Source organism: Tsuneonella litorea (assembly GCF_025154015.1).
Lineage (GTDB): Bacteria > Pseudomonadota > Alphaproteobacteria > Sphingomonadales > Sphingomonadaceae > Tsuneonella > Tsuneonella litorea.
Genome location: NZ_JAOAMV010000008.1, coordinates 1 through 54109 on the forward strand (window position 1 = coordinate 1; position 54109 = coordinate 54109).

Annotated in this window: 59 protein-coding genes and 1 tRNA gene (1 of these 60 cut by a window edge); 41 read left to right on the top strand and 19 right to left on the bottom strand. The window is 66.2% G+C overall.

Translation table 11 applies throughout. From position 1 onward, the window contains the following. Positions 1–16 precede the first annotated feature (16 nt). On the bottom strand, positions 17–316 hold the full coding sequence (locus tag N0B51_RS13510) for a hypothetical protein (RefSeq protein WP_259963105.1): 300 nt from the start codon (positions 314–316) through the stop codon (positions 17–19). A gap of 88 nt (positions 317–404) precedes the next feature. On the opposite strand from N0B51_RS13510, the gene nadB reads away from it, so the two are divergent. The 4 genes from nadB (at position 405) to N0B51_RS13530 (ending at position 6261) form a co-directional block, all read left to right on the top strand. Next, complete coding sequence (nadB, locus tag N0B51_RS13515) at positions 405–1985, top strand: L-aspartate oxidase (protein ID WP_259963106.1); 1581 nt, start codon at positions 405–407, stop codon at positions 1983–1985. A 117-nt stretch (positions 1986–2102) separates the two neighbouring features. After that, complete coding sequence (locus N0B51_RS13520) at positions 2103–2708, top strand: hypothetical protein (RefSeq protein ID WP_259963107.1); 606 nt, start codon at positions 2103–2105, stop codon at positions 2706–2708. 121 nt (positions 2709–2829) lie between these two features. Next, positions 2830–3741, top strand: coding sequence for an alpha/beta fold hydrolase (locus N0B51_RS13525; protein ID WP_259963108.1), 912 nt, complete (start codon positions 2830–2832; stop codon positions 3739–3741). A 507-nt stretch (positions 3742–4248) separates the two neighbouring features. After that, positions 4249–6261, top strand: coding sequence for a ribonucleoside-diphosphate reductase subunit alpha (locus N0B51_RS13530; protein WP_259963109.1), 2013 nt, complete (start codon positions 4249–4251; stop codon positions 6259–6261). A gap of 98 nt (positions 6262–6359) precedes the next feature. On the opposite strand, the gene N0B51_RS13535 is transcribed toward N0B51_RS13530, so the two are convergent. Together N0B51_RS13535 and N0B51_RS13540 are read right to left on the bottom strand one after the other, a co-directional pair. Then, positions 6360–6626 (bottom strand): DUF2171 domain-containing protein, encoded by a 267-nt coding sequence (locus N0B51_RS13535; protein ID WP_259963110.1) that lies wholly within the window; start codon positions 6624–6626, stop codon positions 6360–6362. 153 nt (positions 6627–6779) lie between these two features. Then, entirely contained in the window at positions 6780–6986 is a 207-nt protein-coding gene (locus N0B51_RS13540; RefSeq protein ID WP_375545962.1) for a DUF2171 domain-containing protein, read from the bottom strand. 202 nt (positions 6987–7188) lie between these two features. Here N0B51_RS13540 and N0B51_RS13545 point away from each other — a divergent pair, with 202 nt between their 5' ends. The 5 genes from N0B51_RS13545 (at position 7189) to N0B51_RS13565 (ending at position 10496) form a co-directional block, all read left to right on the top strand. After that, positions 7189–7578 (top strand): PepSY domain-containing protein, encoded by a 390-nt coding sequence (locus tag N0B51_RS13545; RefSeq protein ID WP_259963112.1) that lies wholly within the window; start codon positions 7189–7191, stop codon positions 7576–7578. Positions 7579–7968: 390 nt separating this feature from the next. After that, entirely contained in the window at positions 7969–9036 is a 1068-nt protein-coding gene (locus tag N0B51_RS13550) for a ribonucleotide-diphosphate reductase subunit beta (RefSeq protein ID WP_259963113.1), read from the top strand. Between the two features lie 7 nt (positions 9037–9043). Beyond that, positions 9044–9451 carry a hypothetical protein gene (locus N0B51_RS13555; protein WP_259963114.1) on the top strand — a complete coding sequence of 136 codons (408 nt, stop codon included), beginning with the start codon at positions 9044–9046 and terminating at the stop codon, positions 9449–9451. Further along, the gene (locus N0B51_RS13560; protein WP_259963115.1) at positions 9444–10109 is read left to right on the top strand and encodes a hypothetical protein; all 666 of its coding nucleotides are present in this window, start codon (positions 9444–9446) and stop codon (positions 10107–10109) included. Before N0B51_RS13555 ends, N0B51_RS13560 begins: the two co-directional genes overlap by 8 nt. A gap of 87 nt (positions 10110–10196) precedes the next feature. Continuing rightward, positions 10197–10496 carry a DUF1294 domain-containing protein gene (locus N0B51_RS13565; protein WP_259963116.1) on the top strand — a complete coding sequence of 100 codons (300 nt, stop codon included), beginning with the start codon at positions 10197–10199 and terminating at the stop codon, positions 10494–10496. Positions 10497–10503: 7 nt separating this feature from the next. Here the strand turns inward: N0B51_RS13565 and N0B51_RS13570 are convergent, their stop codons facing one another. Then, a complete protein-coding gene (locus N0B51_RS13570) occupies positions 10504–11112 on the bottom strand; it encodes a thermonuclease family protein (protein ID WP_259963117.1) in 609 nt (202 codons plus the stop codon). Positions 11113–11308: 196 nt separating this feature from the next. Here N0B51_RS13570 and N0B51_RS13575 point away from each other — a divergent pair, with 196 nt between their 5' ends. Further along, positions 11309–11773 carry a hypothetical protein gene (locus tag N0B51_RS13575; protein ID WP_259963122.1) on the top strand — a complete coding sequence of 155 codons (465 nt, stop codon included), beginning with the start codon at positions 11309–11311 and terminating at the stop codon, positions 11771–11773. Positions 11774–11809: 36 nt separating this feature from the next. On the opposite strand, the gene N0B51_RS13580 is transcribed toward N0B51_RS13575, so the two are convergent. Further along, a complete protein-coding gene (locus tag N0B51_RS13580) occupies positions 11810–12469 on the bottom strand; it encodes a hypothetical protein (protein WP_259963123.1) in 660 nt (219 codons plus the stop codon). A gap of 170 nt (positions 12470–12639) precedes the next feature. Here N0B51_RS13580 and N0B51_RS13585 point away from each other — a divergent pair, with 170 nt between their 5' ends. After that, entirely contained in the window at positions 12640–13128 is a 489-nt protein-coding gene (locus tag N0B51_RS13585; RefSeq protein WP_259963124.1) for a ferritin-like domain-containing protein, read from the top strand. Positions 13129–13207: 79 nt separating this feature from the next. Here N0B51_RS13585 and N0B51_RS13590 read toward each other — a convergent pair whose 3' ends face one another. Together N0B51_RS13590 and N0B51_RS13595 are read right to left on the bottom strand one after the other, a co-directional pair. After that, positions 13208–13366, bottom strand: a complete 159-nt coding sequence (locus N0B51_RS13590; protein WP_259963125.1) for a hypothetical protein — start codon at positions 13364–13366, stop codon at positions 13208–13210. A 79-nt stretch (positions 13367–13445) separates the two neighbouring features. Further along, positions 13446–13895 (bottom strand): nuclear transport factor 2 family protein, encoded by a 450-nt coding sequence (locus N0B51_RS13595; RefSeq protein ID WP_259963126.1) that lies wholly within the window; start codon positions 13893–13895, stop codon positions 13446–13448. 242 nt (positions 13896–14137) lie between these two features. On the opposite strand from N0B51_RS13595, the gene argB reads away from it, so the two are divergent. The 5 genes from argB to N0B51_RS13620 all read left to right on the top strand — a co-directional run bounded on the left by argB (position 14138) and on the right by N0B51_RS13620 (position 17662). Then, a complete protein-coding gene (gene argB / locus N0B51_RS13600; RefSeq protein WP_259963127.1) occupies positions 14138–15034 on the top strand; it encodes an acetylglutamate kinase in 897 nt (298 codons plus the stop codon). Positions 15035–15118: 84 nt separating this feature from the next. Next, positions 15119–15400 carry a YggT family protein gene (locus N0B51_RS13605; RefSeq protein ID WP_259963128.1) on the top strand — a complete coding sequence of 94 codons (282 nt, stop codon included), beginning with the start codon at positions 15119–15121 and terminating at the stop codon, positions 15398–15400. Beyond that, positions 15400–16296 (top strand): bifunctional methylenetetrahydrofolate dehydrogenase/methenyltetrahydrofolate cyclohydrolase FolD, encoded by an 897-nt coding sequence (folD, locus tag N0B51_RS13610; protein WP_259963129.1) that lies wholly within the window; start codon positions 15400–15402, stop codon positions 16294–16296. The genes N0B51_RS13605 and folD overlap by 1 nt, the downstream gene beginning before the upstream one ends. Next, the gene (locus N0B51_RS13615) at positions 16293–17030 is read left to right on the top strand and encodes a hypothetical protein (RefSeq protein ID WP_259963130.1); all 738 of its coding nucleotides are present in this window, start codon (positions 16293–16295) and stop codon (positions 17028–17030) included. Before folD ends, N0B51_RS13615 begins: the two co-directional genes overlap by 4 nt. 8 nt (positions 17031–17038) lie before the next feature. Further along, on the top strand, positions 17039–17662 hold the full coding sequence (locus N0B51_RS13620) for a MarC family protein (protein ID WP_259963131.1): 624 nt from the start codon (positions 17039–17041) through the stop codon (positions 17660–17662). Between the two features lie 15 nt (positions 17663–17677). Here N0B51_RS13620 and pyk read toward each other — a convergent pair whose 3' ends face one another. Further along, positions 17678–19132, bottom strand: coding sequence for a pyruvate kinase (gene pyk, locus N0B51_RS13625; RefSeq protein WP_259963132.1), 1455 nt, complete (start codon positions 19130–19132; stop codon positions 17678–17680). Positions 19133–19194: 62 nt separating this feature from the next. On the opposite strand from pyk, the gene N0B51_RS13630 reads away from it, so the two are divergent. From N0B51_RS13630 to N0B51_RS13645, 4 genes are all read left to right on the top strand, one after another. Then, positions 19195–19506, top strand: coding sequence for a DUF1244 domain-containing protein (locus tag N0B51_RS13630; RefSeq protein ID WP_259963134.1), 312 nt, complete (start codon positions 19195–19197; stop codon positions 19504–19506). Positions 19507–19601: 95 nt separating this feature from the next. Further along, the gene (locus N0B51_RS13635; protein WP_203111360.1) at positions 19602–19838 is read left to right on the top strand and encodes a DUF2312 domain-containing protein; all 237 of its coding nucleotides are present in this window, start codon (positions 19602–19604) and stop codon (positions 19836–19838) included. A gap of 153 nt (positions 19839–19991) precedes the next feature. Then, on the top strand, positions 19992–20807 hold the full coding sequence (locus tag N0B51_RS13640) for an SDR family oxidoreductase (protein WP_259963218.1): 816 nt from the start codon (positions 19992–19994) through the stop codon (positions 20805–20807). 64 nt (positions 20808–20871) lie between these two features. Next, on the top strand, positions 20872–21189 hold the full coding sequence (locus N0B51_RS13645; RefSeq protein WP_259963219.1) for a heavy metal-binding domain-containing protein: 318 nt from the start codon (positions 20872–20874) through the stop codon (positions 21187–21189). A 3-nt stretch (positions 21190–21192) separates the two neighbouring features. Here N0B51_RS13645 and N0B51_RS13650 read toward each other — a convergent pair whose 3' ends face one another. Beyond that, positions 21193–21867: a CPBP family glutamic-type intramembrane protease gene (locus N0B51_RS13650; RefSeq protein WP_259963136.1), complete on the bottom strand. Its 675-nt coding sequence runs from the start codon at positions 21865–21867 to the stop codon at positions 21193–21195. Positions 21868–21989: 122 nt separating this feature from the next. On the opposite strand from N0B51_RS13650, the gene N0B51_RS13655 reads away from it, so the two are divergent. The 8 genes from N0B51_RS13655 to N0B51_RS13690 are packed head-to-tail and all read left to right on the top strand — an operon-like array spanning position 21990 to position 26362. Continuing rightward, positions 21990–22736: a YebC/PmpR family DNA-binding transcriptional regulator gene (locus N0B51_RS13655; protein WP_259963137.1), complete on the top strand. Its 747-nt coding sequence runs from the start codon at positions 21990–21992 to the stop codon at positions 22734–22736. Beyond that, complete coding sequence (locus N0B51_RS13660; RefSeq protein WP_259963139.1) at positions 22733–23086, top strand: DUF3147 family protein; 354 nt, start codon at positions 22733–22735, stop codon at positions 23084–23086. The genes N0B51_RS13655 and N0B51_RS13660 overlap by 4 nt, the downstream gene beginning before the upstream one ends. 13 nt (positions 23087–23099) lie before the next feature. Continuing rightward, a complete protein-coding gene (gene ruvC, locus N0B51_RS13665; protein ID WP_259963140.1) occupies positions 23100–23567 on the top strand; it encodes a crossover junction endodeoxyribonuclease RuvC in 468 nt (155 codons plus the stop codon). Between the two features lie 16 nt (positions 23568–23583). Continuing rightward, positions 23584–23895, top strand: coding sequence for an antibiotic biosynthesis monooxygenase family protein (locus N0B51_RS13670; protein ID WP_259963220.1), 312 nt, complete (start codon positions 23584–23586; stop codon positions 23893–23895). Then, the gene (locus N0B51_RS13675; RefSeq protein ID WP_259963141.1) at positions 23892–24239 is read left to right on the top strand and encodes an ArsC family reductase; all 348 of its coding nucleotides are present in this window, start codon (positions 23892–23894) and stop codon (positions 24237–24239) included. Before N0B51_RS13670 ends, N0B51_RS13675 begins: the two co-directional genes overlap by 4 nt. Beyond that, positions 24236–24802 (top strand): nicotinamide riboside transporter PnuC, encoded by a 567-nt coding sequence (gene pnuC / locus N0B51_RS13680; protein ID WP_259963142.1) that lies wholly within the window; start codon positions 24236–24238, stop codon positions 24800–24802. Before N0B51_RS13675 ends, pnuC begins: the two co-directional genes overlap by 4 nt. After that, on the top strand, positions 24799–25308 hold the full coding sequence (locus tag N0B51_RS13685) for an AAA family ATPase (protein WP_259963143.1): 510 nt from the start codon (positions 24799–24801) through the stop codon (positions 25306–25308). The genes pnuC and N0B51_RS13685 overlap by 4 nt, the downstream gene beginning before the upstream one ends. A 31-nt stretch (positions 25309–25339) precedes the next feature. Then, on the top strand, positions 25340–26362 hold the full coding sequence (locus tag N0B51_RS13690; protein WP_259963144.1) for a glycerophosphodiester phosphodiesterase: 1023 nt from the start codon (positions 25340–25342) through the stop codon (positions 26360–26362). Here the strand turns inward: N0B51_RS13690 and ubiG are convergent. Beyond that, positions 26340–27116 carry a bifunctional 2-polyprenyl-6-hydroxyphenol methylase/3-demethylubiquinol 3-O-methyltransferase UbiG gene (gene ubiG / locus N0B51_RS13695; protein WP_259963145.1) on the bottom strand — a complete coding sequence of 259 codons (777 nt, stop codon included), beginning with the start codon at positions 27114–27116 and terminating at the stop codon, positions 26340–26342. The two genes, N0B51_RS13690 and ubiG, sit on opposite strands and share 23 nt — an antisense overlap. A gap of 52 nt (positions 27117–27168) precedes the next feature. On the opposite strand from ubiG, the gene N0B51_RS13700 reads away from it, so the two are divergent. The 4 genes from N0B51_RS13700 (at position 27169) to N0B51_RS13715 (ending at position 33372) form a co-directional block, all read left to right on the top strand. Beyond that, positions 27169–28440: an aspartate kinase gene (locus N0B51_RS13700; RefSeq protein ID WP_259963221.1), complete on the top strand. Its 1272-nt coding sequence runs from the start codon at positions 27169–27171 to the stop codon at positions 28438–28440. A 222-nt stretch (positions 28441–28662) separates the two neighbouring features. Continuing rightward, entirely contained in the window at positions 28663–29655 is a 993-nt protein-coding gene (locus N0B51_RS13705; RefSeq protein WP_259963146.1) for a hypothetical protein, read from the top strand. A gap of 83 nt (positions 29656–29738) precedes the next feature. Continuing rightward, complete coding sequence (locus tag N0B51_RS13710; protein ID WP_259963147.1) at positions 29739–32318, top strand: TonB-dependent receptor; 2580 nt, start codon at positions 29739–29741, stop codon at positions 32316–32318. 43 nt (positions 32319–32361) lie between these two features. Beyond that, a complete protein-coding gene (locus N0B51_RS13715; RefSeq protein ID WP_259963148.1) occupies positions 32362–33372 on the top strand; it encodes an NAD(P)H-dependent flavin oxidoreductase in 1011 nt (336 codons plus the stop codon). Positions 33373–33375: 3 nt separating this feature from the next. Here the strand turns inward: N0B51_RS13715 and N0B51_RS13720 are convergent, their stop codons facing one another. The 4 genes from N0B51_RS13720 to N0B51_RS13735 form a co-directional block, all read right to left on the bottom strand. Continuing rightward, the gene (locus tag N0B51_RS13720; protein ID WP_259963149.1) at positions 33376–33759 is read right to left on the bottom strand and encodes a VOC family protein; all 384 of its coding nucleotides are present in this window, start codon (positions 33757–33759) and stop codon (positions 33376–33378) included. A 180-nt stretch (positions 33760–33939) separates the two neighbouring features. Beyond that, positions 33940–34182, bottom strand: coding sequence for a hypothetical protein (locus tag N0B51_RS13725; RefSeq protein WP_259963150.1), 243 nt, complete (start codon positions 34180–34182; stop codon positions 33940–33942). A gap of 74 nt (positions 34183–34256) precedes the next feature. Further along, positions 34257–35681, bottom strand: coding sequence for an aldehyde dehydrogenase family protein (locus N0B51_RS13730; protein ID WP_259963151.1), 1425 nt, complete (start codon positions 35679–35681; stop codon positions 34257–34259). A gap of 90 nt (positions 35682–35771) precedes the next feature. Beyond that, on the bottom strand, positions 35772–37910 hold the full coding sequence (locus N0B51_RS13735) for a PQQ-dependent dehydrogenase, methanol/ethanol family (protein ID WP_259963152.1): 2139 nt from the start codon (positions 37908–37910) through the stop codon (positions 35772–35774). 134 nt (positions 37911–38044) lie between these two features. On the opposite strand from N0B51_RS13735, the gene N0B51_RS13740 reads away from it, so the two are divergent. Beyond that, the gene (locus N0B51_RS13740) at positions 38045–38908 is read left to right on the top strand and encodes a dienelactone hydrolase family protein (protein ID WP_259963153.1); all 864 of its coding nucleotides are present in this window, start codon (positions 38045–38047) and stop codon (positions 38906–38908) included. On the opposite strand, the gene N0B51_RS13745 is transcribed toward N0B51_RS13740, so the two are convergent. Further along, positions 38905–39903 (bottom strand): aldo/keto reductase, encoded by a 999-nt coding sequence (locus N0B51_RS13745; protein ID WP_259963154.1) that lies wholly within the window; start codon positions 39901–39903, stop codon positions 38905–38907. The two genes, N0B51_RS13740 and N0B51_RS13745, sit on opposite strands and share 4 nt — an antisense overlap. 209 nt (positions 39904–40112) lie before the next feature. On the opposite strand from N0B51_RS13745, the gene N0B51_RS13750 reads away from it, so the two are divergent. Both N0B51_RS13750 and N0B51_RS13755 read left to right on the top strand, forming a co-directional pair. Beyond that, the gene (locus N0B51_RS13750; RefSeq protein ID WP_259963155.1) at positions 40113–41129 is read left to right on the top strand and encodes an SPFH domain-containing protein; all 1017 of its coding nucleotides are present in this window, start codon (positions 40113–40115) and stop codon (positions 41127–41129) included. A gap of 4 nt (positions 41130–41133) precedes the next feature. Then, the gene (locus tag N0B51_RS13755) at positions 41134–41622 is read left to right on the top strand and encodes an NfeD family protein (RefSeq protein ID WP_259963157.1); all 489 of its coding nucleotides are present in this window, start codon (positions 41134–41136) and stop codon (positions 41620–41622) included. Here the strand turns inward: N0B51_RS13755 and N0B51_RS13760 are convergent. Continuing rightward, entirely contained in the window at positions 41619–42563 is a 945-nt protein-coding gene (locus N0B51_RS13760; RefSeq protein ID WP_259963158.1) for an NAD(P)H-binding protein, read from the bottom strand. The genes N0B51_RS13755 and N0B51_RS13760 overlap by 4 nt on opposite strands. 151 nt (positions 42564–42714) lie before the next feature. Here N0B51_RS13760 and N0B51_RS13765 point away from each other — a divergent pair. Both N0B51_RS13765 and N0B51_RS13770 read left to right on the top strand, forming a co-directional pair. Then, a tRNA-Leu gene (locus tag N0B51_RS13765) sits at positions 42715–42801 on the top strand. Positions 42802–42966: 165 nt separating this feature from the next. Beyond that, a complete protein-coding gene (locus tag N0B51_RS13770) occupies positions 42967–44190 on the top strand; it encodes a tyrosine-type recombinase/integrase (protein WP_221586444.1) in 1224 nt (407 codons plus the stop codon). A 136-nt stretch (positions 44191–44326) separates the two neighbouring features. Here the strand turns inward: N0B51_RS13770 and N0B51_RS14905 are convergent, their stop codons facing one another. From N0B51_RS14905 to N0B51_RS13780, 3 genes are all read right to left on the bottom strand, one after another. Continuing rightward, a complete protein-coding gene (locus N0B51_RS14905) occupies positions 44327–44521 on the bottom strand; it encodes a DUF6961 family protein (protein ID WP_375545963.1) in 195 nt (64 codons plus the stop codon). Continuing rightward, on the bottom strand, positions 44512–45063 hold the full coding sequence (locus tag N0B51_RS13775) for a thermonuclease family protein (protein ID WP_259963159.1): 552 nt from the start codon (positions 45061–45063) through the stop codon (positions 44512–44514). The genes N0B51_RS14905 and N0B51_RS13775 overlap by 10 nt, the downstream gene beginning before the upstream one ends. A gap of 64 nt (positions 45064–45127) precedes the next feature. Further along, positions 45128–45712: a lytic transglycosylase domain-containing protein gene (locus N0B51_RS13780; protein ID WP_259963160.1), complete on the bottom strand. Its 585-nt coding sequence runs from the start codon at positions 45710–45712 to the stop codon at positions 45128–45130. A gap of 138 nt (positions 45713–45850) precedes the next feature. Here N0B51_RS13780 and N0B51_RS13785 point away from each other — a divergent pair, with 138 nt between their 5' ends. From N0B51_RS13785 to N0B51_RS13800, 4 genes are all read left to right on the top strand, one after another. Then, positions 45851–46765 (top strand): DUF7146 domain-containing protein, encoded by a 915-nt coding sequence (locus N0B51_RS13785; protein WP_259963161.1) that lies wholly within the window; start codon positions 45851–45853, stop codon positions 46763–46765. Positions 46766–46840: 75 nt separating this feature from the next. Continuing rightward, a complete protein-coding gene (locus tag N0B51_RS13790) occupies positions 46841–51088 on the top strand; it encodes a strawberry notch-like NTP hydrolase domain-containing protein (protein WP_259963162.1) in 4248 nt (1415 codons plus the stop codon). A 104-nt stretch (positions 51089–51192) separates the two neighbouring features. After that, positions 51193–53166, top strand: a complete 1974-nt coding sequence (locus N0B51_RS13795; protein WP_259963163.1) for a ParB/RepB/Spo0J family partition protein — start codon at positions 51193–51195, stop codon at positions 53164–53166. 249 nt (positions 53167–53415) lie between these two features. Then, positions 53416–54109: the 5' portion of a DUF4062 domain-containing protein gene (locus tag N0B51_RS13800; protein ID WP_259963164.1), read on the top strand. It continues 434 nt past the right edge of the window; 694 of the gene's 1128 nt are visible here — the first part of the coding sequence; its start codon is at positions 53416–53418; its stop codon lies off the right edge, out of view.

The window sequence follows — 54109 nt, forward strand, 5'->3', positions numbered from 1 at the left end:
CGGACACATGGCCGCCTCAACCAGCGGAAGGCAAAGCTCCAAATACCCTTGCCAACGGAGGGCCGTCCACACACGGCTCTAGCTTCGAATCGCGCAGCATCGCGGCCGCGGTCCCGCCGCTGCCGTGGAACAGCATCACGAGCGGCAGGCGCGCGGCCGGGGCATCGGCGGGCCGGTGCAGCAGGACCGACCGTCCGGTATCGCCGATCGCGACCTCGACAGTCTCACCCGGCGTCCCGAGCGCGCAGCCCGCCACGGCGGGTGCAGCAGCAAGCAAGGCGGCCAGGGTGGCCGCAAGGATCGTCAACAGTCGCATTCGAGCACCTCCGGTCCGCGTGCCTGCGCCCATGGCGTCGCATTCACAAGCGCTTGCCGCGTTTCGCCGCAATCGCCATGACGCTCGGATGACTGTCCCATACGACGTGATCGTCATCGGTTCGGGGGCCGCCGGCCTTACCGCCGCGCTGGCCTTGGCCGCGCATCGCCGGGTGCTTGTCCTCGCCAAGGGCACGCTCACCGGCGGTTCGACCGCCTGGGCGCAGGGCGGCATCGCCGCGGTGCTCGACGCGGGCGACACGTTCGAGGATCACATCCGCGACACGATGATCGCCGGTGCCGGCCTCAACCGGCTCGAAACGGTCGAGTTCGTGATCGAGAATGCCCCCGCCGCGATCGACCGGCTGATCGAACTTGGGGTGCCGTTCAACAAGGACTCGGGCACGCTTCACCTGACCCGCGAGGGCGGCCACAGTCACCGCCGCATCGTCCACGTCGACGACGCGACCGGGTGGGCGGTGCAGGAGGCGCTGCTCAGGGCGGCCGAGGCCAACGCGAACATCACGATGCTGCCCGGCCGCGCGTGCATCGACCTCATCACCGGCCGCAATGCCGAGAAGTACTCCGGCTCGGGGCGCGTGTGGGGCGTCTATGCGCTCGACGAGGCCACCGGGAGGGTCGAGGCGCATGTCGCCCGCGCCACCGTGCTGGCGACCGGCGGTGCGGGCCGTGTCTACCAGTTCTCGACCGCGCCGCGCGGCGCGACCGGCGACGGTATCGCGATGGCCTGGCGCGCGGGCGCCCGCGTCTCCAACATGGAGATGATGCAGTTCCACCCGACCTGCCTCTACAACCTCGAGGTCAAGAACTTCCTCATCACCGAGGCGGTGCGCGGCGAGGGCGGGCTGCTCAGGAACCCCAAGACCGGCGAGCGGTACATGCCGACTTACGACGAGCGCGCCGAACTCGCCCCGCGCGACATCGTGGCGCGCGCCAACGACGACCAGATCAAGCGCCACGGCCTCGACTTCGTCCACCTCGACATCAGCCACCTGGCGCCCGAGTTCGTGCGCGAACACTTCCCCAACATCGACGAGAAGCTCATCAGCCTCGGCATCGACATGACAAAGGAGCCGATCCCGGTCGTCCCGGCGCAGCACTATACCTGCGGGGGCGTGCTGATCGGGCTCGACGCGCGGACCGACCTGCCGGGCCTGTGGGCGGCGGGCGAAGTGAGCGAGAGCGGGCTGCACGGCGCCAACCGGCTCGCCTCGAACAGCCTGCTCGAATGCTTCGTGTTCGGCGAGGCGGCCGCCAAGGACATCCTCGCCGTGTGGGACGAGATGGACGACCCGCCGCCGATCCGCGAATGGGACGAAAGCCGGGTGACCGATTCCGACGAGGAAGTCGTCATCAAGCAGAACTGGACCGAGATCCGCCGGTTCATGTGGAACTACGTCGGCATCGTGCGGACCACCAAGCGGCTCGAGCGTGCGGCCCACCGGATCGAGACGCTCGCGCAGGAGATCGAGGACTACTACGGCTCCTTCCGCGTCACTACCGACCTCATCGAGCTCCGGAACCTGCACCAGTGCGCCGACCTGATCGTCCGCAGCGCGCTGCGGCGGCACGAAAGCCGGGGCCTGCACTTCATCCTCGACTACCCCGAAACCGACGCGGTCGCGCGTGATACCGTGCTGGTGCCGTGAGGATTCATCCAGTTTCATTCGCTTTGATTTTGAATTAGCCTTCGCATCAAACAGAGCCGTCGGGCTTCGCGGGCGACCGGCCATTTCCCGGTCAACGACGATGTTGGGAGGCACCCGATGGTAGACAGCAGTTCGCTGCACGGCGGTTACGTGAACGCCAGCTTCATGAACCATAAGTCGCGTAAGGAATCCTTCCGGGGGATCGAGAACCCTCTCGAGCGGACGCTTCCGGCAAACTCCACAATCTACCGGTTCGGCGGGAGCGAAAGGCAGGCATCCTCCGGGTATTGGTGGTTCGGCCAAGACCAGTTCCATCAAATCCAGGATCTTGCTCTGCTAAACAACCTGTCGTTCGCCTATGCGGCGCGCATCCTCACCGCGGTACTCCACGAATACAACGATTTTACTTTCCTCGCTTCCGCCAAGACGGTGGTCGACCTGCGGATGTACCAAGGTGAATCGCTGGCTCAGCGAGGCCGGCCGGTCAGCATCGAAAGCAAACTAGGGCAACCGGTCAAGAAGCATCAGAAACTGGGCGAGTACATCGGTAAGCCGGTCGCTTCGCTCTCCAAGAAATTCATCCAGTATTGTATCCCGGGGCTGCACGATCCGGCATTGAAGGCCAAGGCTCTTTCCGACGCCCGTATCGTCAAAGTGCTTGCGGCAGAGGAAAGCCACATGTTCGGCACCAAGGGTGCGCCGAAGGGCGCGATGCTGCAATAAGACCCGGCGGCTGGCGGGCGCGGGTTTGCTATGGGCACCGGGTCCGGTACTGCGGCGAAGCGTGGATGCGCTCGGCAGTTCCGCCGATCCCGCACCGCTGCAATTGAAGGAGGCGTGAGGCTTGCCCCAGATCGAAGCCAACGGAATCACCCTCGAATACGACGCGCACGGCGATCCGTCGGCGCCGCCGCTGCTGCTGGTGATGGGCCTCGGCGCGCAGATGACGCTGTGGCCGATGGAACTGGTCGAGGCGCTGGCCAGTCGCGGCTTCCGGGTGATCCGCTACGACAACCGCGACATCGGTCTCAGCCACAAGTGCGAGGGCGCGAAGGCGCCCGGGATGCTCAAGCTTCTGCTGCTCAGCCGGTTCGGCTTCAAGCCGAAGGTCCCCTACACGCTGGCCGACATGGCCGACGACGGCATCGGGCTGCTCGACGCGCTGGGCATCGAGCGCGCGCACGTGGTCGGCGCGAGCATGGGGGGGATGATCGCGCAGCACATGGCCTTCAGCCATCCCGAGCGGGTGATCAGCCTCACCTCGATCATGTCGACCACCGGCCACCGCAAGCTGCCGAGTGGGACGAAGGAGGCGATCTCCGTGCTCACCAAGCGCCCCTCGTCGATGGACGAGGAGGTGCTGGTCGAACACGGCCTCAAGGTCGCCCACGCGATCGGCAGCCCTGCCTATCGTCCCGACCCCGACGCGCTGCGCGCGCGCAGCCGTGCGCTGATCCGGCGCAGCTTCTATCCCGCGGGAATGCCGCGCCAGTTCGCCGCGATCGTCGCCGACGGCGATCGGCGCGAACGGCTGCGGTCGGTCAGGGCGCCAACTCTGGTGATCCACGGCGAGGCCGATCCGCTGGTCCCAGTCGAGGGCGGCATCGACACTGCGCGCCACGTACCGGAAGCAAAGCTCAAGACGATTCCCGGGATGGGCCACGACCTGCCGCTGGAACTGGTCGAGGAGATCGCCGACGCGGTGGCGGCTCACGCGAAGGAAGCAAGCGGGCTGGCGGTCCCGCAGCCGGCCTGACGAGCGCGAACGTTGCGCCCGGTCGCGGTTTCCGATTCGGAAATTGCGGCTTCGGATTCGATCGGTTCGCACCCGGTCGGGGACAAAAAAAATTTTGTAAAAAGTCGATTGCCCCTTGCGCTTGGCGCGAGCCGTGGAAATCCGGCGCGTCGCGGCGTCGCACAAATGTAATACACCTGTCCGCGCGCGCCGCGGAAAGGGTTAATCCGGCGTTGACCCTATTGCACCCGAGTCCGGGTTGATTCACTATCCATGGTGGGTGGTGACCGAGGGGGACCCACAAGACCTAGTTTTTCGCCGCGAGCCCTCCATATTGGCCGGGGCAGGCAGAACTGCGTCCTGCAAGGCCCTTCGCCAACAGCCGCTGGGGACCGATCTGGGGAAAAGTTTATCCCCGTTCGGTGCCCGGAAATGCTAGTCGGGGCCCTTCGGCTCCGAATCGAACGAATGCGGAACACCGGACGGGGAAAACCGGGTTTTCGAGCAGACAGAACGGACGGGGCGACAATGGAATTCAGGACCGGGAACGAGGCGGCCATGGGGCTCGAGGAAACGACTGTCGATCAGGCTCCCTCGAGCGAAACGCCCTCCCCCAAGCGCGCGGCGGTGAAGATGGAAAAGGCGGACAAGGGTAGCGAGGCGCTGGTCGCCGACATGGCGGCGGGCGCCATGGCCGAGGCGATCAAGGCCGCCGTCAAGCCCGAGGACGACAGCAAGAAGATCGCCGACCGGCGCTTCGATGTCGTGACCGACGAATCGCGCGACGCGCTCCTCACCGAATTCGGCAAGGAGACGCTCGACGACCGCTACCTGCTTCCCGGAGAGAAGTACCAGGACCTGTTCGCCCGCGTGGCCGACGCCTACGCCGACGACCAGGACCACGCCCAGCGGCTCTACGACTACATCTCGAAGCTGTGGTTCATGCCGGCGACCCCGGTGCTGTCGAACGGCGGGACCAACCGCGGGCTGCCGATCAGCTGCTACCTCAATTCGGTGTCCGACAGCCTCGAAGGAATCGTCGGCACCTGGAACGAGAACGTCTGGCTGGCGAGCCGCGGGGGCGGCATCGGCACCTACTGGGGCAACGTGCGCGGGATCGGCGAGCCGGTCGGCCTCAACGGCAAGACCAGCGGCATCATCCCGTTCGTGCGCGTGATGGACAGCCTGACGCTGGCGATCAGCCAGGGCTCGCTGCGGCGCGGCTCGGCGGCGTGCTACCTCGACGTCTCGCATCCCGAGATCGAGGAGTTTCTCGAGATCCGCAAACCCTCGGGCGACTTCAACCGCAAGGCGCTGAACCTGCACCACGGGGTGCTGGTGTCCGATGCCTTCATGGAAGCCGTGCGCAACGGCGAGGAATGGAACCTCGTCAGCCCCAAGACCGGTGAGACCCGTGCCACGGTCGATGCGCGCAGCCTGTTCCAGAAGCTCGTCGAGACGCGGCTGGCGACCGGCGAACCCTACATCGTGTTCTCCGACACCGTGAACCGCATGATGCCCCGGCATCACCGCGAGCTGGGGCTCAAGGTCTCGACCTCGAACCTGTGCTCGGAAATCACCCTGCCGACCGGGATCGACCACCTCGGCAACGATCGCACCGCGGTGTGCTGCCTGTCCTCGCTCAACCTGGAAAAGTGGGACGAGTGGGAGGGCGAGAAGTCCTTCATCGAGGACGTCATGCGCTTCCTCGACAACGTGCTGCAGGACTACATCGACCGCGCGCCCGAAGAGATGGCCCGCGCGAAGTATTCCGCGATGCGCGAACGCAGCGTCGGCATGGGCGTGATGGGCTTCCACTCCTTCCTGCAGATGAAAGGCATCGGCTTCGAAAGCCCGATGGCGAAAGTGTGGAACCTCAAGATGTTCAAGCACATCGCCGCCAAGGCCGAGGAAGCGAGCATGGTCCTCGCGGAAGAGCGCGGGCCGTGCCCCGATGCCGCCGATGCGGGCGCGATGGAGCGGTTCAGCTGCAAGATGGCGATCGCGCCGACCGCGTCGATCAGCATCATCTGCGGCGGCACCAGCGCCTGCATCGAGCCGATCCCGGCGAACATCTACACGCACAAGACGCTGTCGGGCAGCTTCGTGGTGAAGAACCCGTACCTGGAAAAGCTGCTCGAGAAGAAGAGCAAGAACTCGACCAACGTGTGGAACTCGATCCTCGAGAAGGGCGGCAGCGTCCAGCACCTCGACTTCCTCACGCCCGAGGAAAAGGCGGTCTACAAGACCAGCTTCGAGATCGACCAGCGCTGGCTGCTCGAGTTCGCGGGCGACCGCACCCCGTTCATCGACCAGGCGCAGAGCCTCAACCTCTTCATCCCCGCCGACGTCGACAAGTGGGACCTCGCGATGCTCCACTTCCAGGCGTGGGAGAAGGGCATCAAGAGCCTCTACTACCTGCGGTCCAAGAGCGTGCAGCGCGCCGGGTTCGCCGGCGGGGTCGAGGCCGACAACACCTCGCAGGCCGCGAAGTACGAACTGCCGACGACCGACTACGACGAGTGCCTGGCCTGCCAGTGACGCCGGGCGCCGGCTGAGCGGGCACCGCCCGATACCACAAAGGGCCGGCGCGATGCCGGCCCTTTCGTTTTGCGCGCGGGCGCGCTCCGGGCAGGTCGTCAGCTCGCCTCTTCCTCGAAGTTCATCGCGTTGGCGCCGGTGGCGCTGAGGCGGACCTTGTCGCCCTCGATGTCGGCGACGAGTCCGATCGGGATGGCGTGATGGTGCCCGCTGTGCGCGCCCTCGGCGCCTTCGACCTGGGCGGACGAGCTCTTTTTCGTCAGCTTGATCGAATCGCCTTCCACGCGGTCGACGATGCCGACGTGCACGCCGTCGGCGCCGATCACTTCCATGTGCTGCTTGATGGCGCTGGTGTCGGTGGTCATTGGGTTCTCCTTTTTCGGGTTTGGGTTGTCCTTTTCCAACGCACGGGCCGGGTGCGTGTGCCGGACCCGTGCGAAGAAACCCCGGCCGCGGGGGCCGGGGTTCCTGGGAACGCTTCGCGGCGCTCTTCTTGGTATCTGGAAAATTGGGGTCGGTCAGACGCCTTCGGGAATCCGCGCGCCTTCCTTCAGATAGACCCGGTTGTCGTCGATCTTGTCGACCTGGTCGACCGGGATGAAGTGGTGGAGGCCGTCGCTGCTGTCCGACCTGGTCAGCTTGATCGTGTCGTCTTCGACCTCGTCAACGGTGCCCAGGTGGCGACCGTTGCAGTCGGCGACTTCCATGTGTTCGTTTATTCGCATCTTCTCGAACATAAAATGCTGTCCTTTCAATTGCTTGTTCACCCATTCAATGAACGGGAGGGGCGGTCCGTTCCGGCTTGTCCGCGAGCCGTGGCTGGGGAGCGGCGCGCCGTGTTACACGGTGTTACACGCGCAAGGCTTGCGCGCTCCGGAGTGCTCTGCCACGCGCTGTTGCGAACAGTTCGCAATTCAAGGGACTCCAATGCGCAAGTGGCATCGCTGGTTGTCGGTAATCTTCGCCGTCTTCCTGTTCTTCATCGCGGTGACCGGCCTTCTCAGCCATCTCGCCGCCTGGTCGCGGGTCGAGCCGTCCGCCGAAGCGGCGGCCGCGGCCGCGCCGCCCCCCGGCTTCGTCTGTCCCGATGGCTGGCGCTGCACCCCGCCGCGCGGCGACCAGGAGGGGCTGGCGAGCCTGACCGGGTTCTTCCACCACCTCCACTCGGGCGAGGAGTTCGGCCCTGCCGGCGAGGCGATCTCGTTCGCCTCGGGCCTCGCGCTCCTGTTCTTCGCGCTGTCGGGCATCTGGATGTACGTGCGGATGTGGCGCGAGCGCGCGCGGCGCGGCGCACGGGCGCGCTGGTTCTGGAACTGACGCGCCAGCCCTGAAACGAGAGCGCCCCCCCGGCGAACCGGGAGGGCGCGAGGGTGCGGGACGGTGCCCCGCGAAAAGGGGAAAATTCGGAACACCGCCCGCGTTTTTCCCTCATTGCGACAGGAAGGGTTTTGCCCCTCCGCCGTCGTTCCTTTTTAAATCCGCAAGGGCCTGTCCGGTTCCGCTTGGTTACCGGCCTATTTATCCCCAATCGCGAGCGCCCGCGGCCTTCGCCGCAATCGCCCTTCGCCATACCCTGATGCCTTCGCCGCCGGGGTGCGAATCGGCCGCAGGCCTGCTGTGCCCGCCCCCGCGAAGCGGCACGAAGTCGATTCCCTTTTCGGCCCTCACTCGCTATATCGTGGGGGTCGCAGATACCGGAGATACCAGATGTCCCTCCTCGAAGCCCGCAAGACCTACAAGCCGTTCGAGTATCCGTGGGCCTACGAGTTCTGGAAGCGCCAGCAGCAGGTCCACTGGCTGCCCGAGGAAGTGCCGCTGGGCGAGGACTGCCGCGACTGGGCGCAGAAGCTCTCCGATCACGAGCGCAATCTGCTCACGCAGATCTTCCGCTTCTTCACCCAGGCCGATGTCGAGGTGCAGGACTGCTACCACGACAAGTACGGCCGCGTGTTCAAGCCGACCGAGATCAAGATGATGCTCACCGCCTTCTCCAACATGGAGACGGTGCACATCGCCGCCTATTCGCACCTGCTCGACACGATCGGGATGCCCGAAAGCGAATACGGGATGTTCCTCGAGTACGAGGAGATGAAGGCCAAGCACGATTACCTGCAGGAATTCGGCGTCGACACCGACGAGGACATCGCCCGCACGCTGGCGATGTTCGGCGGCTTTACCGAGGGGCTGCAGCTGTTCGCCAGCTTCGCGATGCTGATGAACTTCCCGCGCTTCAACAAGATGAAGGGCATGGGCCAGATCGTCAGCTGGTCGGTGCGCGACGAATCGCTCCACTGCGAAGGGATCACCCGCCTGTTCCACGCCTTCTGCGCGGAGCGGAACTGCCTGACCAAGGCGGTCAAGGAAGACATCATCGATGCCTGCCAGAAGACGGTGCGGCTGGAAGACGCCTTCATCGACCTCGCGTTCGAGCAGGGACCGGTGCCGGGCATGAGCGCGAAGGAGATCAAGCGCTACATCCGCTACATCGCCGACTGGCGCCTGTCGCAGCTCGGCCTGCCGGCGATCTACATGGTCGAGGATCACCCGCTGCCCTGGCTCGCCCCGCTGCTGAACGGGGTGGAGCACGCCAACTTCTTCGAAACCCGCGCCACCGAGTATTCGAAGGCCGCGACCAAGGGCAACTGGGGCGACGTCTGGTCGAGCTTCGACCAGCGCCAGAAGGCGAAGAAGGGCGAAGGCGCGAACGACGTCGCGGACGATGGCGAGCCGGACATGTTCGGCGACGGGACTGGCGGGAGCGTGGCGGCGGAGTGAGGGAAAAATGAAATTTGTCGCTGGGATATGCGCTTATTTCTTTCCTGCTTTGCTCGTCTTGATGGAGGCAGTATTCCGCATAGAGACAAGTGCAGACTGGTCTTTTGCGGCTCCTGCGCTCGCTGCCACTTCAGTCTCGCTTCTAATATCTTCGCTGCGAATCAAAAGCGCTAAAAGGAAAGAATCGCTGGGTGGAGCGTACTCACTGACTGTCGCATCTGAAGCGGACTTGACGTATGTCCTCTTCTTCGTGACCGCCTCTGGTATCATTGTCTGGGGATGGGTAATTCATGAAGCCAGTATGCAAGTTCCTCCTTTAATATTCGGGAGCTACTCGCGACCTTTGATAGTCTCTATGGTGGCGTATTTCGTCGCGCAACTGCTCGTCAGTTGGAAAGAGGCGCAATATGCCTAGCTTCATTTTAGGCGCCCTGCCGGAATTAGTGGCCGCACTAGTCGGAGGTCTTGCCGCGCTCCTAGGCGCTCGCTTCGCCCTGCCCAGACTTATCAGAAGCGGGAATGCAGCTGATAGTGTGCGCTTGCAAGCATCCGGTCAAATGCTTGAAGAAATTCCATTTGATAGAGACAGCAAGGACGCCGAAGATGTGGTTCGAGAATACCTTGCAGATGAAGAAAAAGTCAAACGAGCGTTAGGGGATTTGGATTTTACAATCCAAGAAAGCCGAAATGCTCCATATGACTTCCTGATTCAGCGCGGGGATCAGAGGTTTGCGGTTGAAGTTAAGTCAAATTTTTCCCGTTCATCTCTATACAGAAAACAGTTGAAGAAGTGGCTCGACCGCGCTGATAAGTCTCCTTTGCCTGAAGATGGATTGCTACTGTTATTTGATCACGCGCGATCCAACACGTCGTTGACGCTCGGCCGAGAGATTGAGTCCCGGAGGTGGGATCTTCTCGTTATTCCTGATAGCGATGGTCGCTCAAGTGATGTTGATCAAGTCAAGGAGGCGGTGTCTCGAGCTCTGGCTAGACGTTCGGGTGCCTCAATTAAGTCAGAACCGAAGCCTTCTCGCAGGCGGCCAACGATTATTGGCAATAGAGACACTGAGTAGCCAACGTACAAGGCTGTTCGAGACAGGTTGAAAATTCACAGCCCTTTAGTTGAGAATCCGGCAACCATTTCCGGATTACACGCGCGCATGGACCTCACGATTCCCACCTTGATCGCGCTCGCCGTGGTCGTTTTTGCGGCGATCAACCTCCTCACTTTCGTGGCGTTCGGAATCGACAAGCGCCTGGCCGAAACGCAGCAGCGGCGCACCTCCGAGGCGACCCTGCTCCAATTGGCGTTCTTCGGTGGGACGCTCGGCGCCTATGCCGGGCGGCACGTGTTCCGCCACAAGACCCGCAAGCAGCCGTTTTCGGACAACTTGTTCATGATCGCCGTCCTGCAGGTGCTCGTGATCGGCGGCGCGATGGGGTGGTTCCTGAGCGCCTAGGCCGCCCTCAACACCACCCGCCCCTGAACCCCCCGTCGTACCGCCGCGCGCCGCCTTCGCGCAGCATCCAGTCGGCCAGCCGGTCCTCGGTGGTCCCGCCACCGGCGCCGGGCGCGTCGCGCTTCACGATGGCGAGGGTGCGGCCGTAGCGGTCGGTCGGTTGGTCGATGCGGGTGGTGATCCGGAAGCGCCCGCGATTGAGCCAGCGCTGGAGCGCGGCGGTCGAGGCTTCGGCCTGCGCCGCCTCGGCCGGGCAGCGGGCGCGCGTCTCGGCGGTGTCGATGCCGGTGATGCGGAACGTGCGCGAGCCGATCCTGAAGGTGTCGCCGTCGATCACGCACAGGTGGCCCCGGCCGCGCCCGCAGCGGGTGAAGGCGCCCTCGACCTCAATCGGCGCGCCCTGGAGGAACCCCGGCGGCTCGTAGAAACCGGGCGACTGGTAGACGAGCGCAAGGGTCACCAGCGCGATCAGGAAGATCCACACCCGCGTCTCGTGCCACGCCTGCGCCCATGTCCCGGGCGGGCGGGCGAACCGCGCGGGCTTCACGCCGTAGCCCTTCGCCGTGGTCCAGCGGCGCCACCGGCCCTTGCGGCGAAAGCGAACGATCCTGCCCATCGCCCCCACCTATCGCCCGCGCCGGCCGCTTCGCCAAACCGTTTTCCCGCAAAGCCCGCCGCGCCCTTATGCTACCGTTCGGCGCATGCCCCTGCCGCACCGGCGCATCGGCGGAACCGGGACCCGCTCCCGGCGCTTGATCGGATGAACCCGCCACCTGTGCGGGCAGGACCAGTCGAACGAGAGGACACCCTTCATGAACCAGCAGGACGACACGACCCGGCAATCGCAGAGCCAGAGCCAGCAGCAGCAGTCGCAGCGCCGCACCGGCGGCCCGTTCGTCGACGACACCGAGCGCGCGGGCGGCGGCCTCCACCCCGGCAGCGACCGCGACGACTACGGCTCGCCCCACGGCATCGAGGGCACCGTCGGCACCCAGTACGAACAGGCCGGCGACGCGGCGAGCGAACACGAGCGCGAGCGGCTCGAGCCCGGGCAGGTGGGCGCGGGCGAGCAACCGGGCGACAGCGGCGCCCCCGCCGGTTACGGCGATCGCGGCCAGCACGAGCAAGGCCGTTCGGCGGGCCGGGGCTGGCCAGGCCGCGAGGAGCAGCAGGGCCGGATCGATCCGGGCAGCGAACACGCGCGCCAGGCCGAACAGGGCGAGAGCGACAGCCAGGCGGGCGCGGGCCATCCGCGCGGCGACTGGGACGTCGACTGAGACGGCCTGCGCCAGCCGCGGCGGCCCCGGCCCCGCTCAGGCGCGGACCACGGCGGCCGCCTTGCGCGCCTGCGGGGCGAACGCGAAGTAGATCAGCGGGACCAGCGCGAAGGTCCCGAACACGATCGCCGGCACGGGCAGGCCCAGGTCGTCCGCAAACGTGATGAGCGGCGCGCGCACGGTTTCGCTGACGGCCAGCGCCATCCGCAGCGCGTGGCGGCGGACCCGATCGACTTTCGGGATCGCCGCGCGCCGGAGCCAGCGCACGTCGAGCACCGCGAAATAGGCGAACACCGCGAACAGGACGAGCGGGGCGGGACCGACTCCCGCGCCTGCGAGCATCAGCCGCCCGCCGACCACCGCGACGGCCAGCATCACCAGCAGCAGGACGCCCAGCAGCGCGACCTCTCCCGCACGCGCCCAGCGCCAGCGGGGGTTGAGCGCGAGGACCGCCGTGCCCAGCGCGTAGAGCGCGACGGTCGCCTCGAACATCGCCAAGGGCAGCGGGCGGGCGATCATGAAGATCCACGCGGTGATCGCCGCGACCGTCATGCCGCCGGTGAACGTCCAGCCCGCCCAGCGATGCACCCGGCCGCCCTTGGAGACGGCAAGCGCGACGATCGCCGCCGCCCCCGCGCCGAACCCGAGCACGAGATGGGCAAGGTGAACGAGCTGATCGATTGCGCTGGCGGCCATCGGCGTCCCCTTTCGCGACCGCGGGCAACCTAGCGCCAGTCGTCCGCCAAAGGCAAATCGGCGGCCCGGTGCGGCGGACCGTTTGCGGCGTTCGCCCGATTGCCGGAACGATGCGCGCCGCCGGCCGCTATGTCCTTCGTAACCTCTTATCGCAACGAAGGAAGTTTCCCATGACTCACCATGACACCGTGATCGACCACGACACCCGGACCGGCGCCAGCACGGCCGATACCGCCACGCTCAACACGCTGATCGGCACGCTGATCGATTCGATCAACGGATACACCAAGGCGGCCGAAGACACCGAGAACACCCGCTTTGCCGAGATCTTCCGCGCCCGCGCGACCGAACGCCAGGCGGCCGTCGCCAAGCTGCAGGCCGCGGTCGCCGCGCTGGGCGGCAACCCCGAGGACGACGGCACCACCGCCGGCGCGATGCACCGCGGCTGGATCAACCTCAAGGAAGCGGTGCTCGGCCGGGACGACGAGGCGATCGTCAACTCGGTCGAAAGCGGCGAGGACTATCTCAAGGAGAAGTTCGAGGCCGCGCTCGAGCACAAGGACCTTCCGGTCGAGGCGCGCACCGCGGTCGAAGAGGCCTGGACTTCGGTCAAGGCCGGGCACGACCAGATGAGCCAGCTCAAGCACGCCATCGACTGATCGCCCTCCCTGCCATCATGCGGGCGGCGCGCTGCACGGGCGCGCCGCCCGTTTCGCGTGCCCGCCGCACCGGGTTCGTTCAGTTGATCAGGCGAAAGCGGGTTCGTGCCCGGCGGTCGGATCCGGAACGGCGTTCGTCGCTTCGCCGGTCGTCTCCGGCAAAGGGTGCCTTCGTCTCGCGTCGCTCGCCACCACGGCGATCGGGGCCGGGCGAGGGCTGGTCAGTGATCCCGGCCATGGGCCGTCTCCTCCTGCGCGCCGGGCGGAAAAAGCCTGGCGCGGAAGGGGGAGGATAGCCGCAAAGTCCTGTCGCCGGGTTAACCCTCGGCGGGGGAAACCACGGCCGTATCGAGCAGCCCGGCTGCCCGCGCATATCCGGCGCTGTCGAACATCTCGAGGTAGCGGATCGCCCGGCCGCGCCACACGGTCCAGATGTCGACCTTGGCGGTAGCCAGTTCGCGCAGCGTGCGCCGGTTGCGCCAGCGCACCCGTCCGATCCACACCACGCGGTCACCTTCGGCAACGATCGCGTCGGTCTTGCTGGAAATCATTTCCCAGCTCTCGGCGATCGCGGTCCAGTAGCCGATCACCGCCGCGCGGCCGCTGAAGGGGCCGCTGAGGGGATCCCAGGGAAACTCGCGCTCGAGCACCGTGTGGAACTCGATTGCCTCGTCCATCAGCTCGAAGAATTGCACGGGCGTGGTGCCGGCACTCGTGCCCCACGCGTCATAGGCAGCGGCCAGCCGCTGCCGAAAATCATCACTCACTTGCGACCCATTCGTATTCTTGACTTGTTCGGGCCGGATACCACCGGTTGCGAACCATTCGCAATGGTCTGTGCGGCAAAGTTTTGCACGCGCGGCCCGGCGTGGGGCAAAGTGCGACCGGGCAGACCGTCGCACCCCGCTAGCGGCGTCGTGCTGGTGGCTTTCCTACCGGCCCGCGAGCCGCTAAGCGCCCCGCGAGCCCCCGGCCGGGAATGCACGGGGCGAGCGAAGGATCGGCAGCGATGAACGGCGACACCCAGGCGATGCTGGCAAAGGCGGAAGTCCTGATCGAGGCGCTGCCCTATCTCCAGCGGTACGCCGGGCGCACGTTCGTGGTGAAGTACGGCGGGCACGCGATGGGGGACCCGGAAGCGGCGCGCGATTTCGCCGAGGACATCGTGCTGCTCAAGGCGGTCGGCATCAACCCCGTCGTGGTCCATGGCGGCGGGCCGCAGATCGGCGCGATGCTCAAGAAGCTGGGGGTCGAGAGCACCTTCGTCGATGGGCTGAGGGTCACCGACCAGGCGACTGCAGAGGTCGCCGAGATGGTCCTGTCGGGCGCGATCAACAAGCAGCTCGTCGGCTGGATCGCGCAGGCCGGCGGCAAGGCGCTGGGCGTTTCCGGCAAGGACGGCGGTATGGTCACCGCGACCAAGGTCCGGCGCACGGTAAAAGACCCCGACAGCAACATCGAGCAGGCGATCGACCTCGGCTTCGTCGGGGAACCCAGCAAGGTCGACACGACCCTGATCGACACCGCCGTCGCGGCCGGGATGATCCCCGTAATCGCCCCGATCGGGGCGGGGAGCGACGGCCACACCTACAACATCAACGCCGACACGATGGCCGGCGCGGTGGCGGCGGCGCTCGGCGCGGCGCGACTGTTCCTGCTGACCGACGTCGCAGGGGTGCTGGACAAGCAGGGCCAGCTCTTGACCGACCTGACGCCGGCCGACATCGCCGGATTGCGGGCCGACGGCACGATCAGCGGCGGGATGATCCCCAAGCTCGAGACCTGCGTTCACGCGGTCGAGGCCGGGTGCGAGGCGGCGGTCGTGCTCGACGGGCGGGTGCCGCATGCGATGCTGCTCGAATTCTTCACCGCCACCGGCGCCGGCACCCTCATCCGCGCAGGATAGGCCGACCGGTGCGTATTGCCCCATTGATACACCCCTTAGCGCTCGGCTAGAGCCCCACCTGACCCAGCAATCCAAGGACCTTCGATGGACGCGCTCATCCAGATTTTCATCATGCTCGCGAACACCGCGAACATGCTCGTCATCATCTGGTTCATCATCGGGCTGTTGTTCAGCTTCAACGTGATCGGCCGCGACAACACCTTCTTCGCTGCGGTGCACGACGCAATCGCGCGGCTGTTCGAGCCGGTGTTGCGGCCGATCCGCCGCGTCCTGCCCGATACCGGCGCGATCGACTTTTCGCCGATGGTCCTGCTGCTGCTGATCTACGCGGTCATCATCGTGCTCGAGAGCCTGAGGCCGTACTGATGGCCGCCGACATCATCGACGGAAAGGCGTTTGCCGCTGCCTTGCGCGAGAAGGTGGGCGAGGCGGCGCGCGCATTCGGGGACAAGGCGGGCCGCAAGGCGGGCCTCGCAGTGGTGCTCGTCGGCGACGATCCGGCGAGCCAGGTCTACGTCGGCAGCAAGGGCAAGGCGACCGTCGCCGCGGGCATGGCAAGCTTCGAGCACCGGCTCCCGGAGGCGACGTCGCAGCAGGAGCTCGAGGCACTGGTCAGGCAGCTCAACGCCGATCCGGCGGTCGACGGCATCCTCGTCCAGCTGCCGCTGCCAGAGCATCTCGACGACAAGGCGGTGATCGCGCTGATCGACCCCGACAAGGACGTCGACGGGCTGACCGATACCAACATCGCCCGGCTCGCCAACCAGCAGGACGGGCTGTTCCCCTGCACCCCGGTGGGGTGCATGATGCTGCTCGCGGACCGGCTCGGTGACCTGTCGGGCAGGAATGCCGTGGTGATCGGTCGCTCGCAGCTCGTCGGACGGCCCATGGCGCAGCTGCTCGTCAACGCGAACGCGACCGTCACCATCGCGCACAGCCGGACCAGGGACCTGCCGCAAGTCGTCCGCGGCGCGGACATCGTGATCGCGGCGGTCGGCCGGCCCGAGATGGTGCGCGGCGACTGGATCGCGCCAGGCGCCACCGTAATCGACGTCGGTATCAACCGGCTCGACCCCGAACCCGGTGCGTCGAAGGGCCGGCTCGTCGGCGACGTCGCCTTCGACGAGGCGCGCGAAGTCGCCGGGGCGATCACCCCGGTGCCGGGCGGGGTCGGCCCGATGACCATCGCGGTCCTGCTGCGCAACGCGCTGGTCGCGGCCTATCGCCACGAAGGCCTGCCGCCGCCGAAGAACCTGCCGTGAGCGCGAGGGCAATGGTCCGCACGCCCGCGGTCGTGCTGCTCGCCGTCGCCGCGGCCGGCTGTGCGGCCGGGCCTGCCGGCTACCGCGATCCGGCGGCGCGCACGATCGCCCCGCGCGGCGAGCCGAGCACGGTGATCGCGACCGAACTGGCCTTCGCCCGCGCGGCCCGCGAGGACGGCACCTGGACCGCGTTCCGCAAGTACGCGACCGGGGACGCGGTGTGGCCGGGACCGGCCTGGGAAAGCGTGCAGGCCGCGCTCAAGGGACAGGCTGACCCGGCGCTACCGATCGTCTGGGGCCCCGACATGGTCTGGGTGAGCTGCGACGGCAGCTTCGCGCTGTCGACCGGGCCGGCGACCCATCCCTCGGGCCGCAGGACTCGCTTCGCGACGATCTGGCAGCGCCAGAACGACGGTGAATACCGCTGGGTACTCGACCAGGGGTTCGATCTCGAGGAAGACTACGCCGCGCGCGAGATGATCGCGGGCCGCAAGGCCGAATGCCCCAAGGGCACGCCGAACCGGATGAGGCGCGATCCAAAGGCCCGCCGCGGCGAGGCGTGGCAATCGGGGCGCTCCGACGACGGCACGCTGCACTGGCGGACCGATCTTGCCGCCGACTGCAGCCGCACGCTCGTTGTCACGGCGCGGATCGACGGCGACATGGAGGAAGTGTTCCGTCGCACATCATCCGTGCCGGCTGCACCCTCCGGCACTGCGGCTCCTGCCTGCTAGGCGCAGTCATGATCGAACTCTTCCTCTCCGCCTTCATCACGCTGTTCGTGGTCATCGATCCGCCCGGATGCGCGCCGATCTATGCCGGGCTGACCAAGGGGGCGACCGCCGCCCAGTCGCGCGCGATGGCGGTGCGCGCCTGCCTGATCGCGGGGATCATCCTGGTGATCTTCGCACTGTTCGGCGAAAATCTGCTTGGTGCGCTCCACATCGAACTCGACAGCTTCCGGATCGCGGGCGGCCTGATGCTGTTCCTGATCGCGCTCGACATGGTCTTCGAGAAGCGCACCGAGCGGCGCGAGCAGCGGGCCGAGAAGATCGCCGCGACCCCGGAGGTGGAGGACGTCTCGGTCTTTCCGATGGCGATGCCGATGCTCGCCGGGCCGGGCGCGATCGCCTCGATGATGCTGCTGACTGCGCGGGCCGACGGGTGGGAGAATACGCTCGTCGTGCTCGCTGCTCTAGGTGCCGTCCTGCTGCTCACGCTGCTGGCGCTGATCGCCGCGAGCCCGCTGATGAAGCTGTTCGGCGCGCGGGTCGAGGCGGTGATCACCCGCCTGCTCGGGGTGCTGCTCGCCGCGCTCGCCGCGCAATACGTGATCGACGGACTGCGCGAGAGCTTCGGGCTCTAGCCGAGGGCTCCCGGCTCAGCCGGAGTGCCGGGCCAGTTCGTCGCCTGTCAGCGTCACGACGTGCAGCAGGTTGGTGCTGCCGGGCGTGCCGAAGGGTACGCCGGCGAGCGCGATCAGCTTGCTGCCCGCCGTGCCGAAACCGTGGCGCAGCGCCATTCGCTTGCCCTTGGCGATCATCTCCTCGAAGCTGCCGATGTCCTTCGTCACCACGGCGTGCGCGCCCCACAGCAGCGCGGTGCGGCGCGCGGTCTTCACGCTGGGGGTGAGGACGAGCATGGGCACGCTCGGGCGTTCGCGGGCGACCCGGCGGGCTGTGCTGCCGCTGCCGGTGAAGACGATGATCCCGCTTACCGAGACGGTGTCGGCGATGGTCATGCACGAATGGCTGAGCGCGTCGGCGGTGGTGCGGTCGGGCGGCGTGTCGAGAAGGCGCACGCGTTCGAGGTAGGCGTCGTCGCGCTCCACCTGGATCGCGATGCGGTCCATGATCGCCACCGCTTCCTCGGGCCAGTCGCCCGCGGCGGTTTCCGCGCTCAGCATGACGGCGTCGGCCCCGTCGTAGACCGCGTTGGCGACGTCGGACACCTCGGCGCGGGTCGGGCTGGGGCTTTCGATCATCGATTCGAGCATCTGCGTCGCGACAATGACCGGCTTGCCGGCGTTCCGGGCGGCGTTGACGATCTTCTTCTGCAGCGGCGGAACTTCCCATGCGTCGAGTTCGACGCCGAGATCGCCGCGGGCGACCATGATCCCGTCGGCCAGCTCGAGCAGTTCGGGCAGGCGGCGGACCGCGCTCGGCTTTTCGATCTTGGCGCATAGCGCACCGTAGCCGCCCATCAGCTTGCGCGCCTCGGCCAGGTCCTCGGGTCGCTGGACGAACGACAGTCCGATCCAGTCGACGCCCTGTGACACGGCAAAGGCAAGGTCCTTGCGGTCCTTCTCGGTGAGCGCGGGGATCGGCACCTCGGCATCGGGGACGTTGACCCCCTTGCGATCGGAGATGACTCCGCCGACTTCGGCCGAGCAGACGATCCTGTCGGCCTCGGCCTTGATCACCTTCAGGCGGATCTTGCCGTCGTTGATCAGCAGGCGCTGGCCCTTTTCGAGCACCTCGAAGAGTTCGGGGTGCGGCAGTTCGACACGGGTCTCGTCGCCGGGCGTCGGGTCGCGGTCGAGCGTGAAGTGCCCCGAATGGCGGATCACCGCCTGCCCGTCCTTGAAGGTCCCCACGCGCAGCTTGGGGCCCTGCAGGTCGGCCAGGATCGCGATCGGCCGCCCGCTCGCCTTCTCGAGATCGCGGATCGCCTTGATCGTCGCCGCGTGGTCGGCATGGGCGCCGTGGCTCATGTTGACCCGGAAGGCGTCGGCGCCGGCGCGCAGCAGCTTTTCCAGCATCGCCGGACTGCGGCTCGCCGGCCCGATGGTGGCGAGGACCTTGACCTTGCGCTTGCGCGGTTCGAGCTTCTGCATGACCCGCCGCCTATGGCATGGCGCGGGCGCAACACAAGACAGCTTGAGGAGCGACGGTTTCAATGGATACGAATGCGGACCCGCTCGACGCGCTTCCCGACGAACAGGCGGCCGCCGCGTTCCGCCGGCTGGTGCGCCACCTGCGCCACCGGCACGACGCGCAGAACATCGACCTGATGGGGCTGGCGGGCTTCTGCCGCAACTGCCTTGCCGACTGGATCCGCGACGCCGGGTACGACGGCGACAAGGCCGCCGCGCGCGAACTGATCCACGGGATGCCGGCAGACGAGTGGAAGGCGACCCGCCAGTCGCCGGCGACGCAGGAACAGCTCGACCGCATGGAGGCGAGCCTGCAGCGCAACGCGGCGGAATAGTTTTCCACGCGACGGATTGGCGGGCTTCAAACGTCCCGGCGGTCTGGCTATCGGACCGGCAACCGATTCTGATTCACCGGAGCCTTGATACTCAAATGGCCGAAGCCACCGACGACCGCCTGCGCTTGCTGATCGAGCGCATCGAACGCCTCGAGGAAGAGAAGAAGGGCATCGCCGACGACATCCGCGACGTCTACGCCGAGGCCAAGGCGGTTGGCTACGACGCCAAGATCATGCGCCAGATCGTCCGCCTGAGGAAGATGAAGCCCGACGACCGGGCCGAGATGGAAATGGTGCTCGACACCTACAAGGCGGCGCTGGGCCTCGGCTGACCGCAATCGGGCGCGGTGGCCGGAACGGGGCACGCGGCTCGTCCATTGCATCCTCGACACCACCAGTTCGAGGAGCCAGCCATGAGCAGCGACACCGCCGAGCCCGAAGCCGTCGAAAAGGCGTTCGTCGAGGAAACCCCCGAAGAGCCCCGGATGCCGGGCCACGAGTCGAAGATGGCCGACAAGCCCCAGTGGCAGCCGCGTTATCCCGGCTCCGGGCGTCTCGACGGCAAGGTCGCGATCGTCACCGGCGGCGACAGCGGGATCGGGCGCGCCACGGCGGTTCTTTTCGCGCGCGAGGGCGCTAGGGTCGCGATCGCCTACCTCGAGGAGCACGACGACGCGAACAGGACCCGCGAATTGTGCGAGGCCGAAGGAGCCGAGGTCCTGCTGTCCGCCGGCGACCTGGGCGATCCGCGGCATTGCGACGGGTTCGTCCGCGCGGTGATGGACCGCTGGGGCCGGCTCGACGTGCTGGTCAACAATGCGGGCGAGCAGCATCCCGACCAGGCCATCGAGGACATCACCGCCGAGCAGCTCCAGCGGACCTTCCAGACCAACATCTTCTCGATGTTCTACATGGTCCAGGCCGCGCGCCCGTACCTGAAAAGCGGCGCCGCGATCGTCAACTGCACCTCAATCACGATGTACAAGGGCAGCAAGGAACTGCTCGACTATTCGAGCACCAAGGGCGCGATCACCGCGTTCACCCGCTCGCTGTCGGAAAACCTGGTCGAGGACGGCATTCGCGTGAACGCGGTCGCGCCGGGGCCGATCTGGACGCCGCTCAACCCCTTTGGCGGATCGTCGAAGGAGAAGATGGAGCACTTCGGCGAAAACACCCCGATGGGGCGGCCCGGCCAGCCGAACGAGGTCGCGCCCGCGTTTCTCTTCCTCGCCTGCGAGGATTCGAGCTATATGTCGGGACAGGTGCTGCATCCCAACGGAGGAACGGTGGTCAATGGCTAGCAGGCCCAACCCCTGGGGCGATTCGAACGGCGGCAAGGCGGGCGGTTCCGACGCGGCCGATGGCATGATCGTCACCACCACGCCCACCGTCGAAGGGCGCGCGATCCATGGCTATCACGGCATCGTCACCGGCGAGGTGATCGTCGGCGCGAACATCTTCCGCGACCTGTTCGCCTCGATCACCGACATCGTCGGCGGGCGTTCGGGCAAGTACGAGGCGGTTCTCGCCCGCGCGCGCAAGGAGGCGATCGCCGAGATGAAGCGCGAGGCGATGGACCTTGGCGCGACCGTCGTCGTCGGCGTCGATATCGACTACGAGGTGCTCGGCCAGAACGGATCGATGCTGATGGTCAGCGTCAGCGGGACCGCCGTCACGATCTGACGATCATCCCGCGCCCGCCAGGACAAGGGCGATGAAAAGCGCGTTGTGGAGCACATGCGCCAGCATCGAACTCCACAGGCCGAAGGTCACGCGCAAGTAGCCCAGGATCATGGCGAGCAGGAACTGGGGCAGGACCAGCGGCAGCGCGGCGACGCCCGCGGCCGCGAAGTTGGTCAGGTGGATGCCAGCGAATGCGATCACGCTTGCCCAGTAGAACCACGCGAAACGGCGCTGGACGAAGCCGATGGCCTTGCGCTTGCGAAAGAGGAACAGCGCCGCGGCGGCAAGGGCGGCGGCGACGGCCCCCGCGCCGAGGAACCCCTGCGCGCGGCCCATGTCGCCCGCTTCGAAGGCGGTTCCTGCGACCGGCAGCGCGATCAGCGCGGCGATCGCGAGGGGGCTTGCGAGGATGTGGCCGATCCGGCCCGACAGCCAGCCGCGAAAGACGATTTCCTCCGCGATCGGCGCGCCGAGGACAATGAACGCGAGCACGCCCGGTTTGAGGTCCACCTGGTCGAGCATGTGCGCGGGCATCTGGAAGCCCAGCTGCAACGCCAGCGACAGGACGCCGAGCAGCAGCGCCATCAGCGCCAGGTCGAGCCCGAACAGCGAGAAGACGGCCGTAAAGGCTGGTCGCGGATTAAGGACCGCGCGGTCGGGCAGGGCGGGCTGGCGCACGAAGGATGCCCACGTGCGCCACTGCGCAGGCGTGCGCGAAGCCAACCCGGCTCTTGTCGGTTGCCCGCTCATGCGGCTAATGCGCCCCCGTTCCCTGAAATCACGACTACAAGAACGGACTTATGGCAGGCCATTCCAAGTTCAAGAACATCATGCACCGCAAGGGCGCGCAGGACAAGAAGCGCTCGGCGCAGTTTTCGAAGCTCAGCCGCGAGATCACCGTCGCCGCGAAGATGGGCGCACCCGACCCCGACATGAACCCGCGCCTGCGGCTGGCGGTCAACAACGCCAAGGCGGCCTCGATGCCCAAGGACAACATCCAGCGCGCGATCGACAAGGCGAGCGCCAACGAGGGCGACGATTACGAGGAGGTCCGCTACGAAGGCTACGGCCCCGGCGGCGTCGCGCTGATCGTCGAGGCGCTGACCGACAACCGCAACCGCACCGCGACCAACGTGCGCACCGCGTTCAGCAAGAACGGCGGCAACCTCGGCGCCACCGGCGCGGTCAGCCACGGGTTCGAGCGCAAGGGCCTGATCGAATACCCGGCGAGCGCGGGTGACGAGGAGAAGGTCCTCGAGGCGGCGATCGAGGCGGGCGCGGATGACGTCGAGAGCACCGAGGACGGCCACACGATCTGGACCGACATGGAGGCGCTGCACGAAGTCGCCGGTGCGCTGGAGAAGACGCTCGGCGAGGCGGAGAGCGTGAAGCTTGCATGGAAGCCCAACATCACCGTCGAGGTGGACGAGGGCAACGCCGGCACACTCCTGAAACTCGTCGACGCGCTCGACGACGACGACGACGTGCAGACCGTGTGGGGCAACTACGAGGTCTCGGACGAGATCCTCGAGAAGATCGGCGGATGAGCTGGGCGGTCGTCGCCAAGGCACTGCTCGCCGGGGCGATGATCGCGGCGATATCCGAGATCGGCCGGCGCCTGCCTGCGACCGCGGCGATCGTCGCCTCGCTGCCGCTGGTGTCGGTGCTGGGCATGATCTTCCTGTGGCACGCGCGGCCCGATGCCGAGAACATGGCGATCCATTCGGCGGCGACCTTCTGGTACGTCCTGCCGAGCCTGCCGATGTTCCTCGTGATCCCGGTCCTGCTGCGCAGCGGGGTGAACTTCTGGCTCGCGCTGGCAGCCGGATGCGCGCTGACCGTCGTGCTGTATCTCGCGATGATGCAGGTCGGGCCGCGGCTGGGCCTGCGGCTCTAGCCGCGCGCGACCGATGGTGATCCTCGGCCTTGACCCGTCGCTTTCGTGCACCGGTTGGGGCGTGATCCGGATCGAAGGGTCGCGCACGACCCACATCGCCAACGGGGAAGTGCCGACCGACGCGAAGGCGCCGATGCCCGACCGACTGCACCACCTGCACGATGCGGTCGCCGCGGTGCTGGCGGCCTATGCGCCCGACCGGGTCGCGGTGGAGGAGGTGTTTGCCAACAAGAACCCGCAGTCGACGTTGAAGCTCGCGCAGGCGCGCGGCGCGGTGCTGGCCGCCTGCGGGCGCGCCGGGGTGCCGGTGCGCGAGCACGCCGCGCGGCTGGTGAAGAAGGCGGTCGTCGGCACCGGCGGTGCGGAGAAGGCGCAGGTCCAGGCGATGCTCAGGGTCCTGCTGCCGGGCGTCGCGGTAGCCGGGGCCGACGCCGCCGACGCGCTGGCGGTGGCGATCGCCGACGCACACCTCGGCGGCTGACCGGGAGCGCCGAGTGATGTTCCTCGTCGTGTTCCGCAACCGCAAGCGCCCCGACATGGACCTGGCTGCCTATGCGGCAGACGCAACGGCGATGGAGGCACTCGCCGCCGCCCAGCCCGGCTATCGCAGCTTCAAGTCCTACACCGCGGACGATGGCGAGGTCGTCGCCATCAGCGAGTGGGACGACGAGGCGTCGGCACGCGCCTGGGGACGGCTTGCCGAACACCGCGCGGTCCAGCACAAGGGGCGCGAGGATTACTACGCGCAGTACACGCTGTTCGCCTGCGGCGACGTGCGCGTGCACCGCTTCGAAAGGCCCGGGGCTTGAGCATCGATTTCTACGGCATTCCAAACTGCGACACGGTCAAGAAGGCACGTGGCTGGCTCGACGCCAGCGGCGTCGAATACACCTTTCACGACTACAGGAAGGAAGGGGCGGACGCCGACCTGCTGCGATCCTGGGTTCAGGCGGTGGGTTGGGAACGGCTGCTCAACCGGCGCGGGACGACCTTCCGCAGCCTCGAGCCCGAGCAGAAGGAGGACCTCGACGCGGAAAAGGCGATGCGCCTGATGGTGGCGCAGCCTTCGTGCATCAAGCGGCCGGTGGTCGACTACCCGGGCGGCGTGCTCGTGGGGTTCGACGCCGACGAGTGGGAGCGCAAGCTCGCGTGAGCCCGCTCGAAGTCGCCGGGACCGTCCTCGGCTTCGTCAACATCGTGCTCCTGATCCGCCGCTCGGTGTGGAACTTCCCCGCCGCGATGGCGATGGTGACCTGCATCGGGATCGTCCTGTTCGAGGCGCGGCTCTATGCGGAGGCGGGGCTGCAGGTGTTCTTCTTCGTCGTGAACGCGTGGGGCTGGTGGCTGTGGAGCCACGCCAGCGGCGCCGGCGACACGGTCCCGGTGCGCTGGCTCGGCTGGCGCGCGCGGCTCGCGTGGGGCGCGGCGACCGCGGCCGTCAGCCTTTCGCTGGGGCTGACGCTCTCGCGCTGGACCGATGCCGCGCTGCCAATGGCTGACAGCGCGATCGCGGGGACGAGCGTCGCGGCGCAATTCCTGCTGAGCTTTCGCAGGATCGAGAACTGGGTGCTGTGGATCGCGATCGACGTAGCCTCGATCGCCCTCTACCTGGCGCGCGACCTCCAGCTCCTGGCCGTGCTCTACGCCGCGTTCCTGATCCTGTCGGTGGTGGGCTTTCGCGAATGGGCGCGCGCGGCGCGCAGGGCGCCAGCATGATCCGGGTCTGCTTTCACGGTGCCGAAGGCACCGGCAAGTCGACCCTCGCAGGCGTCCTTGCAAAGGAATGGGGCTGTCCGCTCGTGCCCGAATACGGGCGCACCCATGCCGAGACGGCGGGCACCGATTTCACGATGGACCACCTCCTGGCGATCGCGCGCGAGCAGGACCGGCTGATGCAGTGCGCCCGTGCAGGTGCGCCGCCGCTGGTCCTGCTCGATACCGATCCGCTGATGACGGCCGCGTGGGCGCAGATGCTGTTCGGTCAGATTCCGGGCGAGTTGCTCGCCTACGACAAGGCGGAGCTCTACCTGCTGTTCGCGCCCGACGTGCCATGGGTTTACGACGGTACCCGGTTCTTCGGCCTTCACGAAGCGCGCCGCCAGTTTTCCGATGTCGCCGAGGACCTTCTGCGGCGCACCGGCGTGCGGTACGAGACGATCGGGGGCGACTGGCAGGCGCGCGAGGCAGCCGCGCGGGCGGCGATCGCCGCCGCGCTCGGTTGATATTCAGGCGGGGATCGCCAGAACGCGGGCCATGCGAATCCTTTTCCTCCTAGCCGCGCTGGCCTTTTCCGCGCCCGGCCATGCCCAGATGATCATCGCCCATCGCGGCGCGAGCGGGGAGCGGCCCGAGCACACCCTTGCCGCCTACGAGCGCGCGATCGACGCGGGCGCGGACTTCATCGAACCGGACCTCGTCGTGACGAAGGACCTCGTCCTCGTCGCCCGCCACGAGAACGAGCTGTCCGACACCACCGACGTCGCCGCGCGCGAGGAGTTCGCCGACCGCCGCAAGACTAAGGAGATCGACGGCGCGCTGGTCTCCGGGTGGTTTGCCGAGGACTTCACCCTTGCCGAACTGCGCACATTGCGCGCGAAGGAGCGCCTAACCGGGCTGCGGCCCGCGAACGCGCGCTTCGACGGCCTCTACCAGGTCCCCACCTTTGCCGAGATCGTCGCGCTCGTCCGAGCCAAGCAGGCCGAAACCGGGCGCACGGTCGGCCTCTACCCCGAGCTCAAGCATCCTGCATTCCTGCTTCAGCAGGGTATCGACAGCGTCGACCTGTTCGTGGGGGCGCTGAAGAAGGAGGGACTCGACGGCAAGGCCATACCCCTGTTCGTCCAGTGCTTCGAGGTCGCTCCGCTCCAGCGGCTCGACCGGCTGACCGACCTGCCGCTGGTCCAGCTCGTCGCGACGACCGGCGGTCCGGCGGACGAAGCCGGGATGTCCTATGCGGAGATGGTCACGCCCACGGGCCTCGCGCACGTTGCCCGCTATGCCGACGCGATCGGGCCGGATGTGCGGATGCTGGTGGGCGTGGACGGCGCGTCAACCGGGCTCGTCGAGGCCGCGCACGCCGCGGGCCTACAGGTCCACGGCTGGACCGTGCGCAAGGAAAACGCCTTTCTTCCGCCGCCGTTGCGCATCGGGTCGGGCGAGGGCACCAAGGGCAATTACCCGGCCGCGTGGAACATTCTGGCCGCGACCGGGGTCGACGCACTGTTCACCGACGATCCGGCGCTCGCGGTTGGGGTCAGGCGGTCCGCGTCGCGGTAACGATGTAGTTCAGCGACGGGTCGGACGACAGGTGCAGTCCCTTCGCCGGGGAAAAGGCGATGCCCTGCGGCGCGCCCATGGAAAGGCCGGCGGCGGCAAGAAGCTCGCGCAGTTCGTCGGGCGTGACGAAATCGTCCCAGTTGTGCGTCCCCTTCGGCACGAGTCCCACGGCCTCTGCCGCGCCCACCAGCAGCAGGCGCGACTGGGCGGTCCGGTTGGGGGTCGACAGCACCATCAGCCCGCCGGGCGCCAGCTTCGCCGCAAGGGCTGCAAGGAACGCGGACTTGTCGGCGACGTGCTCGATCACCTCCATGCAGGTGACGAGGTTGAACGGCCCGATGTCGAGCGCGCCGATCTCGCCCGCCAGGTAGCGGATGGCGAGCCGCGATCCCGCCGCATGGGCCGCAGCGGCGGCCACGTTCTCGGGCGCCGCATCGACCCCGGTCACCGCCGCGCCCAGCCGCGCGAGCGGTTCGCACAGCAGTCCTGCGCCGCAGCCGACGTCGAGCGCGGTCTTGCCGGCGAGCGGGCGGATGCTGTCGGGATCCCCGTGCCAGTGGGCATCGACCGCCGCGCGCACGAAGGCGAGCCGTACCGGGTTCAGCCGGTGGAGCATCGCCGAGGAGCCCCGGGGGTCCCACCACTCGGCGGCCAGCCTGCCGAAATGCGCCGCCTCGTCCGGTCGGATGGTCGGCGGACCGATGGTTGGCGTGCTTGAAGTTTTCGTATGCGCCGGGGATGTTGCATCGCTCATGCCCGGTCCCTAACAGCGCGGGCACAGGTCATCCAGCAGGAGCATGACGAGCTTGGCGCGGATCGTGATGAAATTCGGCGGCACCTCGATGGCCGGCACCGAGCGCATCCGGCGCGTGGCGAACATCGTGCGCAAGCAAGCTGCCGGCGGCAACGAGGTCGCGGTGGTCGTTTCCGCGATGGCGGGAGAGACCGACCGGCTGGTCAACTTCTGCCGCGAGGCGAACCCGCTCTACGACCCGGCCGAATACGACGTCGTCGTGGCGAGCGGCGAACAGGTGACCAGCGGCCTTCTTGCGCTGACGCTGCAGGCGCTGGGGTGCAAGGCGCGTTCGTGGCTCGGCTGGCAGCTGCCGGTCCGCACGATCGAGGCGCACGCCAAGGCGCGGATCGAGGACATCGACAGCGATGCCGTGCTCGCCAGCATGGCGGCGGGCGAGATCGCGGTGATCCCCGGCTTCCAGGGTGTCGGCGGCGACGGCCGGGTGACGACGCTCGGGCGCGGCGGGTCCGACACCTCGGCGGTGGCGGTGGCGGCGGCGATCGGAGCCGACCGGTGCGACATCTACACCGACGTCGACGGGGTCTACACCACCGACCCGCGGATCGTCGCCAAGGCGCGCAAGCTCAAGGCGGTGACCTACGAGGAAATGCTCGAGCTGGCCTCGGTCGGTGCGAAGGTATTGCAAACCCGTTCGGTCGGCCTCGCGATGAAGGAGGGCGTGCGGGTGCAGGTCCTTTCGAGCTTCATCGGCGACGACGCCGTCCCGGCAGACGACCTCCCCGGCACGATGATCGTGTCGGAAGAGGAAATGAACGACCTAGTGGAGAAGGGCGAGATGGAACGCCAGCACGTCACCGGCATCGCGCACGACAAGAACGAGGCGAAGGTGATCCTCACCCGCGTGCCCGACAAGCCGGGCGCGGTGGCGCACATCTTCGAGCCGCTCGCGGCGGCCTCGATCAACGTCGACATGATCATCCAGAACGTCGGCCGCGACAAGGGCGAGACCGATGTGACCTTCACCGTGCCGATGGCCGACCTCGCCCGCGCCCAGGCGCTGCTCGAAGACAAGCGCGCGGAAATCGGCTTCAACCGCATCATCACCGACAGCAAGATCGCCAAGATCAGCGTGGTGGGCGTGGGCATGAAGAGCCACGCGGGCGTCGCGGCGACGATGTTCAAGGCGCTCGCCGAACGCGGGATCAACATCCAGGCGATCTCGACATCCGAGATCAAGGTTTCGGTGATGATCGACGAGGACGAAACCGAACTCGCGGTGCGCGTGCTGCACACCGCCTACGGGCTCGATGCGAGCGACTGAGCAAGTCGTTTACACTAACGAAAGTTAGCACATAGTAGTTATCGTTAGTTAGTGCCGTACAAGAGAAACGATCTCTTTCGGGGCAACCCATCGTAAGTCTCTAGTAAGTTAAATGATAACGGCATAACATCCTCCGTTGTTAGCAGCGGTTTCGAGTCGTGCGCTGCCTTTTCTTGCCCTGGAGCACGGAATACCGGCCGGGACTAGCTGGAGGCACTAGTCATGAAGAAGTCCATTGCCCTTGTGGCGATGTGCGCAACCGCGCTCTCGCCGATCCTTTCGGCCCCTGCCTATGCGGATATCGTTCCCGATCCGGTGCCCGAGTATCTCGGCGAGGTGTTTCCCGAGATGACCGCGCAATGCGACGCCCTCGCGGACGCACGCGACACCGGAAACGGCGATGAGTGGAGCGGAGAGGTCATCCCCGGAAACGCGACGTTGATCGCCGGCCCGACCGAGGTCGGCGGTTCGCGCGTCGTCGATGAATCCACCATCCAGCCGCTCGGCGACTACGTCCCGTCGGTAAAGGAAATTCGCGGCGACCCGTTCCGCATCGGCGGAAGCGTCAATATGTTCGGCGACCAATGGTCGAGCGAAGGCTACTATCCCCACAGCACCTATTTCTTCGAAGCGGATTTCGACTCGACCTTCAGCTACGCCGCATCGTGCGCGATCTCGCGTGCGGTGTTCCACGAGGGCGAGCCGATCCATCACCGGGCTGTCGGCGTCTACGTGATTCTCGACGACTATCATGGCCGAGACGAAGAGGCGGTGCGCAGGAACTGCGAGCAGCTTCGCGACAACGGCCAGGATTGGTGGGGCGACGAATTCTTCCCCGAAAACAGCCCGAAGTGCAGGTTCGAGGGAACTCCCGCCTACGACGAACCGGGCGAGGACTACCTGGATCCCCCGGTCCTCGTCGACACGGTCGCGCTCGACCCGGTCCCCCGCGAGCAGACGGTCGGAATGCGGGCGTTCGAGGACTTCGGCGAGAAGATCACTGTCGTCGGAGAATACCATATCGGCCAGGTCGTGATCTGCATTTCGCCGAGCACCACCAGCAAGAACACGCAATCGACCGGCTGGCGACTTCAGAACGGTTATACCGGCCCCAACTGCACCACCGACTGGTTCAAGAACCACGCCATTTGGGGCGCCGGGACCGAAAACAGCAACGGTACCTTTACCTCCGTGCCGGACTATCACCTGTACTAACAGGGTCGGCAGGGCTTAAGCTGTTTCTCCCGCCGGTGGCAGCACCGGCGGGAGAGTTGGCTCGCTGAGGGGGATTTCACGGCATGGCGAGACGGGCGAACCGTCCCTTCGCGGCGATGCGACGGGGTTCCGCCTTGCTGCTGGCGATTGCGCCGTTCTGGTGCAGCCCTCTTGCGAGCCAGGACGCGCCCGCGCCCTCGCCGACCCCTGCTCCCGCTCCCGCTCCCGCCGATCGTGAGCCCGATCCTCCGGGCACGATCGTGGTCATCGGGGACCGGGCGATCATCGCCAGCCTCAGGAATTTCGCGGTCGAGCAGACTTATGGCGAGGACGACGTGGCCTCCTATGCTGCCGGTTCGGTCGGCGAGGTGCTCGACGCGATCCGCGAGGAGAACGGCGACGAGAACCCCGCGTTTCTCGTCAACGGACGGCCGGTGGCCGATGCCAGCGACATCGCCGACCTGCCGCCGGAGGCGATCCAGCGGATCGAGACGCTGCCGCGCGGCGCCGCGCAGCGCGTCAACGGCGCGGCGGGACAGCGCGCCTACAACGTCGTGCTGAAGCGGCAATTGCGCACTGCGGTCGTCACCGCGAGCGACGAGGTCGCCACCGACGGGGGCTGGTCGAGCCTGCGCGGTGCACTGCAGCTGACCCACATCCAGGGGCAGAACCGCCTCAACCTTTCGCTGACGGGCGCCGATTCGGGCGTCCTTCTCGAAAGCGAACGACCCTATGTCCCCCGTACCGAGGACACCTACTACGCCGCGGGCGGCAACGTCCTGCCGGCGTTCGGGATGAGCCAGGTTTCGCCCGCGCTGACCGCACTGGCCGGCGCGCCCGTCACCTCGGTCGCATTGCCGCCCGGCCTTGCCGCCCCCACGCTGGCCGCGCTGCTTCCCGGCGCGAACGCCCTGAACCCGAGCGGCCGCGGCGATTTCCGCTCGCTGCGCGGTGCGTCGCGGCCGATCAATCTTTCGCTGTCGGGCAACCGCCAGCTCGACGACATGTTCTCGCTGTCGTTCAACGCCAATGCGACCTGGAGCGACAGCCGCAGCCTCGGCGGGCTGCCCCGCGCCCGGATAACGATCCCGGCCGCCAATCCGTTCTCGCCGTTCGGCGTGCCGGTGAGCCTCTATCTCGAGAACCCGGACGGCCTACTGGTGAGCCGTTCAAAGTCGAATTCACAGGGCGTGTCGGTGACGCTCAACGCGCTCGTGGGCAAGTGGCGCGGTAGCCTGAACGGCCGTTACGATCGCCGCGTTTCGCATTCGGCCTACGAATATTCCGGTCAGCTGCCGGCGCTTTCGAACGCGGACAATCCTTTCGACGGGACGCTCGCCGCGCGGATCCCGGTGATCGCCAACCGGAGCGACAGCGCCTCCCGGTCAACCGCGGTAGCGGCGGAAGCTTCGGGGCCGCTCGCCGACTTGTGGGCCGGGCCGATCGAGGCGCGCGTATCGGCCTCGGTGCGGTGGGAAACGTTCGAGGGCGCATCGACCACCGGTGGCGCGCAGAGCCTCGATCAGCGCCAGGTCAGCGCCGGCGGCGGCCTGTCGCTGCCGCTGACCTCAAGCGAAAAGGGTGTGCTCGGCGCGCTCGGCGACAGCGACCTCGCTTTCGATATCGGATACGTGGATCTCGGCGAATTCGGTTCGCTGATGCGCAGCTCGCTCGCCCTCAACTGGCAGGTGGCCGACTGGCTGCGGCTGGTGGCGCGGACCACGCGGGACGAATCGGCGATCAGCCCGTTCCTGCTCGCCGCGCCCGCCACGATCGTCGAGGATGTCGCCTACTTCGATCCGGTCACCGGCCAGACGGTCGACGTAACCACGATCTACGGCGGCGTCGCCGGCCTGCTGCCGGAGGACCGGCGGACCCGCAGCATCGCCGTGACGGCGACCCCGTGGAAGGCCTACAACCTTCAGCTCGACGCCGAATACAGCGTCGACGACCTGCGCAACCAGATCGGCGCGCTGCCCGAGCCGACCCCCGCGGTGCTCGCCGCGTTTCCCGGCCGGTTCGTGCGCGACAGTTCGGGCACCCTGGTCCTCGTCGACAACCGTTCGATCAATCTCGCCCGCGAGCGCAGCGAACGGCTCCGCCTGGGCGTGCGCTACGCAGTGCCCCTGAGCCCGCCGCCGCGGCGTGTCGCCGCCAGCGGGGGGCGTCCGGCCTATCGCACCAAGCAGACCAGGCTGCAGGTCACCCTGTCGCACACCGAGCTCTTGTCGAACACCTCGGTCATCCGGCCGGGGCTCCCGGTGATCGACCTGCTCGACGGCGCGGCGGTCGGTTTCGGCGGCGCCCAGCCACGCGGGACGACGAGCGCCAATTTCGCGCTCACGCATGGCGCAAGCGGAATGCGGATGGATTTCCGCAGGCGGGGGCCGAGCAAGTTGCTCTACGGGTCGCTGGCGAACCCCCAGCTGCTCGACTTCGGTTCGCTGACCACGCTCGATGCCAGGCTCTACACCGATCTTGGGGACCATTTCGGCCAGAGCAAGCTGGCCAAGGGCGCCCGGATGACGCTGGTGATCGACAACGTCTTCAATCGCCGCCAGAGCGTGACCGACCCCGATGGCTTCGCGCCCCAGGCGTACCAGAAGATCCGCCGCGACGCGCTTGGCCGGACGGTCCAGCTCGAGCTGCGCAAGTCGTTCTAGCGCCGCTTGCCGCCCGGCGGGCGCGCGCCTATGCGCCTCGCCCATGAGCAGCTATCCCAAGACCTCGGCGCTAATGGCGCGCGGCCGCGAATTCCTCGGCACCGATCACGCGATCCTGTGCGGCGCGATGAGCTGGGTGTCCGAGCGCAACCTCGTCTCCGCGATCAGCAACGCGGGCGGGTTCGGCGTGATCGCGTGCGGCGCCATGACACCGGAACTGCTCGACGCCGAGATCGCCGCGACCCGCGCGATGACCGACAGGCCGTTCGGCGTGAACCTGATCACCATGCACCCGCAGCTGTTCGACCTGATCGAAGTGTGCGGCAAGCACGGCGTCGGCCACGTCGTCCTGGCGGGCGGCATTCCGCCCAAGGGCAGCGTCGAGGCGATCAAGGCGTTCGACGCCAGGGTGATCGTGTTCGCGCCCACGCTGGCACTTGCCAAGAAACTGCTGCGTTCGGGGGGCGATGCGCTGGTCATCGAGGGGATGGAAGCGGGTGGTCACATCGGTCCGGTGTCGACAAGCGTTCTCGCGCAGGAATTCCTGCCCGAGCTGTCCGCCGACCACCTCGTCTTCGTCGCAGGCGGGATCGGTCGGGGCGAGGCGATCGCCGGCTATCTCGAGATGGGTGCGGTGGGCGTCCAACTGGGCACCCGGTTCGCCTGCGCGACCGAAAGCATCGCTCATCCCGATTTCAAGAAGGCATTCTTCCGTGCGGGCGCGCGCGATGCCATCGCAAGCGTCCAGGTCGACCCGCGCCTGCCGGTGATCCCGGTCCGGGCGCTCAGGAACAAGGGCACCGAGGCGTTCAGCGCCAAGCAGCGCGAGGTCGCGAACCTGCTCGACAGCGAGAGCCTGCCGATGGCCGAGGCTCAGCTCCAGATCGAGCATTACTGGGCCGGCGCACTGCGCCGCGCGGTGATCGACGGCGACATCGAGAACGGGAGCCTGATGGCCGGCCAGTCGGTCGGCATGGTCAAGAGCGAAGAGCCGGTGGCGGACATCATCGCGCAGCTGATGGCGGAGAGCGAGGCGGCGCTGTCGCGGCGCTGATCGTCATTCCATCGGCTTGGGCTGCCACAGCTCGATCTTGCGGCCGTCGCAATCCATCACGTGGGCGAAGTCTCCGTTCGCTTCGCCTGCCATCGTCAAGAGCGGCTCGACCCCATGCTCGGCGCAGCGGGCGAGCATGGCTTGCAGGTCGTCGACGATCAAATTGACCATGAACGGTTCGTCCGACGGCGCGAAATAATCGGTCTCGGCATCGAACGGGCTGAATACCGTGGCCGCGCCCGGGTGCGCCGCGGCATCCTGCGGAAGGAAGACCGAACCGCCCCAGTCCATGAACGCGATGCCGAGGACGCGCGCGTACCATTCGCGCGTCGCCGCCGGATCGGCCGACTTGAAGAACACGCCGCCAACCCCGAGTACCTTAGCCATCGTCGCCTCCCGTTTTCCTCATCTAGCGCGCGCGATCGGCAAAGGCGAATGCGCGCGCGAAGCCCGGGCCGGCGTCAGTTGTTACAACTGGCTATCGGTCGTGTTGCCGACCAGGCGTGGGAATGGAACGGGGCCGCGGGGGCAAATGCGCGGCAAAGGACTGGCTCGTGCGCGCGGGTTTCAAGCGAACCAGCGGCGCTTCTTCGCGGGCTGGGGAAGCCGGCCGGAAATGCCGTACAGGTAGTTCGCCAGAACCGCCGCCTGGTTCTTGGTCATGAAGTAGCGCACTTCGTCGACCTCTCCGGCACTGCATCCGGGACGCTTCGACTGCACCTTCACCATGACCCGGTCGCCGAGGTCCTCGTGCGTCCAGCCCACCAGCGCGCCGAATTGTTCGAATCGATCAGATCCCGCTGTCGCCATGCGTCACCCCTCCGGGCGGCGATGATGAACCCCCGCGCGCGGGCGTGCAAGAGCCCGCGCGCGGGTGCCGGCGATCAGGCGAAGGCGTTGCGCTTGACCGTGATCACTTGCGGATAGGTGAACTCCTTCAGGCCCTCGATCCCGTATTCGGCGCCGAAGCCCGACTGCTTGTGACCGCCGAACGGCGCGAACGGCGACAGGTGCATGAACTCGTTCACCCAGACCGTGCCGGTCTCGAGCTGCTCGGCGATCTCGACGCCCTTGTCGGGATCGCTCGTCCAGACCGCGCCCGCGAGCCCGTATTCGGAGTTGTTGGCGCGCTCGATCGCTTCCTCGGTGGTCGAGAACTTCATCAGCGGCATGACCGGGCCGAACTGCTCCTCGGCGACGATCCGCGCGTCCTCGGGCGGGTTGTCGAGCACGGTGATCGGCACGTAGTAGCCCGAGCCCGACGGGTCGACGTCACCGCCGACGAGGAACTTGTAGCCGTTGTCCTTGGCGTCCTGGATCAGCTCGCACACGCGGTCGAACTGCTTCTTGTTCTGGATCGGCCCGACGCCGGTGCCCTGCTGGCTGCCGTCGCCGACCTTCACGTTCCTGGCGTACTCCGCGATCGCCTGGCTCAGCTCGTCGTAGATGTCCTCGTGAATGTAGATCCGCTTGGCGGCGATGCAGACCTGGCCGGCGTTCGAGAAGCTCGACCAGAACAGCTGTTCGGCGACCTTCGCCACGTCGGCGTCGGGGAGCACGATCGACGCGTCGTTGCCGCCGAGTTCGAGCGTGATGCGCTTGAGGTCCTTCGCGGCGCCTTCCATGATCTTCTTCCCCGTCGCCGTGCTGCCGGTGAAGGTGATCTTGTCGATGTCGGGATGCCCGGTGATGAGCGGGCCGAGGCTGTCCTCGCCGGTGATGATGTTGACCACGCCGGCGGGCACCACGTCCTTGATCAGCTCGGCGATCCTGAGCGTCGTCAACGGCGTGAAGGGCGATGGCTTGAGCACGATGGTGCAGCCCGCGATCAGCGCGGGCGCGATCTTCTGCATCGCCATCATCACCGGGAAGTTCCACGGCACGATGCCGCCGACCACGCCCACCGGCACGCGGCGGGTGCGCGAAAGGCGGGTGTCGTCGTCCTGGTTGATCACGTCGTCGAGCGTCAGCGTCGACTGCGCGGCGACGAGGCCGGCGGCGCCGTAGATTTCCTGCTGCGCCTGCGCGTGCGGCTTACCCTGCTCGGTGGTCAGCAGTCGGAACAGCTCGTCGGCATTGGCCTTGATCGCCGCGGCGATGCCCTGGACGACCTTCTGGCGCTCCTCGGCCGAGGTCTTGCGCCAGCTCTTGAAGGCGCGGCGCGCGGCGGCCACCGCCCGGTCCAGCTCGTCCTTGCCGCACGCGGGGACGAGGCCGACGACCTGCTCGTTGGCGGGATTGAGCACCTCGAGCGTGGTGTCGGTGGTGACGAGCTCGCCGTCGATCAGGCAGGGGTAGGTCTGGGCCATCAAATCTCTCTCCGCGGTTGGAATCGGTTTTGTCGGGCAACCTAACAGCCGGCGCGCGCATACCCAAGGGCAAACGCCCCGGCCTTCGGCCTAGCTGCCGCGGTTTTCGAGCGCCTTGTCCTCGTTCGCGCGCTTGACGAGGTAGTGCCGGATCGCCTCCGCGTCGGCCGGGCGCAGCGCCTTGGCAAAGCTGACCATCCCGTTGTGCGACAGCGCCCCGTCGATCACGATCGACTTCATCGTGTCCGGATAGCCGATCGCGCCCGAATGCCGGAGGTCCGGGTTGAGGCCGCCAGCCACCGCGGCATCGCCGTGGCACACCGAACAGTACCGCGCGTAAAGGTCGCCGCCGCGGGCGACCTGCTGCGCGGTTCCCTTGAACGCGGGCGGGTCGAGGACCGCCTTCGACAGCGGAGGCGGCGCGGGCAGCTTGCCATCCCCGCCGAGCTTGAAGACCAGCAGCCGACTGATGTTGCGCACCGGGCCGGCCTTGCTGGCGAGCGTGCCGGCGACGAGGTCCCACACCCCGCCCCAGCCGGCGAGCACGGCCACGTACTGTTCGCCATCGACGGTGTACGTCATCGGCGCGGCGACGATCCCGGTCTGCGCCGGAAACGACCACAACCTGCCGCCGGTCTTCGCGTCGTAGGCGACGAACTCGCCGCCCGCGTTACCCTGGAACACGAGGCCGCCCGCGGTCGCGAGCGTTCCGCCGTTCCACGGTCCCTTCATCGGCACGACCCACGCCCTGGCCTGCTTTACCGGATCCCATGCAAGCAGCGACCCGGTGGTGGCCGCTGCTGCCTGTGACCGCACGGCCCTGTCTGCGGGCATCGATACCGGTGCCCCGTCGAGCCCGGTCTGGTACCCGATTGCGCTTTCCTTCCAGTCCTTCTTGGCGAGGTAGGGAACGGCGACCTCGTTGGCCGGAATATATACCAGGCCCGTCTGCGGGCTCATGCTCATCGGATGCCAGGAATGCGCGCCGAACCCGCCTGGCAACGCGATGAACGGCTTGCCGGTCTTCTCGTAGCGCGCTTCCGGGTTGATCGCCGGCTTGCCGGTCTTCGGGTCGATGCCGGTCGTCCAGTTCTGCGTCGCGAAGGGCCTGGCCCCCAGAAATTCGCCGGTCTCCGCGTCGAGGACGTAGAAATAGCCGTTCTTCGGCGCGTGCAGCGCGACATGGCGCTGCTTGCCGCCGATCTCGAGGTCGGCGAGCATGATCGGCGCATTGCTGTCGAAATCCCACCGGTCCTCGGGCGTTTCCTGGAAGTGCCAGCGGTATTGCCCGGTGCTCGCGTCGACCGCGACGACCGACGCAGTGTAGAGCGCATCGCCCTCGCCCCGATCGTGCGCGGCCGGGTTCCACGGCTCGGCGTTGCCGGTGCCGAACAGCACGAGGTCGGTCCTGGGATCGTAGACGATCGAATCCCACACCGTGCCGCCCCCGCCCAGCGTCCACCACTCGCCGCCCCAGGTCTTCGCGGCGGCTTCCATCGCCTTTGCGTTGACGCCTTCGCCCGCGAAGCCGTCCTCGGGGTTGCCCGGCACGACGTTGAACCGCCAGACCTCCTTGCCGGTCGCCCAGTCGAACGCGGCGAGATAGCCGCGCGCCTTGTATTCCGCGCCGCCGCTGCCGATCAGGATCAGGCCCTTCGCCGCGCGGGGGGCGCCGGTGATCGTGTAGCTGTCCTGGTCCGGCACGGCGAGCTTCGACCAGGCCAGCTTGCCGGTCTTCGCGTCGAGGGCGACGAGGCGGCCGTCGAGCGTGCCGACGTAGACCTTGTCGCCGTAGAGCGCGACGCCGCGGTTCACCGCATCGCAGCACGCGCGCGCCAGCGTTTCGCGCGGAACTTTCGGATCGTAGGCCCAGATCTGCCGGCCTGTCGCGGCATCGAAGGCCAGCACCTTGCTCCAGGCGGTCGAGGTGTAGAGCACCCCGTCGTGCATCAGGGGCGTGGCTTCCTGCCCCCGCGCGGTGTCGAGGTCGGCGAACCATGCCAGGCCCAGTTCGCCGATGGTGGCGGGATCGATCTGCTGAAGCGGGGAGAACCTCTGCTCGGAATAGTCGCGGCCATGGGTCAGCCATTCCCCGCCCGCCGCCGCGGCGATCATCGCGTCGGTCACGCCTGCGGTCGGCGGTGAGACGGCCGGGCCGGCCGCCGGCTCGTCGGCGCGGCTGCACGCACCCAGCGCCAGCGCGGCCAGTACCGCCACGAACCTGTTCATCCGCCTCTCCTCACTCCCCGCAGCCCGCGTTTTACTGACAAAGTCGATGCTGGCAACGCTTCGCATCCGGCTGGACGCGCGCCCTGCCGCTGCTAGATTGCTGTGCCCAGGGGAACCCGAGGAGAGCCGACGAAATGTGCGACGATCGCGATCTGGAAGATTTTGCGCGCCGGGGCGTCAACCGGCGCCAGTTCGCCGCCGGCGGGGCGCTCGCGGGCCTGGCGGCCTGCACCTCGATCGAAGGCGGTTCCGGCGGCAGTGATGCGCTGAGCGAATCCGGGGTATCAATCCCGACGGCGGACGGGACGATGGACGCTTTTTTCGTCCACCCCGCAAAACCCGCGCCCGGCGTGATCCTCTGGCCCGACATTGCCGGCCTGCGCGATGCGAAGAAGGCGATGGCACGCCGCCTCGCGGGCGAAGGCTACGCCGTGCTGGTCGCCAACCCCTATTACCGCGACGTCTCGGCGCCCCAGTTCGCCGACTTCGCGGATTTCATGGCGCAGAAGGGCTTCGAGAAGGTCGGCCCGTGGCGGGAGAAGGCGGGAAGGCCCGACGCGGTCGAGCGCGATGCCAAGGCGCTGGTCGCCTGGCTCGACAGGCAGGACGCGGTCGACGCTAAGCGCGGCATCGGCACGCAAGGGTACTGCATGGGCGGGCCCTACACCGTGTACACCGCCGCGGCGGTGCCCGGGCGGGTCAAGGCAGCGGCGAGCTTTCACGGGGGCGGCCTCGCTACCGACCGGCCGACCAGTCCGCACCGGATGTTGCAGCCGGGCACCAGCTACCTCATCGCCATCGCCCAGAACGACGACGCGAAGCAGCCCGAGGCGAAGGCGATCCTGCGCGAGGCGGCGGATGCCGTCGGCGCCAAGGCGGAGATCGAGGTTTATCCCGCCGATCACGGCTGGTGCGTGCCCGACAGCCCGGTCTACGACCAGGAGCAGGCCGAACGCGCGTGGAGCCGGCTGCTGGCGCTTTACCGGGGTGCGCTCTAGGCAAAATCCTCGGTATCGATCGAAGCCTGCATAGCGGCGCTGTAGCGCGGCCCGCTCACGGTCGCGCGGTTGATCAGGTCGCCCGCCGCGGCGAGCGTCGCGGGTGCGATTTCGAGCGACTGCGCGGCGAAGTTCTGTTCGAGATGGGCGAGGCTGGTGGTGCCGGGGATCGCGTGGACGTGGGGCCCCTGGTCGAGGACCCAGGCCAGTGCGAGCTGGGCGGGGGCCACCCCGGCTTCCTGCGCCAGCGTTTCGAACCGGGCGATCAGCGCGCGGTTGGCGGGCCAGTGATCGGCGCCGAAGCGCGGCATCCCCCGGCGGATGTCGTGCTCGCCGAACGCGGGGCGGTCACCGAGTTCGCCGCCGAGCGCGCCGCGCCCGACCGGCGAGAAAGCGACGAACGCGATGCCCAGTTCGCGCGTCGTCTCGAGCACCGCGATTTCGGGCTGGCGGGTCCACAGCGAATATTCGGTCTGCACCGCCGCCATTGGATGCACGGCGTGCGCCTCGCGGATGTGCGCCGCGCTCCATTCAGAGACGCCGTAGCCGCCGATCTTGCCCGCCTCGATCGCGCGCGAGAGTGCCCCGACCATGTCGGCGATCGGCACCGCGCGGTCCAGCCGGTGCAGGTAGAACAGGTCGATGTGGTCGGTCTTGAGGCGCGCGAGGCTCTCGTCGAGCGAGCGGGTGATGGCCTCGGGCGAACAGTCGATGCCGCGCCCGCCGCCGTCCTGCACGACGATCCCGGTCTTGCTGGCGAGCAAATAGGCATCGCGGCAACCGGAAAGCGCCTCGCCGATCAGCGTTTCGTTGCGGCCGAGGCCGTAGATGTTCGAGGTATCGAGGTGGTCGTAGCCAAGCGCGATCGCGCGCTCGAGCAGGCGCACCTTCTCGTCGTGGGGCGGGGGATCGCCATAGGCCCAGGAAAGGTTCATGCAGCCAAGACCCACGGGGTGGACCTGCCGGCCGGCGAGCGTGCGTTTCTCGAATGCCATCGAAAGCGGGCCTAGAGCCAGCGACCGCGGCTCGCAACGGGACGATTTCGGTCCGCCTCGCAGCCCGCCCGGCGGCGAGAGCCGCATGAATGTCCGGCGCGCCGCGCACGGCATCGCGTCGGGTCGGCGAAATCGCCAGCCGGTCATCGGGATTCGCTTGCCCGGTGCCCGGCGCCCGTTACGATATCGCGGGTAACAGGAGGATTGAAATGGGTCCCTTGATCACGCTCGCGCTCGTCGTGGCGGTGCTGTTCATCTTCGTCATGTCGGCGATCAAGGTCGTGCGGCAGGGCTACGTCTACACGATCGAGCGGCTTGGCAAGTACACCAAGGCAGCCGATCCCGGGATGCACGTCATCATCCCCTTCGTCGACCGGGTCGGCCAGAAGGTGAACATGATGGAACAGGTGCTCGACATCCCGGGCCAGGAGATCATCACGCGTGACAACGCGATGGTGGGGGTCGACGCGGTGGTGTTCTTCCAGGTGCTCGACGCGGGCAAGGCGGCGTACGAGGTGCACAACCTCTACAACGCGATCATGGCGATCACGACCACCAACCTGCGCACGGTGATGGGCAGCATGGACCTCGACGAGACGCTGTCGAAGCGCGACGAGATCAACGCCCGCCTGCTCGGCGTGGTCGACCACGCGACCTCGCCCTGGGGCGTCAAGATCACGCGGGTCGAGATCAAGGACATCCGCCCGCCGCTCGACATCTCCGAGGCGATGGCCCGCCAGATGAAGGCCGAGCGCCTCAAGCGCGCCGAGATCCTCGAGGCCGAGGGCGAGCGGGCGAGCCGCATCCTGCGCGCGGAGGGCGAGAAGCAGTCGGCGATCCTGTCCGCCGAAGGGAAGAAGGAAGCCGCCTTCCGCGATGCCGAGGCGCGCGAGCGCGCCGCGCAGGCCGAAGCCGAGGCGACCCGCGCGGTGTCCGAGGCAATCGCCCAGTCGGGCAACCAGGCGATCAACTACTTCATCGCGCAGGAATACACCAAGGCGGTCGGCAAGTTCGCCACCAGCCCCAATGCGAAGACGATCCTGTTCCCGGTCGAGGCGACCCAGCTGATCGGCTCGCTCGGCGGCATCGGCGAACTGGTGAAGGAGATGGCGCAGCCGGGTGACGTGACGACGCCGGGCGGGGGGCGCACCCAAGCCGACTCGGGGGTGGCGCTGCCGCGCCAGCGGCAGGGTGCTGCGGTGCCGCGCACCGGCGGAGACTCGTAAGGCGATGGACTGGCTCGACGGCCTCGACGCCTACTGGGTCTGGTTCGCGATCGGCCTCGTGCTCGCGGGCGCCGAGATGGTCGTGCCCGGCGTCTACCTGATCTGGCTCGCGCTCGCCGCGCTGGCGACCGGGGCGCTCGTCTACGTGTTCGATCCCGGGATCGCGCTGCAGATCGTCAATTTCGTGTTCCTCTCGCTCATCATCGTCTCTGCCGCGCGGCGCATCCTGACCGAGACACCCATCGCCAGCACCGATCCGCTGCTCAACAACCGGATGGGGCGGCTGGTCGGGCAGACCGGGACGGTCGCGGTTGCGATCGAGCACGGCGAAGGGCGCGTGCGCCAGGGCGACAGCGAATGGTCGGCGCGCGGGCCCGAACTGCCCGCGGGCGCTCGGGTGCGGATCACCGGGTTCGATGGCGGGACCCTGATCGTCGAGCCGCTGGCCCTGCTCGCGGGTGACGGAGCGACGGCTCCGAAGGATGCGCCCTAGCTCGCAAGCTTCTCGTTGAAGCGGCCGTGCTTGCGGTAGCGGATCATCCACCGATCGAGGAACAGGCCGAGCGGGCGTGGGGTCACGCCGAGTTCCGCGATCCCCGGGAATTGGCCCGAGGGCCGGTTGCCCTGCTTCAGGAGCGTCCACTGGTCGGTGTTCATCGGCGTGCCGGGCACCATCGCAAAGAACGCCGAGACTCCGTCGGGCATGTCGATGAAGGCGCGCTTGCGGTTCTGAGCCCGCGCGATCCGTTCATTGAGGGCGCGCATCGTGATCGCTTCGGGTCCGGCGATCTCGAAGGTTCTGCCGCCGTGTCTCGCCGGATCGGCGAGCGCGGCGACCACGGCCCTCGCCGCATCCTCGACCGACAGCGGCTGGATCGACGCGTCCGGTGCGAAGACCGGCAGGACCGGCACGAGCGAGATCAGCCCGGCGAACATGTTGATGAAGCCGTCGTCCTCGCCGAACAGGATCGAAGGGCGCAGGATCGTCGCCTTGGGGAACGCCTGGCGCACCGCGTCCTCGCTCTCGGCCTTGGCGCAGGCATAGGTCGCAGGCGAATCGGCATCGGCGCCGATCGCGCTGACGTGGACCATCGCCGAGCAACCCGCATCGGCCGCGGCTTTCGCGAGGTTCTCCGCGCTGTCCACGATCGTGGTGACGAGGTCGCCGTCGAAGGTGCCGACGAGATTCACCACCGCGTCGGCCCCGGACACCGCGGCGGCGGCGCTGGCCGGGCTGGTCGCATCGCACCGGGCGAACTGGAGCTGCCCGAGCTGGGCGAGCGGCTTGAGCCGCCAGGCCTTCTGCGGGTGCCGGCTGGCGATCCGGACGCGTGCGCCGCGCGACAGCAGGGCCTGAGCGACGTGATCGCCCAGAAAGCCGCTGCCGCCGACCACGGTTACCAGCTTTCCGTCGAGTGGGTGGGTCTTCGCCATCGTGTTCCTGCCTTCGAATTGCGCCCGCCGCCCTGCCGCAAACGACGCCGCATCGCAACGCCCTAGCTTTGCCACGTTGACAAGCGGCCGCCCCCTTCGTATCGGCGCGCCCCTACCCGGCAGCCGCGCCACGACGGACGGCTGCCTCCGTGCCCAGATGGCGGAATTGGTAGACGCACCGTCTTCAGGTGGCGGCGGGGGTAACCCCGTGGAGGTTCGAGTCCTCTTCTGGGCACCATTTGTTCTTCTCACGTTCTCCCAAATAATCTATAAAACCCGCAGAAATTCTAGGGATTTGGCCCTTGGATCGTTCCGGATCGTCCCGCCTGTTCTCGGGGGTTCCAGACACTTTTGTGGGCCTTTTGAGGCCGTTTCGCAAAGGCCCAGATGAAAAGGCCCCCACATGCCTCTGACAGATACTCGCCTCCGCGCTCTCAAGCCCAAGGATAAGCCGTACAAGGTAACCGACGAGCGCGGCCTATATGTTGAGGTCACGCCGACCGGCGGCAAACTTTGGCGATTCCGATACCGGATCGGCGGCGCGCAAAAGAAGCTCTGCATCGGCAGCTATCCAGACATCAGTCTCAAGCAAGCGCGAGACGAAGCCTACGAGGCACGACGAGCTGTTGCTTCAGGGGGCGACCCGGCCTTTGAGAAGCGGAAGCGGAAAATCCGCGCCGAGTTCCTTTCTGCACAGACGTTCGAGGCCGTCGCACGTGAGTATATTGAACAGATGATGGTCCAGAATGGCCGTGCCGATGGCACGATCGTCAAGGCCAATTATTTCCTCGACAAGCTTGCGCCTGCCATCGGGAACCGACCCATCAACGAGATCGAGCCGTTCGAAGTCTTGGCTCCCCTCAAACGGCTGGAAGCCACCGGTAAGCACGAGACTGCGAAGAAATGCCGCTCGTTCGCAGGCCGCGTGTTTCGCTACGGTGTTGCTACCACCCGCTGCAAATCCGATCCGACCAGTATGCTGAAGGGCGCTCTCGTAACGCCGAGAGCCACGCATTATGCAGCAATCCTCGAGCCCACCGAGCTAGGCGGGCTGCTGCGCGCAATCGACGACTTCACTGGCTACATGGTGACGAAGTTAGCTTTGCAGATAGCGCCGCATGTGTTCGTACGCCCCGGCGAACTCCGGCACGCCGAATGGCATGAGATCGACCTCGTCGATGGGGTCTGGAAGATCCCTGCCGGTAAAATGAAAGCGCGCCGAGCGCATGCCGTCCCGCTTTCCAAGCAGGTTAGAGGCTATCTCACTGATCTGGCCGAGATGCTCGGCCGCGAAGGATATGTTTTCCCATCTGCGCGCAGCTCCAAGCGTCCCATGAGTGAAAACACGCTCAATGCCGCATTCCGTCGCATGGGATACTCGAAAGAAGAAGTCACCGCGCACGGACTACGGGCGACAGCATCGACATTCCTGAACGAGTCGGGCCTTTGGAATCCCGATGCGATCGAGCGTGCCCTGGCACATGGCGACAGCAATGTTGTGCGTGGCATCTACCATCGCGGCAAGCATTGGGACGAGCGCGTGCGAATGGCTCAATGGTGGAGCGACTACCTCGATGAGCTGCGGACAGGAGGAAAGGTCATCATGGGGAAGTTTGCGAAGGGTTGATCGGGAGATCGAATTTCTTCTCAGCCAATGCAGGATTGAAGGCTCAGGATCAGCCCTATCAGGGACACTGACGCCAGCACGGCGAACTCAATTCTGATGCCCCAGATTCGAAGCCAATTCCGCATCGTGCCGAGCCTCAGTTCGTAGAGCTTTGGCAGCTAAGTTGATCGAAGCGCTCAGCAACAGTCCTCCACGTTGCTATGCCTGCCTCGCCCCCTTCGTTGGATAGCCGCTGGATTTGCTGCGCGATATACGCGGTTCCTTCTTCGCCATGGTTCTTTTCGACCCAGAGTGCGACGGCCCACAATTCCTGATCGCGGTTCAGCACCATGGCTCACGTCTCCCGGTCCAGGTTCGCGCCAGGCCTTCGCTGACCAGCTGATCGCCAAGCGAGCGGCCGCCGCGCGTTACAACCCGCAACTTGCGACCGTACTGATCCTCGTCTCTGCTTCCGATGGTCCTCAGTTCAAAGGGCCCGCCATTCAGCAATTCGACAAGGCGGTGCGTCGCGCGCATGCCGAGCTGGTATTCATAGTCGCAACGAGGCTCGCTGATCTCGGGAGTGTCGATGTCGGCAATCCGGATCTTCACGCCATCAAGCCAGAAAGTATCCCCATCCACGACGCATGTGCGTCGGATGGGTCCGCAGATGTCGAATTGTGGGGAGCTTGCTTGCTGGAATAAAGCCTGAGGCTGCTGATCGTCGTTAGCAAGGCTGGCATCATGGACTGGCCAGTTGAGTGCCAGCATCCCTCCAGCAAATACGATCGCGAATGCTCCCAAACCCAACGCGACCTCCTTTCTCAGCTTCCGGCGCTTCTGTGCCTTCAACGCCTTGCGAAAGTCGAACGGCTCACCGGGGGTCTCATTCACTGGCGTTGTCCGTCTTCATTCCGGCACATGATTTCAGACAATAGCCGGAAATCAGGTAGTTTCGTCAATTGTACGTACCAATTGCTTGCCAACGTCCCAACACAGACCGGACATATTGCGGCGTTTCACCATTGTTGGGAATGCCGCGTGATCGGGAGACGGCACCTGGGCCAGCATTGTAAGCAGCCAAGGCCAGGTGGACTGCGTCGAACCGGTCCAACATATCGCGAAGGTACCTGGCGCCACCGTCGATCGATGCAAGAGGGTCATGACGGTTCCGCACGCCCAGTTCTCTCGCCGTGGCCGGCATAAGCTGAGCCAGCCCGGCAGCACCGGCTGGACTAACAGCCATCGGATTGAAGCGGGACTCAGCCCAGATAAGAGCACGAAGCAGGTTGGTCGGAAGCCCGTACCGGCGCTCGGCCTCGGCTATTGCCGCCATATACAGGCCTTCCCGGTAGGACACGTTTGCTGGCCCGGCTTGGTAGATTGCAGGAAGATATTCCCTTGCCGGCTGCTGGTCCGCCTTCGGCGGAACGATCGCGTGCTCGAACAAGGTGAAATCCTGGGCGCGAACTTGCTGCGAGGAGGTCGCGATCATCCCCAGACAGGCGACCGCTAGCGCGGTCAGACAATTGAGGCAGTTCATCTCGACTTGTGCTCCATTGATTCGAGTCGAAAGAGAACATAAAAAGAACATGTGCCTGTAGGAAAGCCGCGAATGCCTGCCTTTGGGAGAGGAGAGGAACGCTGATGAGGGGGCCACTTTACATGCTGAGGAGCTCGCATGTCCCTGTCTGTCCAAACTCATCCCAACCGGTCGCTTGCCGAGACCGCCCGTCGCATTTGCGAATCGCGAGGGGGCAAATGGTCCGGCACAAAGGGCATGGCCTGTTGCCCCGCGCATGATGACCGCACCCCGTCACTCGGTGTGTCGCTCGGCCGGCATGCCATCCTCTTCCATTGTTTCGCGGGATGCGATCAGCAGAGAGTGCTGGCTGCTCTGGCGCGTGAAGGCTTCGAGGCACCGGCGCTTTTTTCAGGTTCTGCGACCACCAACGAGCCCGAATCGACCAGCACCCGCAAACCCTCGGCGGTAGCGCTGAGGATCTGGCGCGATGCACAGCCACTGCGTGCCAGTCCGGCAAAGGCATATCTTGAAAGCCGCGGCATCCTCGCCGCATCTCCGGCGCTCCGCTTCCATCCACGAACGCCGCTTGGCCCGAAAGGACGGGCCCGCTTTCTGCCCGCCATGATCGCGGCAGTCAGCCTCGACGATGGCCCGATCGCCATCCACCGCACGTTCCTGTCTACCAAGGCCTCAGGCAAGGCCGCTTTCGACAAACCTAAGCGCGCACTCGGCGCGCCCGGGCAAGCTGCTGTCCGCCTCTTCGCTCCGGCCTCCGGAAAGCTCGGCCTTGCCGAGGGGATCGAGAGCGCGATGTCGGCCTACGCTCTTACTGGAATTCCCGTCTGGGCGACCCTTGGCAATGAGCGATTCGGTCTCGTCAGAGTGCCCGAGAGCGTGACCGAGCTTCATCTTTTCGTCGATCACGATGCTGGCGGCGAGCTGGCTGCATCGCGTGGCATTGAAGCTCATGCCCGCGATGGGCGGACGATCCAGGTCCGCAATCCATCCTCACGCGATACCGACTGGAACGATGAACTCACAGCATGGCTGCGCCGCAAGGCGGCGCGGTAGAGGAGAGAAGGCTTCTCGAATTCCTGATCCGGCAGAGGGCGTGTCCCGATGCCTTCATCAGGAGGACGAATTGCCATGTTTCAATCAGACCTGTTTCCCGCCGGCGAGCAGTTGCCGTCAATGCCCCTGGCCTATGCCATCGGCACCCGAGTTTCCGCGCTTCTTGCTTCGGGACGTCACCTTTCCCGTGTCGATATCGCCGGCCTTTTCGCCGAAGAGACCGGTGTTCTGGACTGGGGAGGTGGCTGGACCATCGACGACTACAACAACGCGGTCGAGATCGGCGCACTGCTCTGGCTTCGGGAGTCCTCACGCATCGATCTGGCAACAAGCGTGCAAGAAGCCGACGCGCGGTTCGACTGGCTCGAAGCTGCCTTGCCGCCGCGGCACGTTCGCAGCGAAGCACAGGTCGAGCTCCAGCAGTTCTCGACCCCGCCGATGCTGGCTTGGCAGATGGCTAAGGCCGCAGCTGTCTCTGCGCAAGACACCCTACTCGAACCGTCCGCAGGCAATGGTGCCCTTGCGCTGTGGGGCAGCGTTCAGAACGCCTCGTTGGTCCTCAACGAGATCGATCCTGCAAGACGAGACAGCCTGGGCCACATCTTCGCTTCGGCCGCGATCACTAGGCATGACGGGGAACTGATCGCCGACCTGCATCGCGGTCCTGTTCCGTCGGTCGTGCTGATGAACCCGCCGTTCGCTCACAGCCTGGAACGCGGCAAGGACGGTGAGACCGCTATGCGTCACCTACGCGGTGCAATCCGGGCCGCTGCTAATCAGGCGAGGATCGTCGCCATTATGCCTGAAGGCTTCGACGCCTCCACCTTCGCCATGGGACAGGACGAAGCATCGCTGCTCCTCGATGTTCGCCTGCAGCAGATGTTTCGCCGGACAGGGACGGGGATCGCCGTTCGCCTCGTCGTCATCGATAAAGTGCCTACTGCGCCGGAGCCAGCGATCAGCGGAGATACCTGCGACCTGATCGCGCTCCATGAACTTGTCACCGAGCTTCCGCCACGAGCGCGAATTTGCGCCAGCCTCCATCGACTGCCAGTCGGCAAGCCAGTGCGCCTCGTTGGCAAGACTTCGACCCAACGCACGCCGATCCGACCGGTGGCGCCTTTCGCAGCATCAGCCGCAACCACAGCGAATGCGATCGATCTTACCTATTCGGTCTTGGCCGACCCCGCGCCTGTGCCCGAACAGGCAGGCATCTACCTGCCTTACCGGCCCAGCCGCATCGCCTTCGAACATGCGCCGGTCCATCCCACCCCGCTCGTGGAATCGGTCGCCATGGGTTCGGTCGCGGCACCGCAGCCCGATGTTTGCCCGCGCCTTCCCGCAGGTTGGCAGGCCGATTGCCTGCTGTCCGAAGCGCAATGCGAGACGCTGGTCTACTCTGCCCAGGCATTTGCGCGCGATCTTCCGGGTCAGTTCAAGGTGAGCCAGGAAGGCACCTCGCTGGAACTCTCCGAGGACGGACACTCCTACCGCCAAGGCTTCTTCCTCGGCGACGGAACAGGAGCGGGCAAAGGACGGCAGATCGCAGCGGTCATCATGGACCGCTGGCTCGCAGACGAACGCCGCCATGTCTGGATCACCAAGAACGAGGCGCTGCTCGAAGATGCACGCCGCGACTGGGAAGCGCTTGGCGGCCTCCCGCTCGATCTCCAGCCGCTCTCGCGCTGGAAACTTGGGTCTGGCGTAACGATGTCGGAAGGCATCCTCTTCGTCACCTATCCGACGCTGCGATCGGGGCGCGCCGAGGATACGCGGCTTGACCAGATCCTTGCCTGGGCGGGTGAAGACTACGATGGCGTGATCGCTTTCGACGAAGCCCACGCTATGGCCAACGCGCTCGGGATCTCTTCAGCACGCGGCAAGGTCAAGGGCTCCGAACAAGGGATGGCGGGTCTCAGGTTGCAGAACCATCTCCCGCGCGCCCGGGTGCTCTACGCGTCTGCCACTGGCGCCTCGGATATCGCTAACCTCGGTTACACCTCACGGCTTGGCCTCTGGGGACCGGAGACCGCCTTTCCGACCCACGAGGCGTTCATGACCGAGATCCGCGCCGGCGGAGTGGCGGCGATGGAGCTCGTCGCCCGCGACCTCAAGGCCCAGGGCCTCTATCTTGCCCGTGCGCTGTCCTTCGCCGGGGTCGAGTACGAAATCCTCGAACACAGCCTGACCGAAGCGCAGGTGCGGATCTACGATGCCTATGCCGATGCCTGGGCGATCATTCACCGCAACCTCGAAGCTGCGCTCGAAGCAACCCGCGTGGTCGATGAGGACAGCGGCGATACGCTCAATCGCAATGCCAAGGCTGCGGCGCTGTCGATCTTCGAAGGCACCAAACAGCGCTTCTTTGCCCAGCTCCTACTTTCGATGAAATTGCCTAGCCTGATCCCCGCCATGGAAGCGGCGCTTGGCGAAGACCATTCGATTGTCGTGCAGCTGGTCTCGACCGCGGAGGCCATGCTCGACCGACGCCTTGATGACCTCACCGACGAGGAGCGAGAAGCGCTCGATATCGATCTGTCCCCGCGCGAATACGTCATCGACTACCTTACCAAGAGCTTTCCGGTGCGATTGATGCAGGTTTTCGCCGACGAGGACGGCAATCTTCGCTCCGAGGCGATGAGTGACGAGGAGGGCAATCCCGTCTTCTGCCAGCTCGCCATTGCCGCGCGCGATGCGCTGATCGAGCAGCTCTGCGCGCTGCCGCCCATCGCCACTGCGCTTGACGCGATTATCGAGCACTTCGGAACCGACGCCGTGGCCGAGGTCACAGGTCGGACCCGCAGGCTGGTCCTGAGCCGCGATGGTCAGCAGCGCCTCGAACGGCGAAGCCCCAGTGCCAATGTTGCCGAAGCGCAAAGCTTCATGGAAGGGACCAAGCGCATCCTGGTCTTCTCGGATGCAGGTGGCACGGGACGTTCCTACCATGCCGACCTTGGCTGCCGAAACCAGCAGCGCCGGGTTCATTTCCTGCTCGAACCGGGCTGGCGCGCCGACAACGCGATCCAGGGTCTTGGTCGTACGAACCGCACCAATCAGGCCTCGGCCCCGCTGTTCCGCCCGGTCACCACCGATGTGAAGGGCGAGCGCCGGTTCATCTCGACTATTGCGCGTCGGCTTGATGCTCTCGGCGCGCTTACTCGTGGCCAGCGCCAGACCGGCGGACAGAACCTGTTCGACCCGGCAGACAATCTCGAAAGCGACTATGCGCGCGATGCGCTCAGCCGCTGGTTCCAGCTGCTCTATGACGGCAAGCTCGAAGCCACGAGCTTCGGCCAATTCGTCGAGCGAACGGGCCTCCGTCTCGAAAACCCAGATGGGGGGCTGACCGACAATCTCCCCACGATCCAGCGCTGGCTAAACCGCATTCTCGCGCTACCGATCGCGCTCCAGAACGGAATCTTTGACGAATATCTCGGGTTGGTAGAGGCGCGGATCGAAGCCGCGCGCGAGGCCGGAACGCTCGACCAGGGACTGGAAACCGTGAGGGTTGATCGCTTCACGGTCCTTGCCGACGAACTTCTCCGCACCGATCCCGTGACCAGAGCGGAGACCCGCCTCGTCTCGCTCGAAGTAACGAGGCACCTTCGGCCTCTACGCTTGCAGCGCCTAGTACGCATGCACGAGATCGGCAGCCCGCACGCGATCCCGATGCGCAATGCGCGCTCTGGCATGGTCGCACTGTCGGTTCCGGCCCGACGCCTCATTGCTGACGACGGGGCCGTGATCGAACGCCGCCGCCTGCTGCGCCCGCTCAAGTCCGCGAACTGGACACTTGAGGCACTCGTTGAGAGCCACTGGGAAGAAATTGGCGTCACCGCGTTCACGAGCGCCTGGCGGGCCGAGGAAGAGGAGGCCGCTGCTTCACCGGTGACCGAGCGCGTCCATCTCGCCACCGGGCTGTTGCTTCCGGTGTGGAAGCGCCTGCCTGGCGATCATGTCCGCGTCGCTCGGCTCGTTGCCGAGGACGGCCAGTCGATCATTGGGCGTGAAGTGCTCGATATCGATCTCGCCGCAATCGCTGAGACCTTTGGTCTTTCCGGAGCTACCGGACCGGCGCCTGAGCAGATCGGCAACCTCGTCATCGCCAGCGGCAAGCCGCTGGGCCTCGCAAGCCACGATGCCTTGACCGTCAAGCGATCGCTGGTCGGCGGCGAACAGCGGCTTGAACTGACCGGGTTCTCGCCCGATCGGCTCGACTGGTACAAGGGCAAAGGCTGCTTCACCGAGATCATCCGCTACCGCACGCGCCTGTTTGTCCCGGTGTCGAATGCCTCGTCGGTTCTCCCCGCGCTTGCCGCCTGATCCCTCGGGCAGACCCCAATCTCAGAATGAGAGTGGAGGGAGCCCTTTGGGCTTGTGGGCCTCGTGATCCTCACCTGCGCCTTCATTCCATCAGGAGAACACCCATGATCCAGTCGATTCCTTTGAAGAAGCTCGTCCCGAGCCCGCGCAACGTTCGCAAGTCGAGCGACGTGCTGGCCGGCCTCCAGCTGCGGGCAGACATCGCCGCGCGCGGCCTGCTGCAAAACCTCGTCGTGCGCAAAGGAAAGCGCGGCAAGTTCGAGGTCGAGACCGGCGGTCGCCGTCTCGCCGCGCTACAGGCGCTGGCTGAAGAGGGCACCTTACCCGAGAACCATGAAGTTACCTGCCTCGTCATCGAAGGCGAGGAAAGCGAGGTGCGCGAAGCCAGCCTTGCCGAGAACTTCCAGCGTCTCGCGATGAATCCGGCCGACGAGGCGCAGGCCTTCGCTTCCATCATCGAGGCAGGGGCTACCACCGAAGACGTGGCGCGCCGCTTCGGCCTCACGGTCCGTTTCGTCGAAGGACGTCTGCGCCTGGCAAGTCTCGCGCCCTGCGTCTTCGAAGCGCTCGCCGAAGGCACAATCACGCTCGACATGGCCAAGGCCTACGGCGCGATCTCAGATGTCGAGCGCCAGGCGCATGTCTATGCCGAACTGCAGGACGCCTGGTACCAGATCACGCCCGACACGATCCGCCGCATGGTGCTCGATGCCACGGTGCGCGGTTCGGATCCGCGAGCCGTGCTCGTCGGACGCGATGCCTACCTCGCCGCAGGCGGCCGGATCGAGCGCGAACTGTTCGACGATGACGCCAGCGAAAGCTGGATCGATGTCGCGCTGCTCGAAGACCTCGCGCACAAGGCCATGGAAGAGGCGGCGGAAAAGACCGCGCTCGAATATGGCCTAGCCTGGGTGCGCCCGACCCTTGGCACCTATGTCAGCCATGACCTTGTTGAAGGTCTCGGTCGCTTGCCCTGCGAGCCTGCCCCGATGACCGAGCAGGAAGCGCAGGAGCTCGGCGAACTTGAATCTGACTACGACCGCGTCGCCGCCGTGCTCGAAGACGAAGACAGCGACGAGGAGGAGATCGCCAAAGCCGAACGCGAACTGGTCGTCATCGACCGGGCCATGCGGGAGCTCAATGATCGTCCCCCTGTGCTTGCCGACGAACTGAAACAGGAGGCCGGTGCCTTCCTCGTCCTCTCGCGCAATGGCGAGCCGACACTGGTCCCGCAGTTTTACACCGAGACCGAAGTCGTCGCCGACGAAGGTGTGGTCGAGGCCATCGAGGAAAGCAAGGCGGTGAAGACCAAGGGGAGCGCGCTGTCGCAGCGTCTTCTCGACGAGCTCGCAATGCAGCGCCGCGACATCCTGGCCATCCATCTCGCCAACGATCCCGCACTGGCGCTCGACTTCATGGTCTTCACGCTCGCCGATGCCGATGGGCACGACTGGCGCGCCAAGAAAACGTCGACACTTGTCGGCTCTGTCGCGTCGGGGCCTGTCACCGGGTTCGAGGCAAAGGATGCACCGGCGAGTGCTGCGCTAGCAGAGTTTGCCGGGTCGCTGGATGAAAGCTGGCGTGCTGGTGAAAGCGATGTCGAGCGGTTTGCGAGTTTCCGAGCGCTTTCCGATGAGGCGCGCTCGGCCTGGCTTGGCCATGTCATCTCGCGCACACTCATTGCCAGTCTTGCTTGCGAAGGCGAGCGCTCGGTGCCGATGCACGAGGCGCTGGGCTCCCTCCTCGAAATCGAGACTGCTCATTGGTGGCGCCCCACGGCGGCCAACTACTTCGACCGCGTGGCCAAGGCCCGCACGCTCGAGGCGCTCGATGCCGCCGGCGGTCCCGAACTGGTCAGTCGGTACGCTGCTTCGAAGAAGGCTGAGCTTGCGAGCGCTGCCGAACGCATCTTCTCGGGCAACTTCATTGGAGAGCCCGGGGTCAAGGAACGGGCGCAGGCTTGGGTGCCTTCGATTATGCGTTTTGCCGGTGTCGAAGAGGTCGAACCGGTCGACGCCGAACCGAATGAGCCAGTCGGCGACGTTCCAACTGACGAGATTGCCGAGCAGGCTGCCTGACCCCTCCTGACAGGCCCAGGTCACTCGGCGGGCGGTCCGTCCCAATCGGGACGGGCCGCCTTTTCGTATTCTCCCGGTCCCGCGTTCGACACGATACTTCTGGAACCTGACATTCTTAGCGCTGAGGCCGCCTGTTAGCAGCCGCCAACATTGCCGTCATTCTAATCCCTCACATGGCATCTTGGTAACTGTCGTTTGTTCAGGCGGTCTCTCGGTGGACAAAGCGTGATCCCACCTTAAATTTGCCCGATGCGGATTTTTATCAGCTCAATCATCACTGGCTTCGAAGCTCAGCGGACAGCTGCACGTAGGGCCGTCACCACGCTCCGGCACGAGCCAGTGATGGCAGAGGACTTTGGCGCTCAGCCAAACCCACCCCAGATCGCTTGCCTGCAAGGTTTGCGAACGAGCGATGCAGTGGTTCTGATCCTTGGCGAGCATTATGGTTTTGTGCCCCCGAACTCTACCCTATCGGCGACCCATCAGGAATACCGCGAGGCCCGCGAAACCAAGCCGGTTCTCGCTTTTGTTCAAGAGGGCATTTCTCCGGGGCCCGAACAGTCCGCTTTCATTGCCGAGGTACAGGCTTGGGAGGGAGGACTGTTCCGCGGCAGCTTTGTGAAAGCCGATGACCTTCAAGACAGCGTGACGCGCGCGCTTCATGATGTGACATTGGCTAACGCGACGGGGCCTGTCGATGAGCAGGAGATGGCAGCTCGCGCTTCGGCTATGCTTCCAGTTGAAAGTCAGAATCAGGCGGCGCCTGCTATGCTTGAATTGGTTATCGTCGGCGGACCGCAACAACGGATTCTACGCCCGGCTGAAATTGAAGATCAGACGCTCGCAGAGCGATTGGAGCAGTCGGCTCTATACGGAAAGCAGCGACTGTTTGAGCGTTCGATCGGCACTACCAGCGGTCTAGATGGCGCCGACCTCGTGATCC

Coding starts and splice junctions, on each gene's coding strand:
- N0B51_RS13725 (WP_259963150.1), bottom strand. CDS start 34,182: ATGGCGACAGCGGGATCTGATCGATTCGAACAATTCGGCGCGCTGGTG.
- pyk (WP_259963132.1), bottom strand. CDS start 19,132: ATGCAGAAGCTCGAACCGCGCAAGCGCAAGGTCAAGGTCCTCGCCACC.
- N0B51_RS13755 (WP_259963157.1), top strand. CDS start 41,134: ATGGACTGGCTCGACGGCCTCGACGCCTACTGGGTCTGGTTCGCGATC.
- N0B51_RS13745 (WP_259963154.1), bottom strand. CDS start 39,903: ATGGCATTCGAGAAACGCACGCTCGCCGGCCGGCAGGTCCACCCCGTG.
- N0B51_RS13740 (WP_259963153.1), top strand. CDS start 38,045: ATGTGCGACGATCGCGATCTGGAAGATTTTGCGCGCCGGGGCGTCAAC.
- N0B51_RS13705 (WP_259963146.1), top strand. CDS start 28,663: ATGAAGAAGTCCATTGCCCTTGTGGCGATGTGCGCAACCGCGCTCTCG.
- N0B51_RS13720 (WP_259963149.1), bottom strand. CDS start 33,759: ATGGCTAAGGTACTCGGGGTTGGCGGCGTGTTCTTCAAGTCGGCCGAT.
- N0B51_RS13565 (WP_259963116.1), top strand. CDS start 10,197: ATGGACCTCACGATTCCCACCTTGATCGCGCTCGCCGTGGTCGTTTTT.
- N0B51_RS13555 (WP_259963114.1), top strand. CDS start 9,044: ATGAAATTTGTCGCTGGGATATGCGCTTATTTCTTTCCTGCTTTGCTC.
- N0B51_RS13710 (WP_259963147.1), top strand. CDS start 29,739: ATGGCGAGACGGGCGAACCGTCCCTTCGCGGCGATGCGACGGGGTTCC.
- N0B51_RS13605 (WP_259963128.1), top strand. CDS start 15,119: ATGGACGCGCTCATCCAGATTTTCATCATGCTCGCGAACACCGCGAAC.
- N0B51_RS13645 (WP_259963219.1), top strand. CDS start 20,872: ATGATCGTCACCACCACGCCCACCGTCGAAGGGCGCGCGATCCATGGC.
- folD (WP_259963129.1), top strand. CDS start 15,400: ATGGCCGCCGACATCATCGACGGAAAGGCGTTTGCCGCTGCCTTGCGC.
- N0B51_RS13730 (WP_259963151.1), bottom strand. CDS start 35,681: ATGGCCCAGACCTACCCCTGCCTGATCGACGGCGAGCTCGTCACCACC.
- N0B51_RS13560 (WP_259963115.1), top strand. CDS start 9,444: ATGCCTAGCTTCATTTTAGGCGCCCTGCCGGAATTAGTGGCCGCACTA.
- ruvC (WP_259963140.1), top strand. CDS start 23,100: ATGGTGATCCTCGGCCTTGACCCGTCGCTTTCGTGCACCGGTTGGGGC.
- N0B51_RS13750 (WP_259963155.1), top strand. CDS start 40,113: ATGGGTCCCTTGATCACGCTCGCGCTCGTCGTGGCGGTGCTGTTCATC.
- N0B51_RS13690 (WP_259963144.1), top strand. CDS start 25,340: ATGCGAATCCTTTTCCTCCTAGCCGCGCTGGCCTTTTCCGCGCCCGGC.
- N0B51_RS13520 (WP_259963107.1), top strand. CDS start 2,103: ATGGTAGACAGCAGTTCGCTGCACGGCGGTTACGTGAACGCCAGCTTC.
- N0B51_RS13635 (WP_203111360.1), top strand. CDS start 19,602: ATGGCCGAAGCCACCGACGACCGCCTGCGCTTGCTGATCGAGCGCATC.
- N0B51_RS13655 (WP_259963137.1), top strand. CDS start 21,990: ATGGCAGGCCATTCCAAGTTCAAGAACATCATGCACCGCAAGGGCGCG.
- argB (WP_259963127.1), top strand. CDS start 14,138: ATGAACGGCGACACCCAGGCGATGCTGGCAAAGGCGGAAGTCCTGATC.
- N0B51_RS13760 (WP_259963158.1), bottom strand. CDS start 42,563: ATGGCGAAGACCCACCCACTCGACGGAAAGCTGGTAACCGTGGTCGGC.
- N0B51_RS13535 (WP_259963110.1), bottom strand. CDS start 6,626: ATGACCACCGACACCAGCGCCATCAAGCAGCACATGGAAGTGATCGGC.
- N0B51_RS13795 (WP_259963163.1), top strand. CDS start 51,193: ATGATCCAGTCGATTCCTTTGAAGAAGCTCGTCCCGAGCCCGCGCAAC.
- N0B51_RS13715 (WP_259963148.1), top strand. CDS start 32,362: ATGAGCAGCTATCCCAAGACCTCGGCGCTAATGGCGCGCGGCCGCGAA.
- N0B51_RS13780 (WP_259963160.1), bottom strand. CDS start 45,712: ATGAACTGCCTCAATTGTCTGACCGCGCTAGCGGTCGCCTGTCTGGGG.
- N0B51_RS13585 (WP_259963124.1), top strand. CDS start 12,640: ATGACTCACCATGACACCGTGATCGACCACGACACCCGGACCGGCGCC.
- N0B51_RS13550 (WP_259963113.1), top strand. CDS start 7,969: ATGTCCCTCCTCGAAGCCCGCAAGACCTACAAGCCGTTCGAGTATCCG.
- N0B51_RS13530 (WP_259963109.1), top strand. CDS start 4,249: ATGGAATTCAGGACCGGGAACGAGGCGGCCATGGGGCTCGAGGAAACG.
- N0B51_RS14905 (WP_375545963.1), bottom strand. CDS start 44,521: ATGGTGCTGAACCGCGATCAGGAATTGTGGGCCGTCGCACTCTGGGTC.
- N0B51_RS13785 (WP_259963161.1), top strand. CDS start 45,851: ATGTCCCTGTCTGTCCAAACTCATCCCAACCGGTCGCTTGCCGAGACC.
- N0B51_RS13510 (WP_259963105.1), bottom strand. CDS start 316: ATGCGACTGTTGACGATCCTTGCGGCCACCCTGGCCGCCTTGCTTGCT.
- N0B51_RS13540 (WP_375545962.1), bottom strand. CDS start 6,986: ATGCGAATAAACGAACACATGGAAGTCGCCGACTGCAACGGTCGCCAC.
- nadB (WP_259963106.1), top strand. CDS start 405: ATGACTGTCCCATACGACGTGATCGTCATCGGTTCGGGGGCCGCCGGC.
- N0B51_RS13685 (WP_259963143.1), top strand. CDS start 24,799: ATGATCCGGGTCTGCTTTCACGGTGCCGAAGGCACCGGCAAGTCGACC.
- N0B51_RS13735 (WP_259963152.1), bottom strand. CDS start 37,910: ATGAACAGGTTCGTGGCGGTACTGGCCGCGCTGGCGCTGGGTGCGTGC.
- N0B51_RS13790 (WP_259963162.1), top strand. CDS start 46,841: ATGTTTCAATCAGACCTGTTTCCCGCCGGCGAGCAGTTGCCGTCAATG.
- N0B51_RS13580 (WP_259963123.1), bottom strand. CDS start 12,469: ATGGCCGCCAGCGCAATCGATCAGCTCGTTCACCTTGCCCATCTCGTG.
- N0B51_RS13770 (WP_221586444.1), top strand. CDS start 42,967: ATGCCTCTGACAGATACTCGCCTCCGCGCTCTCAAGCCCAAGGATAAG.
- N0B51_RS13570 (WP_259963117.1), bottom strand. CDS start 11,112: ATGGGCAGGATCGTTCGCTTTCGCCGCAAGGGCCGGTGGCGCCGCTGG.
- N0B51_RS13590 (WP_259963125.1), bottom strand. CDS start 13,366: ATGGCCGGGATCACTGACCAGCCCTCGCCCGGCCCCGATCGCCGTGGT.
- N0B51_RS13670 (WP_259963220.1), top strand. CDS start 23,584: ATGTTCCTCGTCGTGTTCCGCAACCGCAAGCGCCCCGACATGGACCTG.
- N0B51_RS13630 (WP_259963134.1), top strand. CDS start 19,195: ATGGATACGAATGCGGACCCGCTCGACGCGCTTCCCGACGAACAGGCG.
- N0B51_RS13660 (WP_259963139.1), top strand. CDS start 22,733: ATGAGCTGGGCGGTCGTCGCCAAGGCACTGCTCGCCGGGGCGATGATC.
- N0B51_RS13620 (WP_259963131.1), top strand. CDS start 17,039: ATGATCGAACTCTTCCTCTCCGCCTTCATCACGCTGTTCGTGGTCATC.
- N0B51_RS13545 (WP_259963112.1), top strand. CDS start 7,189: ATGCGCAAGTGGCATCGCTGGTTGTCGGTAATCTTCGCCGTCTTCCTG.
- ubiG (WP_259963145.1), bottom strand. CDS start 27,116: ATGAGCGATGCAACATCCCCGGCGCATACGAAAACTTCAAGCACGCCA.
- N0B51_RS13575 (WP_259963122.1), top strand. CDS start 11,309: ATGAACCAGCAGGACGACACGACCCGGCAATCGCAGAGCCAGAGCCAG.
- N0B51_RS13640 (WP_259963218.1), top strand. CDS start 19,992: ATGCCGGGCCACGAGTCGAAGATGGCCGACAAGCCCCAGTGGCAGCCG.